Genomic DNA, 57,671 nt, shown 5'->3' with positions numbered 1-57,671 from the left:
AGGAAGTCGTTTTGTTTGACAGATGTAATACATAGAGTTACAATTGATGCATCATAAGAAATAGAGGTTATCGACATGATTGATATTACATATCTAGACGGTGCAAAACAAGAAAGAGTCATGCATTTTGATTCCTACGATGAGTTTGAACGCTCCCAACAAGCTTGCTTGATTGGGGTAGCAGATTTTTATCCTGTTGTGAAACTGACCTATAATGGGCATGAATTGGATTACCAAGGGACTTACGGAGATGTCTTCTTCTATTTGATGAAGCAAGATTTGACGCAGTACCAAAACTAAAGGAGAAAGAAAATGGCAAAAGCAATTACAGACGCAACATTTGAAGCAGAAACAAAAGAAGGCTTGGTCTTGGTAGACTTTTGGGCAACCTGGTGTGGTCCATGTCGCATGCAAGCTCCTATTTTAGAAAAATTATCGGAAGAACTTTCGGAAGATGAGTTAAAAATCCTAAAAATGGATGTGGATGAAAATCCAGAAACAGCGCGTGCTTTCGGCATTATGTCCATCCCAACCTTGCTCTTTAAAAAAGATGGGCAAGTGGTTAAACAAGTTGCTGGTGTACACACTGCAGCACAAATTAAGGCCATTGTGTCGGCGTTGAGTTAATATCATAAGCACTTCCAGTAGTAAAATGGGAGTGCTTTTATATATCCAAAGAAAGAGCCTTGCCCTCTTAAATGGGGAGCAAGGCTCTTTTGTCTTCAATAATTTTTTTCACGAAAAGTGACTTGAAAATTTTTGGAGGGTTTTACATTCACTGTGCAATAGTTAGTATTGAAAAGATTGAATGGCTTTTTTCAACTCATCTTGTAAAACGTTTCTTTGATCAAGTTGAATATAGACTTCTAACAGACAGGATCTAAGGTTGGAAAATTTATAAAAATCTTCCCTTTCTTCTATCGGAAAGTCAAGCGTTTTTATCCAAGAAGCTACTTGTTCTTGCTCGATTTTCCCTTGCAAAATAGGTTCATAGAGCACTCTAGCTAAACGCCAATCTTCATCATCAGTAAAACGAATTGAAATTCTTTTAAAGATTTGACCAAGTGTGTTAAAGACTTTATGAACTTTGTCATTAGGAAAGTCCGGATGACAAACTACTTCTGTCAAAAGATCAGCTCCATGCGCAAAAGCGTGAACCCAGCCATACTGACTGGAAAAACCTGTTGTATCCTTTTCTTTTAAAAGATAGTGTAAGCCTTGATCCAGTAAAATATATCTTATATCAGCTTTTAATCTTTGATAAAAAATCGATTGTTTGTTGGCATCTGCAGACAAGAGATTGGCATAAACGAGTGCTCTAAAAGAACGCTTAAGTGTTGATAGCCCAATCTTATCAATCTCTTTTTCTATTCCTTCGTCGGATGAAATCGTCTCAGCAATGAAATGAAATTGTTCCCGTGTAAAGAGTTCTTCCTGAATCCCTCTAGCCAAGCTTGTAAAAACGAGATCATCGCGAATTTCTGGTGAAGGATCACCCAAATGTTCCAGCAACCATTGGATTTCTTCTCGACTATAGCTTGGTTTTTCTTCTGTCACTTTACTTTGTAATTCTTGATACATCCCTAGCACCTCTGCATTTTTACTAGCTTATTTTAGAGTTAGCTGTAGAGGAGTTTATTCTCCCAATTCTGCACTGTAGGCAATGATTTGATCCACAGTGTCTGAAAGGAATTGGATGGTGTCGCGGAGTGGTTTGTCAGTTGAGATATCTGCTCCGATGATCATGGCTGACTCAAGTGGGGTCTTGCTACCACCTGATTTAAGGAGGTCTAGCCAATCTTTAGCTCCGTTTTCGGAGTTCTTCAAATGCAGGTAACCCGCTGTTGAGATAACCAAGCCAGCTGAGTAGGTGTAGCTGTAAAGCCCCATGTAGTAGTGGCTTTGGCGCATCCAGGTCAAGGCTGCGTCGTCATCGATTTCCACAGCGTCGCCCCAGAATTCGGTCAAGACTTCCTTCATGATGCTGTTGAGCTTGCTAGCGCCGAAGGTACCACCTTCTTCGATCAAGGTGTAGACCTTGCGTTGGAAGGCTGCTTCCAACAAGTGGGTGATGAAGTTATGGAAGTAGGTATCTGTCAAACGGTGAGCCAAAGCAAAGCGTTTTTGACGAGGGTCGTCAAACTGATGTTCCAAATAGTCGCTGAGGAGGAGCTCGTTAAAGGTAGAAGGAGCTTCCACATAGTAGGTCGACATGTGGGCGTTGAAGTAGCTTTGGTTGTTGTCTGAGAAGATAAACTGACCAGAGTGTCCGATCTCGTGGATCAGGGTGTAGACATCGCTCATGCGTCCTGTCCAGCTCATGAGGACATAAGGATGAACGCGGTATGGATCGGCTGCATAACCACCAGAATCCTTACCTTCATTAGCTGCGAAATCAACCCAGCGTTCGGTTTGGTAGCGGGCAATTTCGCGGGAATATTCTTCCCCAAGAGGTGCCACAGATTTCATGACCAAATCATAGGCATCATCAATGGTGACATCTGGGTTGAGCGCGCTGTCCAAATCCAACTTCCAATCAGCAAAGGTCATTTTCTCAAGACCGTTGACCTTGGCCACGTGTTTGAGGAATTTTTGAGCGACCGGAGCGAAGTCCTTCATGATCAGGTCAATCTGACGATCAAACATAGAGCGATCCACTTCCTGCTCAGCTAGGAGATAGTCAAAGACAGAATCGTAGCCCCGCATATCTGCAATCAGTTTTTCAGACTTGACTTGGGCTAGATAGGTAGCAGCAGCCGTGTTTTGGTGCTTGCGAAGACCTTCTGAGAAAGAACGAAAGGCTTTTTCACGGATTTCCGCATTTTCATGGTTTTGGTAGAAGTTTTCATAGGTAACAAAGCTATTCTTGTAGACTTTTCCATCCACTTCGAAATCAGCCATTTCAAAGTCGCCTGCCCGCATCTTGGTATAGATATCTTGCGGTCCGTAGAAGACTTCACCCAGGTTGGTCAAGGTCTTTTCCACATCAGCTCCCAAGTAGTGAGATTTTTTGATTTTAGCCTGACGAATGGCAAAAGTGAGGTGAGGGAGTTGCCCCAGGCGTTCGAGGACTTCTTCATCCGCTTCTACCAAAGCATCATCAAAGAAGGAAAGTTCAACGCTCGCCCAAGTTTCGAAATCCATCCCTGCTTGGGCAATTTCTGCAAAAGCTTCATCGCCAAAGTCCGTCGTTTGGGGCATAAAGCTGTAGTTGCCAATGTGGCTGAGTTGGATCTGAATTTGTTCAAAGACTGCAAAGGCAGCTTCAAAGTCTTCAAAAGTGTGGAGCTTGCCCTTGTAGTTACGGACAAATTCATTGATTTCTTCGCGTGTTTTTTCAATGGCACGCAAGAAGTCTTCCTGGTCTTGATAGAGGGCTGTGAGGTCCCAGAGTTCGTTCTCAGGAAATTCAGAACGTTTTTTTAATTCCATAGTGTTCTCCTTTTGATCAAATAACTATACTAAGTATAGCAGAAAAAAGGACAGAAACATAGAGGGAGAGGGAAAATGCTTGTGTAAAAATCTTGAAAAGAGCTGGAAAAATTGACCATTTTTGATATACTAGGATAGATATGAGGAGTTTTTATGAAAAAGGTTATGATTTCACTACTGGCGGGTGCGTCCGTTCTAGCTCTAGTGGCTTGTACGCCCAAACGCTATGAACGCCAAAGCAAACCAAAGACAGCAACGTCATCATCAGTTAAAAAAGAGAAGAAAGATACAGGTCAGAAGTATTATCAAGAGGTTTTGGAGCGGTATGCCAAGTATGATACTGCTCTTAAAAATGGGGATAAAGCAGGCCTGTTTGCGGAATTAGGTAAAATACAATCGGGTTCAGAAGAAAGCATCTATCTAGATGCTTTGGAGCGCTTAGGAACTCCGGTAACCTTTCAGTATGCTTTTACAGACTTGAACAAAGATGGTGTGGATGAGCTCTTGGTGTCCAATCAATACACTGGAAACAAACAGTATGTTTCTGCTATCTATTACCTCAAGGGTCAAAAAGCTGAATTACTCCATACAGCTTATACAGCTGCGGTGGGCGGTTATCGCTCCAGTTTAGATGTTTTTGACAATGGGCAAATTGTCTACGCCACTTGGCAATCTGTAAACCCAGACCAGGAATTGACTCTCTATGCACTAGGAAAAGGGGAAGCCAAGGAAGAAAAGAAAGCAACCATTCAAATTGGTGGGGACCAAACAGCAGAACAGGCTCTTGGGATTTCAGCCAAGAAGTTGGACCTCAGTAAGCTTGACTGGAAAACGTTTGAGGATTCAGGGGATTCCAAATCAACAGCAAAAGCAGAAGAGAAAAAATCAGAAAGCTTCCAAGTACAAGTTAGCGTGTCGGATCTTCGAATTCGTAAAGAGCCCTCGACGTCAGCTCCCTCTGCAGGAATGATCGCAAAAGGAATTCACACCATTACGGAAACCGTAGAGGCGGATGGTCATACCTGGGGTAAATTGGAATCTGGACAAGGCTGGATCGCCCTTGACTTCACAACGCGAGTGGATGGTTCTAAATCAGCAAGCTCAAGTAAGAAAAGCAGCGGAATGAATATTCAAGAAATTCAGAACGGTGATTTTTCAAGTATTGCAGGAACCTGGAAAAATGGGAAGGGTTGGACACTGGTATTTGATGGGAATGGATCAGCAGATCAGGTTTTCTTGAATGGTGAAAATATGCTGATCAATCGAATTCAACAAACAGATAATCACCTTAGTGGAGGATTCAGTAATCCTAAGCATAAGGTGGGTGGTGCAATTATAAGATTCATTCCAGCAGGAACTTCTCTACCTGTATACGTTGAACAAATAGCAGATCCTTCTGATATTGGAAAGGACCGCATTTGGACAGGTCAATCAGCAGGGTGGGAAGCTAGCGACTTCTTCTACCGTGTGGACTAAAGGAGTGGTACTATGAGAAAATTTATGATTTCACTACTGGCGGGTGTGTCTGTTCTATCTCTAGTGGCTTGTACGCCCAAACGCTATGAACGCCAAAGCAAACCGAAAACAGCAAGCTCTTCGTCGGTCAAAAAAGAGAAGAAGGATACAGGTCAAAAGTACTATCAAGAGGTATTAGATCGCTATAAGTCTTATGCGGTTGCCATTAATACTAAGGACCAAACAGCTTTACAAAATGAACTGAAGAAGATCGAAGCAACTTCAGAAGAATATGCCTATGTCTTTAACCTTCAAACACTTGGAAGCACCAATGAGTGGCAATATGCATTTGAGGATCTTAATCGTGATGGTAATGATGAACTGCTGATTGGGGATGGCAAAACGATTGCTGCTGTGTATTATTTGAAAGATAAGCAGCCAACCTTGCTCCACGTAGCCTATGTGGCTTCTGCAGGTGGCTATCGCTCCAGTTTAGAAGTTTTTGACAATGGGCAAATCGTTTATGCTACTTGGCAATCCCTTAATCCAGAAATGGAATTAACCCTTTATTCACTAGGAAAAGGGGGAGCCAAGGAAGAAAAGAAAGCAACCATTCAAATTGGTGGGAAGAAAACAGCAGAACAAGCTCTTGGGATTTCAGCCAAGAAGTTGGACCTCAGTAAGCTTGACTGGAAAACTTTTGACGGTTCAGGGGATTCCAAATCAACAGCAAAAGCAGAAGAGAAAAAATCAGAAAGCTTCCAAGTACAAGTTAGCGTGGCCGATCTTCGTATTCGAAAAGAACCGTCTACTTCAGCTCCATCTGCAGGAATGATCGCAAAAGGAACTCACACCATTACGGAAACAGTGGATGCGGATGGTCATACTTGGGGCAAATTGGAATCTGGACAAGGCTGGATCGCCCTTGACTTCACAACGCGCGTGGATGGGAATGCCGAATCAGCTCCTGCCCCTGCCAAAACAAGCACTGAGATGAATCTAGATGAAATAAAAGCTGGAAATTTCTCAAGTGTAGCGGGAGTTTGGAAAAATAAGTACGGTACGAGCATTGAGTTTAATGCGCAAGGAATTGTGAAAGTCAATGGTAGTGCTGTCAATGGTGTTCAATTTTCTGGTTTTTACTTCAAGGAGGGTAATCTACACGGAGTTAGTCGGATGCCTGGGGCAACGAATGAAACGCCTATTCTTTTCATTCCTTCAAGAGAAGGTGGCAGTGAATCCATTTACTGGAGTAAGAGTGATGCTACGAATGGGAACGATTTGTACTACCGTGTGGACTAAAAAAAGGAGACAAGCATGAAAAAAATAGGAACATATTTACTAGCTGCAGCCCTCTTGCTTTCTCTGGCAGCTTGCACCCCAAAACGCTATGAGCGTAAGCACAGTTCGGTAGGAGCTTCATCGGTCAAAAAAACATCTGACAAAGCCCAAGAAAAAGAGCAAACAGAAGAAGATAAGTCAGATGAACATGATAAAGAAGCCATTGGGACCTTGTCAAAAGCAGACCAAGCGGATATCTATTCGATTATTGAAAACAGTGCGTCTTTGACCTATTCACTTCAGGTGCAACCGACTCGCTTGCTAGAGTTGAACAATGATCACGGTGCAGTTGATGGTTACCCACAAGACATGTTCATTGATTACTACAATACCTACACGCCGGGGACCTATAATCTGCAAGATGTCATTGATAAATTGAATGCTGAAGAAACATCGGACTCTATCCGCAGTCTTTCACAAGACCAGCTGATCCAACTGACAAACGAAAAGAAGGACGGCTGGATCTATTCGACAAAAGACAAGGCCTTCTACGAAATTGTAGCTGGTGGTCGTGGCGGAGCGATGCCACCGATGGAAATTCCTTCACCGGATGAATGGGTGGTCAATGAAGATTCAGTTGAAGTGATAACGACTATCCAAGGAACTTCCGATCCATACAGACGTTTTGTCTTGAAACGCAACAACAAGAACTACAAGGGTGGAACCCACAAAACACGCTTTTATGTCGACAGCACTGAATTCGTGAAATCGTAAAAATAATCAAAAGCTATATCTAGCTCTAAAATTTTTATATAGAACTTGCTGAAGATTCACAGAAAAAGGCCCTCAAAGCCTTTTTCTTTTGGGCTTGAATATGTTAAAATAAAAGGTATACGTGCTTGGATACAAAGATGAGGATATAACATATAGATGGGCTGCGTCAATCGAATGCTATCATGCGTAATTGAACCCGCCTACAACTCTGTGGAAAAAGATAAATCTACCTAGGAGCGTTCGCTCCGTCGTTCGATTTCCTATTTTCCTTTGAGTTGCTTAACGGCTTAGTATCTTGAGTAATTGAATTTTGGCCTCATTTCTTAGGAAAAAAGATAAGCTTCCTAGCACTCATCGAGTGCGGCGTCACCTTCCTATTTTTCTACAGAAATGTTCGGCAAGCCGAACCGTCCAAAATATCTTGATAGTTGAACACGGGCTAAATCCCTAGTGAAAAAGATAGATTTCCTAGTGTGCGTGGCACACTGCGTCAATCTCCTATTTTCATACGGGATTCTACACGCCCTTTGTATCCTGATTTTTGTAGGCAAGTCGTATAATTTTATCAATCCAAAGGGGATTACAATGACAAAACAAGTGTTTCAAACGACTTTTGCGGGTCGTGAGTTAATCGTAGAGACTGGTCAGGTTGCCAAGCAAGCAAATGGCGCTGTTGTCGTGCGTTATGGTGAGTCAACTGTCTTGACGGCTGCTGTCATGTCTAAGAAGATGGCAACTGGGGATTTCTTCCCACTTCAAGTCAACTACGAAGAAAAAATGTATGCGGCTGGGAAATTTCCTGGCGGCTTTATGAAACGGGAAGGACGTCCTTCTACTGATGCGACTTTGACAGCGCGTTTGATTGACCGTCCAATCCGTCCAATGTTTGCGGAAGGCTTCCGTAACGAAGTGCAGGTGATTAACACAGTCCTTTCTTACGATGAAAATGCATCTGCCCCAATGGCAGCCATGTTTGGTTCATCATTGGCCTTGTCTATCTCAGACATTCCATTTGACGGACCTATCGCTGGGGTACAAGTGGGCTATGTTGACGGAGAAATCGTCATCAACCCAACGCAAGAACAAGCCGAGCGCTCGCTTCTTGAATTGACAGTAGCTGGTACCAAACACGCTATCAACATGGTAGAGTCTGGCGCTAAAGAATTGTCAGAAGAAATCATGTTGGAAGCTCTTCTGAAAGGGCACGAAGCTGTTAAAGAATTGATTGCCTTCCAAGAAGAAATCGTAGCAGCAGTTGGGAAAGAAAAAGCAGAAGTAGAATTGCTTCACGTGGACGCTGACTTGCAGGCTGAAATCATTGCAGCCTACAACAGTGACCTCCAAAAAGCAGTCCAAGTAGAAGAAAAATTAGCTCGTGAAGCTGCGACTCAAGCGGTGAAAGACCAAGTGACAGCCGTTTACGAAGAAAAATATGCAGACCACGAAGAATTTGACCGCATCATGCGGGATGTGGCTGAAATCTTGGAACAAATGGAACACGCAGAAGTGCGCCGTTTGATCACAGAAGACAAGGTACGTCCTGACGGTCGTAAGGTTGATGAAATCCGTCCTTTGGATGCACAAGTCGACTTCCTTCCTCGCGTTCACGGTTCAGGTCTCTTTACTCGTGGACAAACGCAAGCCCTTTCTGTTTTGACCTTGGCACCAATGGGTGAAACGCAAATCATCGATGGTTTGGATCCAGAGTACAAGAAACGCTTTATGCACCACTATAACTTCCCTCAATACTCTGTAGGGGAAACAGGTCGTTACGGTGCGCCTGGTCGTCGTGAAATTGGTCACGGTGCTCTTGGTGAGCGTGCGCTTGCTCAAGTCTTGCCAAGCTTGGAAGAATTCCCATACGCGATTCGTTTGGTAGCAGAAGTTTTGGAATCAAACGGTTCTTCATCTCAAGCCTCTATCTGTGCGGGAACACTTGCCCTTATGGCGGGTGGTGTGCCAATCAAGGCACCAGTAGCAGGTATTGCAATGGGTCTCATTTCTGATGGAAACAACTATACCGTATTGACAGATATCCAAGGTTTGGAAGACCACTTTGGAGACATGGACTTTAAGGTTGCAGGTACGCGTGATGGGATTACAGCCCTTCAGATGGATATCAAGATCCAAGGGATTACTGCAGAAATCTTGACGGAAGCTCTTGCTCAAGCCAAGAAAGCGCGTTTTGAAATCCTTGATGTGATCGAAGCAACCATTCCAGAAGTGCGTCCAGAATTGGCGCCAACTGCTCCGAAAATTGATACCATCAAGATTGATGTGGACAAGATTAAGATTGTCATCGGTAAGGGTGGAGAAACCATCGATAAGATCATCGCTGAAACAGGGGTTAAGATTGATATCGACGAAGAAGGGAACGTATCAATCTACTCGAGCGACCAAGATGCCATTAACCGTGCCAAAGAAATCATTGCTGGTTTGGTGCGTGAAGCGAAGGTGGACGAAGTCTACCATGCCAAAGTGGTTCGGATCGAGAAATTTGGTGCCTTTGTCAACCTCTTTGACAAGACAGATGCCCTCGTACACATCTCTGAAATGGCTTGGACTCGTACCAACCGTGTCGAAGACTTGGTAGCCATCGGTGATGAAGTCGATGTGAAGATTATCAAGATCGATGAAAAAGGTCGTGTCGATGCTTCTATGAAAGCTCTTCTCCCTCGTCCGCCAAAAGCAGAAAACAGCGAGGAAAAGGGTGAAAAAACTCATCGCCATGGCGATCGTCCTCGTCACCACAACAAAGACCACAAACCTAAAAAAGACTTTACTATTACACAAAAAGATTCAGAATAATCATTTAAAAAGGAGGAGCACGGTATGGGATGGTGGCGTGAAACCATCGATATTGTAAAAGAAAATGACCCAGCAGCGCGTACCTCGCTGGAGGTCCTTTTGACCTATCCGGGCGTCAAAGCACTGGCAGCTCACCGTGTTTCCCACTTTTTGTGGAACCATGGCTTTAAGCTCTTGGCGCGGATGCATAGTCAGTTTTGGCGTTTTTGGACCCAGATTGAAATCCATCCAGGTGCGACCATTGCTTCTGGTGTCTTTATCGACCATGGAGCGGGCCTCGTTATCGGGGAAACGGCCATTGTTGAAAAAGGCGTTATGCTCTACCACGGGGTGACCCTTGGGGGAACAGGGAAGGATGTCGGTAAACGCCATCCGACGGTTCGTGAAGGAGCCTTGGTCTCCGCTCATGCTCAGGTCATCGGTCCGATTGAGATTGGGGCCAAAGCCAAAGTAGGAGCGGGAGCGGTCGTGGTCTCCGATGTACCGAGTGATGTGACCGTTGTCGGAGTCCCTGCTAAAATTGTTCGTGTGCACGGTAAGAAGGATGAGCCAATCATTCACCAAGAAGAAGAAAAACGCGAATACTACGTGAATAAGATGGAGCATGCTAAGGAAGCCAGTCATCGATCTTCGAGCTTGTAAGGAGATCGCTACGTGATTCAATCAACCAATACATTGAATGACCACCAACTACTGGAAGCAAAGGCCCTTATTGCCATCTGTCAGAACTATGACGGAACGTTTCGGGATCCTTATCTCTCCAATATGCTCAATTTTGATCCCGATATGCCCGCCTTTTTCCTTTATTACGAAAAAGGTGAACTTGTTGGCCTATTAACCGTCTATGCAGATGACCAAGATGTGGAAGTAGCGATCCTGGTCCACCCTAATCACCGTCGGCAGGGAATTGCGCGTGCTTTGTATGGAAGTTTTGAGAAAGAAACGGCATCTTATCCAATTGAGTCTGTGACTTTTCAGACAGAGCGTATTTTTCTAGAGAATCATCCTGATTTTGCCAGCAATTGGGGACTGGTTGAGGATGACGAAACAGAAACCTGGTTAGGACGTGATCGAACCGCTTATGCATTAGATTCCCGTTCGGATGTCGATGTGCTCTTGGCAGAACCTTCTTATCTTGAAGCCATTGCCCAGCTCCACCACCAAACCTTTTCAGATGAAGTGGAAGCACCAGAAGTGAGCCACAGATACATTTCGGAGGCCTTGAAGGATCCTGATAGTCTGCTGTACATATTACTCAAAGAAGGTCAAGTGATTGGTGTTTGTACGGTCGATGTGTCTGGAAAATACAATTACCTTTATGGACTTGCGATTGCTGAAGTCTATCGTGGGCAAGGCTATGGAAGCTATTTGGCAAAATCTCTCGTCAACCAACTCATTGAACAAAATGACAAGGAGTTTCAGATTGCCGTGGAAGACAGCAATGTAGGTGCCAAACGTTTGTATGAAAAGATTGGCTTTGTCAAACAGACTCAGGTGGTTTATTTGAAGCCAAAAGAGTAGAAACAGAAAGGAAATGAAGCGTGTTAAAAATTTATGATACCATGTCTCGTGATTTGCGAGAATTTGTCCCCATCGAGGAAGGGAAGGTCCGCATGTATGTTTGTGGGCCAACGGTTTACAACTATATCCACGTTGGGAATGCCCGTTCAACGGTAGCCTTTGACACGATTCGTCGCTACTTTGAGTATCGTGGCTACGAAGTTGCCTATATTTCCAACTTTACCGATGTGGATGATAAGATCATCAACCGTGCCAAGGAAGAAGGCATTACTCCTCAGGAAGTGGCGGATAAGTACATCGCAGCCTTTCGTGAAGATGTGACGGCTCTTGGGGTCAAGCCTGCAACCCGCCACCCTCGTGTGGTTGAGTTTATGGATGACATCATTCGCTTTGTTACCGACTTGATCGAAAAAGGCTATGCCTATGAGAGCCAAGGCGATGTCTATTTCCGTGTGGAAAAATCCCATAACTATGCTAAGTTAGCCAATAAAACTTTGGAAGACCTAGAGCTAGGAGCTTCTGGTCGGACAGATGAAGAAACAGCCCGCAAGGAAAATCCAGTCGATTTTGCCCTCTGGAAAGCTGCCAAACCAGGTGAAGTTTCTTGGGAAAGCCCTTGGGGACCTGGTCGTCCGGGTTGGCACATTGAGTGTTCGGTCATGTCAACGGGGATTTTAGGCGATACCATTGATATCCACGGTGGTGGAGCTGACCTTGAGTTTCCGCACCATACCAATGAAATTGCCCAGTCAGAGGCTAAAACTGGTCAAACCTTTGCCAACTACTGGATGCACAATGGCTTTGTCAATATTGACAATGTCAAGATGTCCAAGTCTTTGGGCAACTTTATCACTGTGCATGATGCACTCAAGACCATTGATGGCCAAGTGCTTCGCTTCTTCTTTGCGACCCAGCACTACCGCAAGCCCATTAACTTCACAGAAAAAGCGGTACGCGATGCGGAGACCAACCTTAAGTATTTGAAAAATACCTATGAGCAACCTTTCGCCGGAGAAGTGGATCCAGCAGACTTACAAAACTTTGTGGACAAGTTTATTGCGGCTATGGATGAAGATATCAATGCCGCAAACGGAATCACTGTCGTCTTTGAATTGGCTAAATGGATCAACTCAGGTCACTACGACCAAGACGTCAAAGATGCCTTGGCAAAGATGTTAGAAGTCTTTGGAGTGGTCTTTGTTGAAGAAGTTTTGGATGCGGATATTGAAGCCTTGATCGCTGAACGTCAGGAAGCACGGGCTAAGAAAGATTTTGCGCGAGCAGATGCGATTCGCGATGAATTGGCTGCGCAAGGAATCAAGCTCTTGGATACAAAAGAAGGTGTAAGGTGGACACGTGATTGATGTCAATCTAATCAATGGGATCGCCCTTGCCTTTGAAGGGGATGCGGTCTATTCCATGTATATTCGCAGGCACCTAATTTTTCAAGGGATGACCAAGCCCAATAAGCTTCACCAGACTGCAACCTGCTACGTCTCTGCTAGAGCTCAGGCTAGCTTGATTGAAAGCATGCTGGAGCAAGAAATTCTGACAGAAAAAGAGTTGGAGATCTACAAGCGCGGTCGCAATACCAATAGCCATACCAAGGCCAAAAATGCGGATGTCGTGACCTATCGGATGTCGACGGGCTTTGAGGCTGTCATGGGCTATCTCCATATGACGGGGGAGCTCTCTCGGCTAGAAGAGCTGATTGACTGGTGCATCCAGCAAGTAGAAGAAGGAAGAAAGCAGTGAAAAATATCAGAGAGTGGTTTCCTCATGCAGAGGTGACGGATCAAGCCAATCCACCAGCTGGTTATGTAGCCATTCCCCTTCAGGCTCATCAATGGTTGCTGCTGAAGGAAGAAGAGCTAACCGAACGAGAAAAACAATTGATTTCCTGGTTGGGCGGTGAAGAAGAGGTTGCCCCTAATCCTTGGTACCAGTACCTGATCGATGGAAAGGGAGAAGCCCCTCAAGTCATCAAAAAAATGCAGCTTGTCTATTGCCACATTTCGCATTCGACAGCGGAAGGGACGGCTTCTTGGCTAGAGATGATGCAGACACTTTTGCCCAACTTCCGAGCAACCTTGCAACTGAGCGGACAAGATTATGTGCTCATTCTGGACCAAGACCAGTCTTTACCTGTGGCCGATATCTTAAAAGATACCGTCTCTGCCATGGAGTATGACTTCAATATTCGTTTATCTATCTTGGTCGGGCAAGTATGGACCGAGTCTAAAGACGGGAAAGTGTCTCCGGTCATCCGAGCAGAACGGGCGGTCTTTCGAGCCTGGATTCGAGAAGGCCATCAAGGTGTCTATCGCTTTTCTCAACTCTATCTATGGGGAATCGAGCAGGCAGATTTAGATCTCACTCCAATCAAGGCAAGCTTGCATCAGTTGATTGAAAGTCAAGATCAATTGCAAGACATCATTGTTGCTCTTTGGGACAATGGGGCAGTCGTCACCAAGGCCGCCCAGCAACTCTATCTCCACCGCAATTCGCTCCAATATAAGATTGACAAGTGGGAGGAGTTGACGGGTCTTCAGTTGAAAAATCTGACAGATCTAGCCCTGTGCTATCATTTAGTTTTACAAGATGTGATTTAAACGGAATCAATCCAGAGTTTTGTGCAACTTGCACAAAACTCTTTTTCTTTTTTGTGAGACTTGCCATAGATTTGTAAAACGTTTTCATTTACAATAGAACTATAAAAATCAAAGGAGTACCATCATGGTAGAATTGAATCTTAGTCACATTTATAAAAAATATCCAAATAGCGAACATTACTCAGTTGAAGACTTCAACTTGGACATCAAAGACAAAGAATTTATCGTTTTCGTAGGTCCTTCAGGATGTGGTAAATCAACGACTCTTCGTATGATCGCTGGTCTTGAAGACATCACAGAAGGTGAATGTTCGATCGATGGCACTGTTGTAAACAACGTGGCACCTAAAGACCGTGATATCGCCATGGTATTCCAAAACTACGCTCTTTACCCACACATGACTGTGTACGATAACATGGCCTTTGGTTTGAAATTGCGTAAATACAGCAAGGAAGATATCGACAAACGTGTACAAGAAGCAGCTGAAATCCTTGGCTTGAAAGAATTCTTGGATCGTAAACCAGCTGACCTTTCTGGTGGTCAACGTCAACGTGTGGCCATGGGTCGTGCCATTGTCCGTGATGCAAAAGTGTTCTTGATGGACGAACCTTTGTCAAACTTGGATGCTAAACTTCGTGTATCCATGCGTGCTGAAATTGCGAAAATCCACCGTCGTATCGGAGCTACAACAATCTACGTAACCCACGACCAAACAGAAGCGATGACATTGGCTGACCGTATCGTTATTATGTCTGCTACTAAAAACCCAGCTGGTACAGGTACTATCGGACGTGTAGAACAAATCGGTACTCCGCAAGAAGTGTATAAGAACCCTGTGAATAAATTCGTAGCTGGATTCATCGGAAGCCCTGCCATGAACTTCATTAACGTGAAGTTGGAAGGTGGACACATCGTTGCCAATGGATTGAATTTGAAAGTTCCAGAAGGTGCTTTGAAAGTCTTGAAAGAAAAAGGCTATGATGGTAAAGAATTGATCTTTGGTATCCGTCCAGAAGACGTGAATACAGAAGCTGCTTTCCTTGAAACTTTCCCAGAATCAGTCGTGAAAGCAACCATCTCAGTGTCTGAGTTGCTCGGTTCTGAATCTCACTTGTACTGCCAAGTTGGTGACAACGAATTTATCGCAAAAGTAGATGCGCGTGACTACCTTGGAACTGGTGAAACAATCGAACTTGGATTTGACTTGAACAAAGCTCACTTCTTCGATAAAGAAACTGAAAAAACAGTATACTAATACCTACTGACACTATGGAGACTGAGATGATTTGTCTCGGTCTCTTTCATTTAAGGAGACAAGACATGGAAAAAGATTGGTGGAAGGGGAAGGTCGCTTACCAGATTTACCCAAAAAGCTTTAAAGATAGCAATGGTGATGGCGTTGGGGATTTGAAAGGAATCACGAAGAAACTCGATTACCTTCAAAACTTAGGAATTGACATTCTCTGGTTATCGCCTATTTACAAGAGTCCGTTTATTGACCAGGGCTATGATATTTCAGACTACTATGCCATTGATCCTATTTTTGGAACTATGGAAGATATGGAGGAGCTAATTGCTGAAGGTAAGAAGCGGGGCATTTCTATCATTATGGACTTGGTGGTTAACCACTGCTCCAGTCATCACGAGTGGTTCCAAAAAGCTCTATCAGATCCAGATGGCCCTTATGCAGATTACTTTTATTTCATCGAAAGTGACAAGGAACCCAACAACTGGGAAAGTTACTTTGGAGGCAGTGTCTGGGAACCAGTTCCTGGCACCAACAAATACTATCTCCATTCTTATCACAAGGATCAGCCAGACCTTAATTGGCAAAATCCTGTCTTGCGCGAAGAAATTTACAAGATGATCAACTGGTGGTTGGACAAGGGAATTGCGGGCTTTAGGATCGATGCTATTATCAATATCAAAAAAGATCTAGAATGGCGTTCGCTTCCGTCTGATCGCGAAAATGGCTTGGTCCCAGTACTGGAGTCTCTAGTGAATGCCCAATCGATTGAACCTTTCTTGCAAGAGTTAAATGAGCGAACCTTCGCCAAGTACAATGCCTTCACAGTTGGGGAAGTGTTCAATGAAACCGACGAAGAATTGCATTTCTTCATTGGAAAAGACGGTGTCTTTTCTTCTATCTTTGACTTCAAGCAAACCTGCTTAGGGCAGGAAGGAAAGGGCTGGTTTGACCATACTCTTCCAACAGCGGAAGAACTTAAGGAAAGTATTTTCCAAGCGCATGAGCGCGCGGATAGCATTGGGGTTCTCTCGACCATCATCGAAAACCACGACGAACCTCGAGGGGTGTCCCATTATATCGCAGAAGGTCCAGTAAATGATACCAGTAAAAAAGCCCTGGGAACCATTCAGGTTTTGCGCAAGGGAATTCCGTTTATCTATCAAGGTCAAGAAATTGGAATGGAGAACCAAGTCTTTGAATCAGTGGAGGACTTTGATGATATTGCGACCATCAATGGCTACCACGTTGCTAAAGAAGCTGGTTTGAGTGAGGAAGAAGCCTTAGCAGCGATTGCCAACTATAGCCGAGACAATGCGCGGACACCGATGCAGTGGTCAGCGGAGCCAGGTCTGGGCTTTAGCGATGGACCAGCCTGGCTGATCAGTCCCAAACCAAATGTTGCCATCAATGTGAAAGATCAAGAAAAGGATCCAAATTCCATCTTGAATTACTATCGCCAGTTGACGGCCTTGTATCGCCATCCCCTTTATGGAAATACCATCCGATTCGGAGATATGATCCCAGCGTATCGGGACCGTGAAAACATCATCGCCTTTGAACGCCGTGGGGACAAGCGTCTCTTGGTTGTCAGCAATTTCCAAAATCGCCAGGCCACCTTGGAGTTGCCAGCTCCGATTAAAACGGTCGTTTTAAATAATACAGCAGGATTATTCCAAGAAGGAGACCAAGTGCTCGAATTAGCCCCTTACCAAACGGTTGTGTTGGAATTAGCAGAATAGAAAGAATCTTTGTATTATTGTTAGATTTAAGATGTAGAATAGTATGTTCATTAAAAAATCTGGAGAAATTTATAAAAGTTTTCTATACTTTAGAATCAGTCAAGTATAAACTGAAACTTTCCGCCGTGAGAAAAGTGCTTGAAACAACAATGTTTCAAGCACTCGGGAGTTTTGAGAGTAAAACAGTTCGGAGAACTGTTTTAGCCTGAGCCTAAAAATTAAAAAGCGAAGGGGACCAAAACGAATTGAACACGGGCTGTGGATTGTGTCAAAAAGCGCAAAATACATTAGTACTAAATCAAAGACACAGTAGCTGATTGAATTCTTCTCTCGCCTTTTAGCTCGAAAGAATCCTAATCAGCCTTGTGGGGCAGGACAATGAAGCAATCCTATACAACAGTGCTTCTGTCCTGCTCCAAATTTTGACTGTATCCGCAGACGCCCTTTGTATCTTGATTTAGTCATGGAACTTCCTGGATTGCTGAAATCATCCACTGGATAATTTCACCTAACGTCCGTACTCACCTAAGGAAAGTTTTGAAAGATAGTTTATCTCCAAAAAGAACCTTCGCGTCTGCGAAGGTTCTTTTCGTGTCATCCAAGTCTAAACCTGGAACTTACTCAACTTCTTTCTTTTTCAAGAGGAGGAAGCCTCCGCTAACGGCTAGCAAGAAGCCTGAAAGAATGAAGTGTGCAGCTGTGTCTTCTCCAGTTTGTGGCAATTGTGCCTTGGCTGGACTTTCTTGGAAGCTTTGTCCTACTTGGTAAGTCAAGGCTTGCACGCTTTCTTCATTTTTAGTTGTCATTTCTTTTTGTGGAAGAAGCACTTTAGGAGTCTCCTTCTTGGCTAAGATTGGCTGTGGATTGGTTGTTTGGTTATGAATTGGAACCACCACTTGATCTGGTTCTTTAGCTGGAACGTAATCCATCAAGCTAGCCAACTTGCTGCCAAAGATCGCATTGGTTACCCAGCGGAAGAAGTGGACAGGGTGTTGACGGTTGGTTGGATTTCCTGCATAGACAAAGAGTGGTTGTCCCATCAGTTCTCCAGAGATGGCCATGACTTTGTTGGCCAGCACATCGTTATGTGGCCACCAACCTGCAATATAATAATCGCTCGGAGCGATGCTCATCAAGGTCTTGAAATGTTCTGGAACCTTTTCAATCCAGTTTCCTGAGTTGGAGTAGAAGAGGGTATTCTTCTTGTATCCGCTAGTCAATGGATCCTGGTCATCAATGATCGCTTTCATCAAGCCTTCGTAGTCACTACCGCCTTTTAATTTTTCAGCGTCAAATCCTGTAAGAACTCCCAATTTTTCCAATTTTTGCATGGCTTCCCCACCAATGACAAGGGTTGGTTTCTTGCCGAAGATGGAAGCGTCAAAACGATTGCTTTCCAAAATAACAACATCCGCTTCTTCTGGAGTATTGACGATTTGGAAACCTAATTTTTCAAGGACTAGACTGGTATGAGCAGGCGCATCGACTCCAGCCCAATTATAGTGGTAGTTTGGAGAGTAGACCTTCATCGGTTTCAAGGTTGGCCCGCTTGGTACCTTGTAGAGGGCATCGCCATAGATGGCATAGTTTGGCAGGAGTGAAGCAAAGGTATCACGGTCAACGATGTAGCCATCGTCTGTTAGGTAGACGGATTTTCCTTGCGCGATGGCCTGGTTGACAGCTTTAACGGCACTGGCTGAGGTATTTGCGATCACATAGTAAGGAGCTTTTGGATCGATCTCAGAGGTACGAGTCGCACGGGTGGTGGTGACTTCGCCTAATTTTCCATTGAAAAGACCATCCGCAAAGACAGGTTCGGACTTGAACCCTCTCATATCTGGGAAGTTAACCAGCAACTCTGCGTACATCGCAGCCCAGGCAGATTCGTTGGAGCCCTTGTAGAGAATGTGGTTGGCATAGCCGCGTTTGGCTTGGGCCATATCAATGACTAAGTCTCCTTTTTTATAGTTGCCAATATCTTCTTTGAGCTCTTTGACGAGGACACCATTGCGTTTGAAGTAGTCGATCATATTGAAAGCTTCTTGGGCATCGTTTTCTTTGTCGAGGCTCATCGGGATGACGTAGTAGTCTGGGAAGAATTTTGGACGACCGTTTTTCACACGTCCAACGATTTCCCCATTTGGGCCGACCAGTTCATTTTCAGCTTTTGGATCTTCAGTTTTATTGAGACCACGCAGGTAGAAGTTGAGCCGCATCTCAAGGAGTTTGTCTGGATCTTGGTTGAGAAAGTCAATTCCTCCTAGGACAGCATTGCGACCTGCTTTGTAGGATTCTTCATTTCCTTCCGGAATTTCGATAGTATGGCCTAAGATACCATGGTAGACTGCATAAACCCCTGTATAGCCAGAGAAGGAGTCATCCCAGCCATCGCCCCAATCCAGTTTTGGAATGATGTAACTATTGTATTTAGAATTGGCAACTCCTGCCCGTCCCATATGATGGGCATTTTCTAGCATCAGGTCTGACAGAAGATCGTATTCGAAGTTCGGATCATGTGGTGGCGTTGCAGGTTCGATCAAGAATTCTTTGACAAAACCGTGTAAGTCGTAGAGAGCGATCGGATTCCATTTGTTGATCATTTGGATAACCGTGCGAACTTCAGGGTTGGTTTGGTAGCTGGCATCCCGGTTTGGATCGAGCCCGTTTGCTAGGGCCCGCAGGTTGAGAGCATCCCCATCTGGGTTTTCCGTGAAGTCAAATAAGAAGATGAATTTATTGAGCAGGGTTGGAATATCTAGCGTGACTGTTTTAGCATTTCCAGCTTCATCGGTGGTGTTAAAGGTCACCTTTTCCTTGGTCGCAAAGGTATTGAAGAGGCCTGTGATAATGTCAATGCCTGGCTGCTCATCCGCGTGGGTGTTGTGGACTAAGACAGGTAATTTGTAATCCAAGGTCTTGTCTTTTAGTGCGGCCAGCATTTCGCTTGGCTTAGTCAAGGCTGTAGGGTTGGTACTAGACAGGTAGTGATCGATGCTGGCTTGGTCCTTGCTCACGATTCCCATCTTCATATCCCGGCCTTGGGCACTCTTTCCAAGAGTTTCCAGCTGTACTAAACGATCGGGTTTCGCTTCTTCCTTGGATTTTTCGATGGCAGCCAGCATCTCTTCATGTGTATGGTAGTCTTGGTAAGGTCGAAAAACAAGGGTTTTATTGATGGTCACACCCAAGTCTGCATTGGTCCCGACTAGTTCATGGTTGCCGATGTAGTTGCGGTAAGTCCGGCGAATATTATTTGGGCTACGAAGGCTGAGATCTTCACCAAAGAGATCCTGCACGTCAATGTGGAGATCCAGATCATTGCCGTTTGCGGTCTCTGTGATAGTAAGGAATGGATCCTTGCTCAGTGTTCCTGTCTCCATATCCCAGGTTTTCCACTCAGAGAGTGGCTTATTGTCTAAGGTCCAGTTGATCTTGCCAGCAGCTTGAGCTTTTTCTTGGACTTTGTCATCAATTGTACTCTTTTCAGAGAGATAAATGGTGCTATCCGCCAATCGAGTCGCTTGATCAGCGGTTGTTGTCGCACGGTTAGTGACTGGACTAGCGGTTGGAGCAACTTCTGTAGTAGAAGCCACATCAGAAGTCGCTGCTGTTTCTGCAGAAGTGGCAGGGGCTGCGGTGTCTCCTTTTTCAGCTGTAGCAGGACTGGCAGTCTCAGCTGTCACAGCTTGCTCAGTAGCGGGTGCCGCTTCAAGGACCGTGCTTGGCTCTGTTTGAGGCGCTTCTACGCTATCGGCTGATACTTGGCCATGACCGATGACAGAAAGCAAGACAGCAGCTGAGAGGCTGAGCGTCGTAGTGTACAAATGTTTCTTATATGAAGACTTCATATAGAAGACCCTCCTTAAAAAGTTATTTTCCTGTTCTAGTATACCATTTTAGGAAAGCGTTTTCAACAGTTCCCGCAATAAAAAAGCCTTTGCATCTTGCAAGGGCTTCTCTGTCTATTCTGTCTCCTGATGAAATTGTTGGTAAAAATCAACCTTGACCTGAATGAAGGTTTCTAAATCTCTTAGCAATTGGAGCAAGGTGGCGCGTGTTTCGAATTCTTCCCGGGTCTTGGGAAGAGGCCGTTCGCGGAAGATCGCTAAATACTGAGTGATATCGTTGAGGAGCTCCTGAGCAGGGTTTTCCTGACTTAACTGTTGCGCAGTCTTCTTAAAAAGTTGAGCCAGGATCATACTTTCACTCGCTGCTAACTGACAGCGGTTGACGTTTTCTGCCATATCTCGCAGGATGTCGTTTTGCCGCTTGCGCATTTCGAAGTAGTGAATGTGGTAGTTGGTTTGATGAAAAAGGTGGTTGGAATGATCCAGATAGACAAGATTTAAAGCGTCTTCTAGGATACCATCCAACTCCTTGATCAAGCGAGCATCATTGCGACCATCCCCTTTACCAAGAAATTCCGCAAAACGACTAAGGATCTTCTTTAGTTGGTCTTCGACAACATCATGGTAATGATCGATCGCAGCCTGATTAGAAGGCATATAGAGATTGGCCAGCAGGGCAAAGCTGGTTCCTATCAAAAAGAGGGCAAGTTCATTGAGCAAGAGTCCCCAGGAAGTAGACTGCTCAATCAAGAGGTGGGTGACCAGCACCGTACTTGGGGTGATGCCGATCTGCCAACCCAATAAAAAGGCACAAGGGACATAAAGAGCGATAAAGACTCCCAGTGCCCAAAGGTTAAACCCTAATAAAGAAAAGGCGAGACTTCCGATAGCAAGGGCCAGCAAGGTCGACATAAAGCGCTGGTAGGCCTGCTTGATGGTACTGCGACGCGTATCAGAGATACTCAAGATGGCAATGACGCCAGCTGAGATGGCATAGGTCAAGCCCAGAGCATAAGCAAGGGCCGCTGCTAAACAGGTGGCCAAGGTGAGCTTGATGGTTCGTTGAAAAAGAGGCATGGCTTCCTTTCTAGTTCGGTTCCTTCATTGAGATAGATTTGATTTCATTATATCATGAATTGGCCTCTTCCTCCTTTCTTGTGGTATACTAGTTCTATGGAAAATAACGATATCGTATACGGTGTCCACGCAGTCACCGAGGCTTTACAAGCCAATACAGGCAATAAATTATATATTCAAGAAGACCTCCGAGGAAAAAATGTCGACAAGATCAAGGCCTTAGCAGCTGAGAAAAAAGTGTCGATTTCTTGGACACCAAAGAAAACCCTGCAGGAAATGACAGAAGGAGCTGTTCACCAAGGCTTCGTTCTCCGTGTGGCAGCCTTTGCTTACACAGACTTGGCAGCGATTCTGAAACAGACAGCCCAAGAAGAGAACCCACTTTTGTTGATTCTCGATGGCTTAACAGATCCGCACAATCTTGGCTCCATCTTACGGACAGCTGATGCGACCAATGTCTCAGGCGTCATCATTCCTAAGCACCGGGCAGTTGGGGTAACCCCAGTGGTGTCAAAAACTTCTACTGGAGCAGTGGAACACATTCCCATTGCGCGTGTGACCAATCTTAGCCAAACCTTGGACAAGCTAAAGGAAGAGGGCTTCTGGATCTTTGGGACCGACATGAACGGTACGCCATCGCACCAGTGGAATACGGCTGGCAAGTTAGCCTTGATCATTGGCAATGAAGGAAAAGGGATCTCAGCCAACATCAAAAAGCAAGTCGATGAGATGATTACCATTCCCATGAATGGCCATGTGCAAAGTCTCAATGCCAGTGTGGCAGCAGCCATCCTTATGTATGAGGTCTTTCGTAATCGACTATAATTCTAGAAAGGCAATGATATGAAACGAAAAATCTTATTGGTTGACGGCTATAATATGATTGCCTTTTGGCAGGAGACCCGCCAGCTCTTTCAAAAAAGTGAGCTCGATGCAGCCCGCAACATCCTCCTGCAAAAGCTGAGCCACTATGCTAGCTTTGAAGGGATAGAAGTCATCTGTGTCTTTGATGCCCAGTATATGCCAGGAGTGCGGCAGACCTATGAGGAGTTCAATGTTCAGGTGGTCTTTACCGGTGAGGATGAGACGGCAGATGACTATATCGAGCGTTTGGCGGCAGAGCTTAATACGCCCCTCCACCAAGTATCAGTAGCGACTAGTGACTTAAATGAGCAATGGACCGTCTTTGCTCAAGGAGCCCTTCGGGTATCTGCCAGAGAGTTAGAAAAACGGGTCGCAGTTGTCAAAGGAAACCTTAATCAAGCGCAGCGAGTGGTCAACGATCAAAAACCACCCATGCGACCACTCGATCACGAAGTATTGCGACAATTACAAGAAATGATGGGAGACAAGTAATGACATTTGCTATTTTAACCGATTCGACCGCAGATTTAGACCAGAACTGGGCCAAGGAACACCAGGTGACCATTCTTGGCTTGACCATTGAGTTAGATGGGACGGTTTACCAGACAGTTGGCCAAGGTCAATTGACTAGCACTGAACTTTTAGAAGCCATGAAAAATGGGGCCAAACCGACAACCAGTCAGGTCAATGTGGGCCAATTTCAGGAAACCTTTGAACAATTTGCCAAAGAAGGAAAAGATCTGCTTTATGTAGCCTTTTCATCAGTCTTATCTGGGACCTATCAGAGTGCAGTCATGGCACGAGACCTGGTTTTAGAAGACTACCCGGAAGCCGTGATCGAGATTGTCGATCCGAAGGCTGCTGGGATTGGAGAGGGCTACCTGGTCATGCGGGCAGTAGCTGCGCGTGATGCAGGTCGTTCATTAGCAGAAGCCAAAGAAGAAGTCATGGACCTAGCGCCAAAACTGCGGACTTATTTCCTCGTCGATGATCTCTACCACCTCATGCGTGGAGGTCGTCTCTCAAAAAGTGCTGCGATCATGGGAAGTTTGGCCAGCATCAAACCCATTCTCTGGATAGATGAGGAAGGGAAATTAGTTCCTATTAGCAAGGTTCGGGGACGCAAAAAAGCTGTCCGAGAATTACTGGAGCTGATCAAGGCAGACATCGGCGGAAGCACAGCCTTGGTGTCTTATACCAACGATCTAGAAGGAGCAGAGGCACTGAAGCAAGAAATGCTTGCGCTTGAAGGCATCGATGAAGTTCTCGTGATGCCTCTTGGACCGGTTATTTCAGCTCACGTCGGCCCGAATTCCTTGATTGGATTTGTCATTGGAAAAGAAAATCGCAAATAATTTTCCAAATCGGTTGACTTTTATCTTAGAATTTTGATACAATAGTAGGCGGTATTGTTTACCCCATTTGTAAGGCCCCGGAACCTTTCAAATAACTCGCGGACCGGAACATCCGCCCTGTAAACAAAAACGACATTCATATAGGAGAAATCATGAACAAAACTACATTCATGGCTAAACCAGGCCAAGTAGAACGCAAATGGTACGTTGTTGACGCAACTGATGTACCTCTTGGACGCCTTTCAGCAGTTGTTGCTAGCGTGCTTCGCGGAAAAAACAAACCAACATTCACACCTCACACTGATACAGGTGACTTCGTAATCGTTATCAATGCTGAAAAAGTTAAATTGACTGGTAAAAAAGCAACTGATAAGATCTACTACACTCACTCAAACCACCCAGGTGGATTGAAATCAATCTCTGCTGGTGAACTTCGTTCTAAAAATGCAGTACGTTTGATCGAGAAATCAGTTAAAGGTATGCTTCCACACAATACTCTTGGCCGCGCTCAAGGTATGAAATTGAAAGTATTCGTTGGAGCTGAGCACACTCACGCTGCACAACAACCAGAAGTTCTTGATATTTCAGGACTTATCTAAGGAAAGGAACAATAAAGTATGTCACAAGCACAATATGCAGGTACTGGACGTCGTAAAAACGCTGTTGCACGCGTTCGCCTTGTTCCAGGAACTGGTAAAATCACTGTTAACAAAAAAGATGTTGAAGAGTACATCCCACACGCTGACCTTCGTTTGGTCATCAACCAACCATTCGCAGTTACTTCAACTGTAGGTTCATACGACGTTTTCGTTAACGTTGTAGGTGGTGGATACGCTGGTCAAGCAGGAGCTATCCGTCACGGTATCGCTCGTGCCCTTCTTCAAGTAGACCCAGACTTCCGCGATTCATTGAAACGCGCAGGACTTCTTACACGTGACTCACGTAAAGTTGAGCGTAAGAAACCAGGTCTTAAGAAAGCTCGTAAAGCATCACAATTCTCAAAACGTTAATCAATACGATTATATCAACGTTTACAGACATTCAAGAATTATTTCTTGGATGTCTTTTTTGTTTCAAAAAATCAAAGTTCACCCCAAAATTCACCCCATATTCACCCCATCAATTTTTTAAACTACGAAAAGCAATATCACCTACAGTCTGATTGACTTTATCTTTGATATTAACGTAAGTTTTTGTAATCTCTTTATCACTATGAGTAAGAGCTTCTGAGAAGGCTTCAAGAGAAACACCTGCTTGTTTAGCAAGAGTAGCACCAGTATGTCTTAGTTTGTGTGGTGATGCTGGTGCTAATTCGGGATGTCTTCGTCTGACTGATTTCATCTTGATAAAACTTAAAATTTTTCTAATTATAACGAAGCATAGTCAAAAAGCTATGACCTCTATATTCACAAAAAAATCCAGACCAATACTAGTCCAGATTTCTTGTCTATTAAACATTCTTTTCAAAGAATGGAAGAACGGCTGTAACGGATTTGTCAACGCAATTATTTAACTGTGAGAATCCGACGCACATAAATTTTAAATGGTGTCTCAGTCACATTTAAATTTATGAGACGCTTAGACGTTAGGCTTTCAATTTATCAAATTTTGATTTGATGTTTGCCTTGAACTCTTCAAGTTTGGCCTTGCGATCTGCTTTACGTTCAGCCTTCATTTGTGCACGTGCCTGGTTGTAGAGGTCTTCTTGGACTTGCAGAGCTGCTTCGATTTCGGCTACGACGGTTGCTACATCCCAACGCATGATTTGGGTGTCGTACTTGGTGAAGTAAGCATCGATGACTGCTTCGTTGTCTTCTTGCACCAAGGCAACAACGGCTGTTTCACCGTTAGTCAATTTCTGAGAAACAACGTCAATCAAGCCAGCTTCTGCCGTATCAACGGTATCACCAGCAGCCAAACCATAGAGGCTACCCATACCATAACCAAACAAGACGCCGATAGGACCACCCAAAAGCCCGATAACTGCACCGAGCAAGCCACCTTTTAGGGCTGCATCCGTCGTTGAATCTTCAAAGTCATAGCGTTCTTTTTCAACGATATGACCGTTTTCATTTTTGACCAAGGCGATTTGAGCAACCTTGGTCGTCTGAGTTTGGCGGAAAGCCTTCAAATCCGCAAAGGACTGATAAGCTTCGCTTTCAGTGTTAAAGATTGAAACTACTAGGTTTTCCATAGTTAGTACCTCTTTTCTAAAAATTACACATACATTATAACACAGTTTCAATTACTTTTCAATCATTTTAGTGCGACATTTTATTTGATATGTCGCGTTTATCAGCGTTAAAGAACAGTTTCAGGCAGCGGTATATCTTTGCCATATCCCAGCCCAGACACTCTGGAGACTCTGAGTGACTATCAAGAAAGGCGTCCAGCAACATCTTAAAGCCTCCCGTGCAAAAAGTAAATAAATAGTGTTTTTCCTGTATGCCTGTCACACGGCTAAAAGACCGCTTGACCAAATCTTCCAGAAAATTATAGCAGATATTATGTACCAGCTCTGTGTAGCGAGTCTGATGAGCGTGCCGAATCACATCGACACTTTTATAGAATCTGCCAACTGTTTCCTTATGGTCGAATCCTTGAAAGAAGTCGCTTTATTCGTCGGTCAAGACAATTAATTTGGCTGGTGCAACTGATTCGCCAAGCTATGAACAAGCAATTATTACCTTTTGAAAGCAAAAATGGCAATTATGAAGGTGAAGCTACTCAGGTCTTAGTTCTTCTATCCAATTACTATGCAGACAAAAAACTATTTGATGAAAATACAGATGAATATGGAAATATCTTGATTTTAAAGGATTCATCCATCATTTCTAAATTATCGGCTATCCCAGATTTATTAAAAAGGGGATCTAGTAGGTAACAATAATATCGAATATATCAAAGTACGCAATATTAGGATTTCTTCAGAGGTTGAGTTAGAGTCAGATGTTGATGGGGATAAGTCGGATAATCTGCCAATAGATATAAAAATACTAGAAAACAGGCTTGAAAAAGGCTCGTAAAGCTAGCCAGTTCTCTAAACGTTAATTCGTTGCTGGACAGCAGAATACAAACGAAAACACTTTGCATCTTGCAAGGTGTTTTTTTCTATGAGAACTGGCGGTGCGCAATTAGGATAGCTCTAGCGACTTTAGTCGCATAGAGATATGCTATGCACAGTTGCCTCAAGAAAACAATGCTTCTTGGTCCACCCTGTTAGACAAGCTTCAAAACCAAGGAATCCAACAGATTTCTCTTGTAGTTACAGATGGCTTTAAGGGGCTTGAGCAGATTATCAGTCAGGCTCACCCATTAGCTAAACAACAATGTTGCTTAATTCATATTAGTCGAAATCTAGCTAGTAAAGTGAAACGAGCAGATAGAGCGGTTATTCTGGGGCAATTTATAATGATTTATCGTGCTGAAAATTTAGAAATGGCAGGACAAGCTTTAGAGGACTTTCTCGCCGAATGGAAACCAAAGTATAGGAAAGTCATGGAAAGTCTGGAGAAGACGGATAATCTTTTAACTTTTTATCAGTTTCCCTACCAGATTTGGCACAGCATGTATTCGACAAACCTCATTGAGTCTCTTAACAAAGAAATCAAACATCAAACGAAAAAGAAGGTTCTTTTTCCTAATGAGGAGGCTCTGGAACGTTACTTAGTTACGTTGTTTGAAGATTATAATTTCAAGCAAAGTCAACGAATCCATAAAGGGTTTGGTCAATGTTCTGATACACTTGAAAGCTTATTTAATTAACACTCCGTAACTCTACTTAAGTGTTTACACATAATTATTTACAGTATCAAAAAATAAAGTATATTGTTTTCATCATAATATAATTAAATATCAGTATAGAGAATTTTATCTATATATCAGATATCAGCAATTGCTTTTGCTGTCATTTTTCGCTACAATAGTTACAAGGAGGAAATAAACATGTTAAAAGAAGTATTAAACGTCGCAAAAGTTGCGAAAAAATCATCTCTCTTCTTAGGAGGGGTAGCATTTGGGACGCTTGGCTTGAAAGTCTTAGCAAGTAAAGAAGCTAAGAAAGGCTATTCTAAGGCCTTGGCTAAAGCTTACAAATTGAAAGATGGACTGGATGCATCTGTTTCTGTTGTAAAACAACACGGTGATGATGTTTTACAAGACGCTAAATATTTATACGAACAGGAAAAGAAAGAAGAACAATTAGATAGCCTGACAGGTGAATAATATGTCTTTTAAAGTGCTACACAGAGGATATCAACATATCCGATTATCGTCCTCGTTTTCACTGACCTTGGATATTCAAGATTATCTTCGTTCCTTGGCTAAAGATGAAAAAGGGATCGACTCTATTCAGTTTTATATGGATCAGCAGCACTTTACTCTACGTATGAAAGAAGGCTTCTCTGTATTAGAAAATGCAGAGGCCTTTTTAAAAAAAATTGACAAGGGGAAAGTTTCGGACTTGATGACTCTTCCCATTCGTAGAGAAGAGAGTGCTTATTCAATTGTATCGGGTGCAGCGATTAAGCGTTTGCTGTTTCGAAGTTTTGTACCCTACCCTATTCGTTATATTTGGACTTGTTATCAGGCTTTGGGTTATGTCAAAGAAGCCTATCAAACTTTAGCGCGCAAGGAACTAACCATGGAGGTCTTGGACTGTTCGGCCATTTTGTTGTCCTTGTTTATGAACCAATCCAAGACAGCTAGCAACATCATGTTTATGCTTGATTTGGGTAATCATCTGGATCAGTGGTCTTTAAAAAAAACAGCAACAGATTTGGAACAAAGCCTTCTTGCTAAAGAAAGTGATGTTTTCTTAGTGCGGGGAGACATGGTCATCAGCATCAAGAGTTCTGATGTTCAAGTAGGTGATGTATTAGTTGTCTCCCAAGGTAATGAAATCTTGTTTGACGGCCAAGTGGTTTCAGGATTAGGCATGGTCAATGAGAGTTCCTTGACTGGAGAGAGCTTCCCTGTTGAAAAGAAAGAGGGAGATTCTGTATGTGCGAATACTGTTTTGGAAACAGGAGAGTTAAGAATTCGTGTGACTGATAATCAGATAAACAGTCGTATTTTGCAACTCATCAATCTGATGAAAAAATCTGAAGAGAGTAAGAAGACAAAACAACGTCATTTTATTAGGATGGCAGACAAGGTTGTAAAATATAACTTCTTAGGTGCTGGTTTGACTTATCTGTTAACAGGTTCGTTTTCAAAAGCCATTTCCTTTTTATTGGTGGATTTTTCATGTGCTCTAAAAATATCCACACCTGTAGCCTACCTTACGGCCATAAAGGAAGGTCTAAATCGAGAAATGGTTATTAAAGATGGTGATGTATTAGAAAAATATCTGGAAGTGGATACTTTCTTGTTTGATAAAACGGGTACCATCACGACGAGTTATCCTTTGGTTGAAAAGGTTCTTCCTTTCGGAGATTATACTGAGAAAGATATTTTAAGAATAAGTGCATGTTTGGAGGAACATATCTATCATCCTATTGCCAATGCAATTGTTAAACAAGCTGAAATTGAAGGCATTGAACACGAAGAAATGCATGGCAAGCTTCAGTATGTTGCAAGCAAAGGGATTAAATCGCAAATTGATGGTCAATCGGTTGTCATTGGAAATTATGTACTAATGCAAGACGAACAGGTAAGAATTAGTTCTGAGCAGCTGGCCTTGATTGAGCAATATAAGACTCATTACAATTTATTGTTTTTGGCTTATAAGAAAGAATTAATTGGGATGTTTTGTATCCACACTCCCTTGAGAAGCGAGGCGAAAGTTGCATTGAAAAAGCTAAAGCGCCAAGGGAAAAAACTGATTCTGGCAACTGGTGATACGTTGGCTAGAACAGAAGAGTTGGTTAAAGATCTGCCATTTGACAACGTTTATACTGATTTAAAACCAGATGGTAAGTTTCAGTTGGTTCAGGAATTACAGAAAGCTGGCCGAACTATTTTGATGGTTGGAGACGGGTTAAACGACTCTGCTGCCTTGACGCTTGCAGATATTGGGGTTGTGATGAATGAAAGTGCTGATATTTCTAAGCAGATGAGTGATATTTTATTATTAGATAATCGTTTAGATTTCTTCGAGGAATTGAATTCTTTATCTGAATCGTTGCAGAAATTAATTCAAAGAAATATTCAAGAAACAGTTGTAATAAATGGAAGTTTAATTGGATTTGGGTTGTTAAATTGGTTAAGCCCATCTAATCTTTCGATATTGCACAATCTGACTACTTTAAGAATCGTCCTTCGTAGTCTTTCTATTAAAAGTAGGTAAGAGACCGAGAAGCTGAGGTTATAAAAACTAAAAGGAGTTGTCTCATTTGAGAATAACGGCTCTTTGTCAACTGTAGTGGGTTGGTGGAAAATTATACCCTGGAGAGGACCAAATTGGTTCTCTCCTTTTAAATATTGAAAAAACCATTGGCAGTGGACATACTTTAAGACTATATATTTCTGAAACTAGTTTCACAATACAAATATTGACATGCAATTATTAATTGGTGGATTTTAAGTTGACATCTACAAAGGTTAATGTTAGAATACATTCAAAAATATATTTGAATGAGGTGTTTTATGATTCAAAATATTGTTACTTCAATAATCCTGTATTCTGGGACAGCCGTAGACTTACTTATTATCCTAATGTTATTTTTTGCCAAAAGAAAAAGCAGAAAGGACATCATTAACATCTATTTAGGACAATTTCTAGGCTCTGTTAGTCTAATATTCCTAAGTTTGCTTTTTGCATTTGTCTTAAATTATATTCCTAGTAAAGAGATTTTAGGTTTACTCGGTTTGATTCCAATTTTCCTAGGCCTCAAAGTTTTGCTTTTAGGAGATTCTGATGGAGAAGCTATTGCAAAAGATGGTTTGCGAAAAGACAATAAAAACTTGATTTTTCTAGTCGCTATGATTACTTTTGCAAGTTGTGGCGCTGACAATATTGGTGTTTTTGTCCCATATTTTACCACCTTAAATTTAGCGAATTTGATAGTGACTTTACTTACTTTTCTAGTCATGATTTATCTCTTGGTTTTTTCTGCCCAAAAATTAGCACAAGTCCCTTCTGTTGGAGAAACTTTGGAAAAATATAGCAGATGGTTTATTGCCGTTGTCTATTTAGGATTGGGGATGTATATCCTGATTGAAAACAACAGCTTTGACATGCTATGGGCTGTGTTAGGCTAGGAGAAAAAATTATGAAAAAAGATAGTATCTGTCAAGTGGATGTTATTAATCAACAAAATGTTACAACCGCAACGAACTACCTTGAAAAGGAAAAAGTCCAAAAATCACTTCGCATTTTATCAAAATTTACCGATAATAAACAGATAAATATCATCTTTTATCTCCTTGCTGTTGAAGAACTCTGTGTCTGTGATATAGCCTGTTTACTAAATCTCAGTATGGCATCTGCCTCCCACCATCTTCGTAAACTAGCCAATCAAAACATCTTGGACACTAGAAGAGAGGGGAAAATTATATATTATTTTATAAAAGATGAGGAAATCAAAGACTTTTTTAATCAACTAGGATAACAACTATTTTTACTACTTTATCATGATTATATATAGGACTTATCTATGAAATTTTTTGATGAAAATTACTCACAAGAAAGACTACTCGTAGCAATGGATGAATATTTCTAAAGTTAAATAGAATATGACAGATACATGCTTTTTAGTGTATCTTGTTTGTACTCAAAATATGAAGTGACTATCCAATATTTAAGATTAATAAATATTATACGATGAGATAGAATACTACAAAATGAAAGGCAATGTAATCCGATGAAGAAAGATAGATTAATTGCATTGACAGATGCTGTTCTAGCAATTATTATGACCATTTTGATTTTAGAGTTAGAAAAACCAACGACACCAAGTCTTCAAGCTTTTTGGGATTTACGGCAAAATTTCTTTGCTTATTTTCTTTCCTTTTTCTGGTTGGGATCGTTATGGATGGCACTAAATACATTGTGGGAAAAGGTTGAGAAAATTTCCCCACAAATTGTTTGGTGGAATTTGTATCTTTTATTTTTTGTTTCATTTATGCCCTATGCTACTGGAATAGTTAGTAGTCATTTCATGAATCATACGGCACAGCTCTTTTATGGACTGATCGTTATTGTTTCAACGGTAGCAAACTGGTTTTTACATAAAGTAATTGATAAACCCAATATAGATCAGAAAGAATTACTTGAAGCTACCGCACAATATAGGAAGTTATTGATACCTGACCTAATAATTAAAGGAGTGGGATTGATTCTGTCCTTAATTCTCTATCCTCCGATTATGATGTATAGTGTTTTAATTGCGGCATTTTACATCATAACTTTAAAAACACTATCCGAAAAAAGAGTGAATAACTAAAAAACGGTGACCAAAGTTAGGTGTATTATTTTAATGCTTAGAGACCTAAACTATTCCCTATTTTAAAAATATTGATTCAGATTTTATGAAATTAAAAAGTAGATATTGTTCAGAAAATCCTTGATATTACGCTGTTTTTAGTCCAACTGAAATCCATACTTTCCAAACCAGGCTTGAAAAAAGCTCGTAAAGCATCACAATTTAGTAAACGTTAAAACTTATTTAAACTTATTGAAAGCATTTCGTATCAAAAATACGGGATGCTTTTTCTGTTCACCCCAAATTTTTGTAACTAGGTGATACTTGAAATTAATACAAATTTGGTTGTTTTTGATAAATCTAAGCAACACTAAATGATGAAGTGAAAGGGGATGAATCTTTGATAGTATTCATTTATTGTGAAATATGATATATTTATTAATTAGATGGATGAATACTTCTAGAGTTAAATATAGCATAATAGGGACAGACTTTTTGGTTTATTTTTGTTTGTAGTCGGATTATGAAAGAATATCCAATATTATGCGATAAGATAGAATGTTACAAAAAAGAAAGGGGATGCAATCCGATGAAGAAAGACAGATTAATTGTATTGACAGATGCTGTTCTAGCAATTATTATGACCATCTTGATTTTAGAGTTAGAAAAACCAACAACACCAAGTCTTGAAGCTTTTTGGGATTTACGGCAAAATTTCTTTGCTTGTTTTCTTTCCTTTTTCTGGTTGGGATCGTTATGGATGGCACTAAACACATTATGGGAAAAGGTTGAGAAAATTTCCTCAGAAATTATTTGGTGGAATTTGTTTCTACTCTTGGAGCGGCAGGAGTTCTCTTTGGAGAATTTCATGCCATCCAAGATACCAGTCTGAATGATGTGGTGGACCGGATCTATATAAATGTCAAGGATTTACCGTTTCAGTCCTTGGGAGCTTTAGCTAATATCCTGTCTGATGTTAAGAAGGGACTGATTCAAGACAGTCATATCTGGTCTTTCTTCCAGTCATTTTTCAAACAATATCAGTTGATAATCAGCTTAAATCAGATCTATCAGTTTGTCTATCTTTCTCTGATGGAGATCATGTCCTATCTTCACTTTGATTATTGGAAAAAACGGCTCGGTCAGGAGCTAGTATGAATAAGGAGAACAAATGAGACGTTTAAAAATGTTATGGCATATTATACAGGTTACGGGTTTTACTCGGTTTGCTCTGAGTTTTGTGACCTTTGTTTTTGGGTCAGGAGGCGTGCTTTTCCTAGTTGAACCTGCTATCACAAATTACGGAGACGGTCTTTGGTATGCTTTTGTGACTTCGACGACTGTCGGCTACGGGGATCTCCTAGCTGTGACCTTGATTGGAAGGATTACCAGTGTCTTCTTGACGATTTATGGGCTCATATTTTTTGGCTGTTTATCAGCTGTTATTATTAATTATTATACCGATTTAAATAAGGAAAGAGGAGAGGACAAATGACTGCCAATTATTCAACACGGGAATACCGTGAGAAATTATACGATGACCTTCATGTTCGATTGAGAGATACAGCGATTTTGATGTGTGCAATTTTTATTGCCTCTATCGGTCTAAATATGAATTCAACAGCTGTTATTATTGGAGCCATGTTAATTTCACCTCTCATGACACCGATTGTTGGACTGGGATTCGGTTTTAGCTATTTTTGATACGCGTTTAATCAAGCAATCTCTAGAGGTTTTATTGACTCAAGTGTTGGTCAGTTTGCTTGTCTCGACTCTGTATTTCTGGATTTCTCCCTTGTCTTATGCAAGTAGCGAGTTGATCGCACGAACCTCTCCAACCATTTGGGATGTTCTCATTGCTATTGCTGGTGGGATTGCTGGTGTGATCGGTTCAAGGAAAAAAGAAGCAAACAATATCGTGCCAGGAGTAGCCATTGCTACAGCTTTGATGCCGCCTATCTGTACTGCTGGCTATGGTTTAGCTAATGGGAATGTACGATTTTTATTGGGGGCTCTCTATCTTTTCTTGATCAACTGTGTCTTTATCATGCTAGCCAACATTGTTGGAACAAGAATTTTGATGAGAAAATCTCCTTTAACTTCATTTAAAGAGCTGAGCATTAAAATGAGAATTGGCTTGATTTCTTTGATTGTATTGTTGATTCTTCCAGCTAGCTATTCGGCAGTTACTCTGACAATAGAACAAGCGCGCAAAGAAGGGATCAAACAGTTTGTAGGAAAAGAGTTCGCCAATTATACGGTTATTAATCAAGTCTACAAGTCAAGTAACAATGAATTGGTCTTGACGGTTGTTGGAGATCCGATTTCAGAAGAAGAATTAGAAACACTCCACCAAAAACAAGCCTCTTACGGTATTCAATCTGTTCAATTGAAAGTGAATCAAGTTCAGAACTCGCCAACATTAGATAGTGAAGCGACCAAGGAATTTTATGAAAACATTGACAAGTATATTGATCAAAAACTCTCTGAAAAAGATTCACAAAACGATCTCGTAAAAGAAAATGAAGCAGACAAGGATTGAGGACAATGAACTGAATCGGTTTTTACGCCGTGTTTTTCTTGTATCTTCCTCTTTCTTACTTATAGCAGGTTGTTTTTGCTTGAATAAGAAATAAATTAGAAGTTCTATCATCTAAGAAAAATGATGAAAAAAATCATTTAACTAATGGTGTGAACGTTTAGTGTTTATCAGCTCCATTCTCTGTAATTTTGGGAGTAAAATCCACACCATTTAGATAAAATTAGTTGAATTTGATTGGAAAAACGCTTTTATAAAAGCGGAGAAAAGTCTTGATATTACGCTGTTTTTAGTCCAACTGAAATTCATACTTTCCAAACCAGGTCTTAAGAAAGCTCGTAAAGCTTCACAATTTAGTAAACGTTAATTCGAAAGAATTACAATATTTACAAAGAACACCTTTCGAGGTGTTCTTTTTATGTTTTCATACTAAATTGTGGCAGTTGACGTAGTTGTTGTGGCTTTAGCCACTTACAAATACGGCTGCAATTCGACGAAGTCAATTGCCTCTAAACGTTAATTCGTTGCTGGAAAGCAGAATACAAACGAAAACACTTTGCATCTTGCAAGGTGTTTTTTGTATGAGAACTAGCGGTGCGCAATTAGGATAGCTCTAGCGACTTTAGTCGCGTAGAGATATGCTATGCACAGTTGCCCCAAGAAAACAAGCGAAGCGATATTTGAATGGATAGCAACCACTGCACGCAAAATGTTAATTCGAAAGAATTACTATACTTACAATGAGCACCCTTCGGGGTGTTTTTTTTGTATAACTGAATTTGAAGCAAATAAAAACCACCCTATCTTCCACGGTCAAACATGACTGTAGAAAATAGAGTGGGTCTAGGATGTTAAAGACTATTTGTCGTCTTTATGAAAGATATTTTTAACGCCCTTGATAGCTCCTTCAACAGCTTCTTTTGCATCTTCAGCAACTTCTTTTGCTTTTGAAGCAACTTTTTCAGCAGTGCCTTCAGCTTCTGTTTTTGTATCGCCGGTTAATTTACCAAGGCCTTCTTTAACAGAACCTTTTGCTTGGTTCAATTTTTCTTCTAATGACATAGCGTCACCTCCATGAAGTTAGTAGTTTTTTCTCTGAATGCAATACTGTTGATTTAAAAAAATAAAAAATATTTGTCTCAGATTAGAATGAGTATATTCTTTTTAAAATAGAAAGTCAAATTTTTGCTACGGCTAAAAAACAGGATCGCTTTCCGGTCACGAATAATGACCGACTAATAAGTCACGATATTTCGTTTTTCCAGCAAAGATTTGAAACGAAAGAAGCAAAAAACTTTTTCTGTCTCCAATGAAATAAATGGTATAATAATCGTGAATGGAAACATCGTAACGCTGTTTTTTGAAAAAGAGAAGATAAATATGAAAAGAATCCTCACAACCTACCCTATTATCAGCACTTTAGCTCTAATCTGTTTGTTGCTCGGTCTATTGACTTCCTTTTATGGGGATGCTATGTATGACTTATTAGCTTTTCATTCGAAGCCGGTGTATGGTTGGCAGTATGTCAGTGGGACCTTGATGCATGGTAGTAAAGGAGCCCCTGCCTGGTTTTTATGGGTCCATTTGATTTTAAACGGACTCATGATCCTTCCCTTCGGTGGACTGCTAGAAAGAAAAAGAGGCTCCATACAAGTCTTAATCGTTTTTGTGACGGCGACAGTCCTCTCTTCCATCGTTTTTCACTTCTTAACACACGGGCAGGACATTCAGGCAACAGGGATCTCTGCCGTCGGCTATGCCTTTGTGACCGGAGGGGTTATGCTCCTGCCAAACGTGTGGAAAGAATTTTCGCGCACCGTAAAATGGCTTTATCTATTCTTAATTTTCCTATCTGGCCTCATGCTCTTACCAGCAATCACCGGATGGATCTCAACACTATTGCATCTTTCAGGGATTGTGAGTTATCTGTTGGTCTTTATCGGAAGTAAAGGCTTGAAGGGAAAGAGCTAACTATTAAGACGGCTCCTCAGTATGGTTTTCATCGTACTTCCTTGACTCTTCCTCTACCGCGCCGTATAATATTCTATATCAATGAAGAAATCACCTTTTGTCATTGTGCAAAGGGTGATTTTATAACGGTAAAAAGGAGACACAATGGGGTATATCTCTACTATTAAAGCGGCTGTTCAGCTCTTTCCTTTTCTGGCATTTTTGTTGACCTTGCCCTACATGATTTTGAATTATCGAAAATATGGTTCGGTCAATAAATTGCGGGTGCTGATTTTCTATTCTTTTATACTTTACTTGATGACGGTCTATCTGCTGGTGATCTTGCCTCTGCCGGATCCAAGTAAGATTCATACTAGCTACTCGGAAATGGTCAATCTCCATCCCTTTGCTTTTGTAGTGGATTTTTTCCAGGAGAGCCCCTTTGATTTAGCGCAGACTGGTACATGGATTCAAGCCCTTAAGCATCCAACTTTTTATGTGCCTGCCTTTAATGTTCTGATGTTGATTCCTTTTGGGATGTATCTACGCTATTATTTCAAGTGTGGTTTTAAGAAAACGATTCTCCTGACAGCCCTCTTTAGTCTCTTTTTGGAGCTGACCCAGTTATCAGGTCTCTACTTTCTATATCCGGGTCCTTACCGCCTAGCAGATGTCGATGACATTATTCAAAATACCACTGGTGGTGGAGTGGGTTATCTGCTTGGTTGGTTCCTGGTTTGGTTATTGCCGACACGAGATGAAATTGACGAACATTCTTTCCGAGTAGGAACGAGAGTATCTGGTTTCCGGACGGGTCTTGCCTTCTTGATCGACTTTGTGATGCTATCCTTGCTTTACGCGGTAATCGAGCGTTTAGAGACGATTCCTTATGTAGCGGTTTTGGCTGTTTATTTTGGTTTGATTCCCTTGTGGCGGGGCAAAACCTTGGGAATGGCTTTATTGAAATTCCGCCTGCATTTTGACAAGCAAAAATGGCTTCGCACCATCTGGTGGGGAATCCTGGTAGTAGGTTATTTCTATCTGATTCCTCAAGGGTTGTTCTATTTGATTTCGCTCTTGAATAGCGATTTGACGGACAATTCTCTCTTAACCCTGTCCATGATTTTATTGCTCTTCTTTGTGGTTTTATTGTACCTGATTCTCACTCTTGCCATTATCTTGCTTAATCGTCGCTTTCTGTTTGACCGTCTAGCTGGGGCTGAGTATGAGAGTACGGTGCGCGTGAAGAAAGAGCTCTTAAAAGATGAAACTGAATCGTCAAAATAGAGAGAGTGGGACAGAAATCAGTAATTCGTTAGAATTCGATTTCGTCGTCTCACCTCCGCACAGTTGAGTAGGGCTGTAAAAGCTGATGAAATCAGCGTAGTAGAGCCCACTCAACCACTGCGTCTTGTTCGACAATCCAAAAACAATTAAGAGGCTAGGACTTTTGTCCCAGCCTCTTTATTTTTTATGCACGCGGAAAATATACGAACGTTCCCGGTTGAGAAGGGCGATTTTAAGGGGATTGTGCTACAATGGAAGCAAATAGATAGAATGGAGCAGTGAAATGAAAGCAATTATTACAGTCGTTGGTAAAGACCAAAAAGGAATCGTAGCGGGTGTTGCAACGAAAGTGGCAGAATTAGGACTCAATATCGATGATATCTCTCAAACCGTATTGGATGAATACTTTACCATGATGGCGGTTGTATCGTCAGATGAGAAAAAAGATTTCACACAGCTTCGTTCAGAGTTGGAAGAATTCGGTCAGTCTCTGCATGTGAAAATCAATATCCAAAGCGCAGCGATTTTTGATGCTATGCACAATTTGTAAGATAGGGGTTGAGAATTTATGGACATTAAACAGGTAACAGAAACCATTGCCATGATTGAGGAGCAGAACTTCGATGTTCGGACTATCACCATGGGGATTTCGCTTCTAGATTGTATTGATCCAGATATCGATAAGGCAGCAGAAAAAGTCTACAATAAGATTGTGAAAAAGGCTAAAGACTTAGTGGCTGTGGGGGATGAGATTGCAGCAGAACTTGGTATTCCTATTGTCAACAAGCGGGTTTCAGTCACTCCAATTTCTATTATCGGTGCAGCAACGGATGCGACAGATTATGTACCCTTTGCCAAGGCACTAGATCGTGCGGCCAAAGAAGTTGGGGTCAACTTTATCGGTGGCTTCTCAGCTCTGGTTCAAAAAGGCTACCAAAAAGGGGATGAAATCCTCATTAATTCCATTCCTCGCGCCCTTGCAGAGACGGATTTTGTCTGCTCTTCAGTCAATATCGGATCGACCAAGACGGGGATCAATATGACAGCTGTCCGAGATATGGGCCGTATCATTAAAGAAGCATCCCAAGCAGATCCAATGGGGCCTGGTAAGCTCGTAGTTTTTGCCAATGCAGTAGAAGATAATCCCTTTATGGCGGGTGCCTTCCATGGTGTCGGTGAAGCGGATGTTGTCATTAACGTTGGGGTTTCAGGACCAGGTGTCGTCCAACGGGCCATCGAAAAAGTTCCAGGCGCTAGCTTTGATGTATTGGCTGAAACAGTCAAGAAGACAGCTTTCAAGATTACCCGTGTTGGGCAATTAGTGGGTCAAATGGCTAGTGAACGTCTCGGTGTTGAGTTTGGGATTGTAGACTTGTCTCTCGCGCCAACACCAGCTGTTGGAGATTCGGTTGCCCGTGTCCTTGAAGCCATGGGGCTTGAAGTAGTAGGAACCCACGGGACAACCGCAGCCCTTGCCCTGCTCAATGACCAAGTGAAAAAAGGTGGCATCATGGCTTGTAACCAAGTCGGTGGTTTGTCAGGTGCCTTCATTCCTGTCTCAGAAGATGAAGGGATGATTGCGGCGGTCCAATCAGGCCATATCAACCTGGAAAAATTGGAAGCTATGACAGCTATCTGTTCAGTCGGTCTAGATATGATTGCCATCCCGGCTGATACTCCAGATACAACCATTGCGGCCATGATCGCCGATGAAGCAGCTATCGGCGTTATCAACCAAAAGACAACAGCGGTTCGGATCATTCCTTATGGAAAAGAAGGCGATATGTTAGAGCTTGGTGGACTTCTTGGATCTGCTCCAGTGATGAAGGTCAACAAAGCTTCGTCAGCTGATTTCATTGCCCGTGGTGGTCAAATTCCAGCTCCGGTTCATAGCTTTAAAAACTAAGAGAAATCTAGTATAATAGTAGAAAATAGAAAAGTCTGTGATGATGAAACTCCAGACTTTTTTCTTGCAAAAGGAGACAAGATGGCTAAAACAAGATTATTTGTGATTCGTCATGGGAGAACCATGTTTAATACCATTGGCCGTGCTCAAGGCTGGTCAGATACACCCTTGACAGCAAAAGGAGAACGAGGGATTCAAGCTCTAGGAATCGGCTTGCGTGAGTCCGGTTTGGAGTTTACTCGAGCTTATTCCAGCGATTCAGGCCGTGCCATTCAGACCATGGGGATCATTCTTGATGAATTGGGCTTGAAAGACCAGATCCCTTATCGCTTTGACAAACGGATCCGCGAGTGGTGTTTTGGTAGCTTTGATGGGGCCTACGGTGGGGAGCTCTTTCATGGTGTCGTGCCGCGCGTGCTAGATGTAGAAGACTATAAGACTTTGACCTTGGAAGACTTGGCCGATGGAATTTGCCAAGTGGACACAGCAAATTGGGCTGAACCTTGGGAAGTTTTGAAAAGCCGAATCCTAGAAGGTTTTGAAGCCATAGCCAAAGAAGTAGAAGAAAATGGTGGAGGCAATGCCTTGGTGGTCAGCCATAGTTGGACCATTCAGACCTTGGTCTGCTTGATCGAAGGAAAACCAAATCTCAATCTGCCTCTTTCAAACGGTAGTGTTACCCTTGTAGAATACGAAGATGGAGTATTGACGGTTAAGGGGATTGGAGATAGCAGTTACCGTGAGGTCGGTGAAAGCTTGCAAGAATCCTAGTCCATAATGAAAGGCTGACCCCTTGGTCATGGCCTTTTCTTTTTCTCAAAACTTGTAAGAGCTTTCCTACTTTCTTTTTGCAAAAAATGATATAATGAAAGAGATACATACGGAGGTAATAGAATGACAAAAACCAGATTATATATTGCTCGTCATGGAAAAACCATGTTTAATACCATTGGGCGAGCACAGGGCTGGTCAGACACTCCGCTGACAGAAGCAGGAGAGCGTGGGATTAGAGAATTAGGGCTTGGCCTTAAGGAAGCAGGTCTTTCTTTTAAAGAGGCTGTTTCGAGTGATTCTGGTCGAACTATTCAAACCATGGGAATTGTTCTTCAAGAGCTTGGTTTGACAGGGAAAACCCCTTATCATTATGACAAACGGATCCGCGAGTGGTGTTTTGGTAGCTTCGACGGTGCCTATGATGGCGAGCTCTTTATGGGGGTTTTACCCCGTGTCTTTAAGGTCGATGATTTCCATCGGTTGAGTTTAATGGAGTTGGCAGAAGGGATCGTTGAAGTGGATACCACGGGTTGGGCTGAATCCTGGAGCGCCTTGAGTGGCCGAATCTTAGAAGGATTTGAAGCTATTGCAAAAGAGGTAGAAGCAGCTGGTGGTGGGAATGCGATTGTTGTCAGCCACGGCATGACCATTACGACTTTGATTTATCTCATCGATCCGAAAGCAGTCGAAGAATTGGTCTTGGACAACGGAAGTGTAACGGTTTTGGCCTATGAGGATGGCGCCTTTCATATTGAAAAGATTGGAGATCTGTCCTATCGTAAGGTTGGAGCAAAACTCTTAGAGGATGGCCATGACAAATAAGTATAGACGCGCAAGAAAAAAACGTAAGAAATGGTGGCCCTACCTATTGAGTTTCTTTCTTCTTGTGGTCCTTGGATCAGGAATTGGTGCTTACTTGGCTAAACCAAGCTTGTTTTCAGGGCTTCAGTTTTGGAAGGCAAAAAAAACAGCTGTAACGACTCCCTCTTCTTCTAAGAAAAAGAAAGAAAAATCAGATTTACCAGCTGTTTCGACAAAAGACTGGCAGTTGATCTTGGTCAATCGTGACAATGTGAAGCCAGAGTTGAACCCGCAATTGACAGATGTGGATGCTATCAAAGTGGATAGTCGGATTGTAGAACCAACTCGTCAATTTTTAGAAGCGGCTCGAAAAATTGCCCCAGAAGAAACCTTGATATCAGGCTATCGAAGTGTGGCCGAGCAAACAGAGCTCTATAATGAACGTGTTTCGCAACTAGAGGCTAGCGGCCTTTCGCACGAAGAAGCTGAAAAGCAGGTACAGACCCAGGTACAGGTTCCTGGTGCTAGTGAACACCAGACGGGGCTTGCGATCGATATGAGTGTCGAAGCTGGCCAAAGTGATGAGTTGGGCTTGCAGCTGGCTGCCATCGCACCACAATATGGCTTTGTGCTTCGCTACCCAGATGGGAAGAGCAACATCACGGGTGTGAATTTTGAGAATTGGCATTTCCGTTATGTTGGCGTAGAAAATGCTCAGTATATGGCCAAGCATCAGCTAGTATTGGAAGAATATATTCAGCTCTTGAAAAAAGCTGGCAAATAAGAGGAGATTTACTTCTCTAGGTCTTAAGAATGATTTTTAGCACTCTTGAAAAAAGAGTGCTAATTTTTTGGTTTTTTCTCTTGACTTTCTTTTGGATGGGTGTATAATAGAATCATGGTTTAGCACTTGAGTGTTTAGAGTGCTAAATACGAAAGAGAGGTGAGGTCATGGTTACAGAACGTCAAAATGAGATTCTAAATCTTGTCGTCGATATCTTTACCAAGATCCGCGAACCAGTCGGTTCAAAAGCACTGCAAGATGTCATTCAATCTAGTAGTGCGACGATCCGAAATGATATGGCTGCCCTCGAAAAGCAAGGTTTACTAGAAAAAGCCCACACTTCGAGTGGTCGAATGCCCAGCCGAGCTGGTTTTCAATATTTTGTTCAGAACTCGCTGGATCTAGAGTTGATTGATGAGCAAGATGTCTACCAGGTGGTAAAAGCCTTCGATTTCGAAGCCTTTAAGTTAGACGATATCTTGGATGCTACGGCTAAGTTATTGGCCCAGATGACGGGCTACACCGCAGTCATTCAGGATGTTGAGCCGACGCGGCAGCGCTTGACTGGTTTTGAGATTGTTCCATTATCCAACCACGATGCTTTAGCGGTTCTGACCTTGGATGAATCAAAGCCTGTCACCGTCCAGTTTGCCATTCCAAAGAATTTCTTAACCAGTGATTTGGAAATTTTCCATCAGCTGGTTCAAGAACGTTTCATTGGAAATACAGTCTTGGATATCCACTACCGCTTGCGGACAGAGATTCCACAGATAGTACAGCGCTATTTTAAGACGACAGACAATGTCTTGGATCTGTTTGATTATGTCTTCTCGCAACTGTTTCAAGAACTGGTCTTTGTAGAAGGAAAGGTTTCATCCTTAACCTACGCCGATCTTCAGACCTATCAGTTCTTAGATAACCCCCAACACGTAGCTCTGGAGTTGCGAGGGGGAATGCCAGAGGACCAAATGACCCAGATTCTGGTTGCTGAATCCCAAGAGAAGGCTTTGAAAAATGTGACCGTGATTAGTCATAAATTCCTGGTTCCTTATCGTGGGATGGCCCTCATGCATGTGATTGGTCCCGTAGAGATGGATTACAGGCGTGTGATTAGCCTGGTCAATGTTATCGGACGGGTACTGGTCATGAAGTTGACGGATTACTACCGTTACCTCAACAGCAACCATTATGAAGTAAATTAAGATCAAATGAAAGGGGTGTATGCCTTGACAGAAGATATCAAAAAAGAAGACGTGAAAGAAGAGGAAGTTGCCCAAACAACTGAAGAAGTTGTAGAGGAGTCCAACCAACCTTCTGAGTTAGAAGAAGCACATGCGCGTGCCGAAGAATTTGAAAATAAATACCTTCGTGCTCATGCAGAAATGCAAAACATTCAGCGCCGTGCCAATGAAGAACGTCAACAATTACAAAAATACCGTAGCCAAGATTTGGCAAAAGCGATCTTACCATCACTGGACAACCTCGAACGTGCCCTTGCCGTAGAAGGATTGACAGATGATGTGAAGAAGGGCTTGGAAATGGTCCAAGAAAGTTTGGTACATGCTCTGAAAGAAGAAGGAATTGAAGAAATTCCAGCGGACGGAGCCTTTGACCATAACTACCACATGGCCATCCAAACCTTACCTGCAGATGATGAACATCCAGCAGATACCATCGCACAAGTCTTCCAAAAAGGCTACAAACTCCATGACCGCATCCTACGCCCAGCCATGGTAGTAGTATATAACTAGGCTACCTTGTCCGAAACGACACTAAACTATGAAAGAAAGATTAACATTGGTTTGGCTTTGCCAATAGTGAGCGAAGCGAACCAAAGGCGATACTCTTCGCCGTGGCGGTATCTTCGCAAACTTTGAGACCTTAGGCTCAAAGTTTAGTCAAAGAGATTGACGAAGTCAAGCTCTGACGGCGTCGCCACTTAAGAAGAGTATCAAAAAGAAAAAAAGAGAAAAAATAACGAGGAGAAAAACATATGTCTAAAATTATCGGTATTGACTTAGGTACAACAAACTCAGCAGTAGCAGTTCTTGAAGGAACTGAATCAAAAATCATCGCAAACCCAGAAGGTAACCGCACAACTCCATCTGTAGTTTCATTCAAAAACGGTGAAATCATCGTTGGTGATGCCGCAAAACGTCAAGCAGTAACAAACCCAGATACCATCATCTCTATCAAATCTAAGATGGGTACTTCTGAAAAAGTTTCTGCTAACGGTAAAGAATACACACCACAAGAAATCTCAGCTATGATTCTTCAATACTTGAAAGGTTATGCTGAAGATTACCTTGGTGAAAAAGTAACCAAAGCTGTTATCACAGTTCCTGCTTACTTCAACGATGCGCAACGTCAAGCAACTAAAGACGCTGGTAAAATTGCTGGTCTTGAAGTAGAACGTATCGTCAACGAACCAACAGCAGCAGCCCTTGCTTATGGTTTGGATAAGACTGATAAAGAAGAAAAAATCTTGGTATTCGACCTTGGTGGTGGTACATTTGACGTATCTATCCTTGAATTGGGTGATGGTGTCTTTGATGTATTGGCAACTGCAGGGGATAACAAACTCGGTGGTGACGACTTTGACCAAAAAATCATCGACTACATGGTTGAAGAATTCAAGAAAGAAAATGGTATTGACTTGTCAACAGACAAGATGGCGCTTCAACGTTTGAAAGACGCAGCTGAAAAAGCCAAGAAAGACCTTTCTGGTGTGACTTCAACACAAATCAGCTTGCCGTTCATCACTGCAGGCGCTGCTGGTCCTCTTCACTTGGAAATGACCTTGACTCGTGCGAAATTCGATGATTTGACTCGTGACCTTGTAGAACGTACGAAAACTCCAGTTCGCCAAGCCCTTTCTGATGCAGGTTTGAGCTTGTCAGATATCGACGAAGTCATCCTTGTCGGTGGTTCAACTCGTATCCCTGCCGTTGTAGAAGCTGTTAAAGCTGAAACTGGTAAAGAACCAAATAAATCAGTGAACCCTGACGAAGTAGTGGCTATGGGTGCTGCGATCCAAGGTGGTGTGATCACTGGTGACGTCAAAGACGTTGTCCTTCTTGACGTAACTCCATTGTCACTTGGTATCGAAACAATGGGTGGAGTCTTCACAAAATTGATCGACCGCAACACTACAATTCCAACTTCTAAATCACAAGTCTTCTCAACTGCAGCAGATAACCAACCAGCCGTTGATATCCACGTTCTTCAAGGGGAACGCCCAATGGCAGCAGATAACAAGACTCTTGGACGCTTCCAATTGACTGATATCCCAGCTGCACCTCGTGGTATCCCACAAATCGAAGTTACTTTTGATATTGATAAGAACGGTATCGTATCTGTTAAAGCGAAAGACCTTGGAACTCAAAAAGAACAAACAATTGTTATCCAATCAAACTCAGGTTTGACAGACGAAGAAATCGACCGCATGATGAAAGATGCAGAAGCAAACGCTGAAGCAGATAAGAAACGTAAAGAAGAAGTGGATCTTCGTAACGAAGTAGACCAAGCAATTTTTGCGACTGAAAAGACAATCAAAGAAACTGAAGGTAAAGGCTTCGATGCAGAACGTGATGCTGCCCAAGCTGCCCTTGATGAGCTTAAGAAAGCCCAAGAAGACAACAACTTGGATGAAATGAAAGCAAAACTTGAAGCCTTGAACGAAAAAGCACAAGGACTTGCCGTTAAACTCTACGAACAAGCTGCGGCAGCCCAACAAGCTCAAGCAGGAGCAGAAGGCGCAGAAGCAGCAGGAAACGCAGGCGATGATGTCGTAGACGGAGAGTTTACGGAAAAGTAAAACAATCCAGTGGATTGTTTTAGCGGAACCTCCTGAAATAAAGAAAGGTTCCGAGATTTGAGGATTCCTTTAAGCCGAAACTCAATTCAGCCTAACTAGTAAATGATAAAAAGAAATCCAGAGGTTGCAACCCAGCCTCTGTTTTTCGGTAAAATAGAGGATGCTGCCTATGAAAAAAGTACTTTGTATCATTTATCCTAATTTTTCTCTTTATGAGATTACTGCTTTAACGAGTACTTTAGCTCTGTCTTTTGATAGTACGATTGATTATGCCGCTTCAGATCATTCGATGGTGGTCTCTGAGGATGGCTTGCCCTGTCAACCAACGAAAACACTAGATCAAATCTGTATAGAAGAGTATTCTTGTGTGATTTTGCCAGGAATGATCAATATAGGGCATGCTCTACAGGATGAGAAATTGATTTCGTTTTTGAGGGACCTTGGTGAGCAAGATATCTTAATTGCAGCCATTTCTTCAGCGCCTCTTTTATTAGCGAAAGCAGGTCTGTTGAAGGACACGAAATTTACAGGTGGAATTTGGCAAAACTTCTTTGGTTATTTTGAATTTCTTCCACGTGAAAATTTCCAACCCAAACTGGTTGTGCAAGATAAACAGATCATTACGGCTATAGGATTCGCACATCAAGAGTTTGCAAGAAAAGTGATTCTAAGTTTAGGGCTGGCAGAGAATACGGACAACTATTTTAAAGAACAAAACGAGTACTCTGAAGAGGATTTGATATTTACTCTATCAGACCAAGAGTTTGATCAAGTGAAGCGAAGTATAGAAAACAGCCTCTAAAGATTTACATGAAAATTATAGAAAGGAACAAAGAGTGTTCGTAACTGAACACGGGTTCCAAAGTTTCTAACTCAATATAAAAGAAAGGAACTGAACCCGATCTAAATCGTGGTTTGATTCACAACATCAATAGAAAGGAACAAAGAGCGTTCGGGGAATTGAACTCGAGCGGAAAGCTTGGAAATTAGATAAACCGCCTAAGAAATCAGGATTTCTTGTCGGTTTCCTAAATTTCAGTCGCTTTCTGTTCGCTCTTAGTATCTTGTATGAACAATACTGAATTTTATGACCGTTTGGGCGTTTCAAAGAATGCATCTCAAGATGAGATCAAGAAAGCCTATCGGAAATTATCTAAAAAATATCACCCAGATATCAACAAGGAGCCTGGTGCTGAGGAAAAGTACAAGGAAGTTCAAGAAGCTTATGAGACTTTGAGTGACGAGCAAAAACGGGCTGCTTATGACCAATATGGTGCTGCAGGTGCCAATGGTGGCTTCGGTGGCGGAGCAGGTGGTTTTGGTGGCTTTGATGGTGCTGGTTTTGGTGGCTTTGAAGATATCTTCTCTAGCTTCTTTGGTGGTGGTGCAAGTCGTAATCCAAATGCACCTCGTCAAGGGGATGACCTCCAATACCGCGTCAATCTCAAGTTTGAAGAAGCGATTTTTGGTGCGGAAAAAGAAGTCAAGTACCATCGGGAAGCTAGCTGCCATACCTGTCATGGTTCTGGAGCTAAGCCAGGGACTAGTCCGGTGACCTGTGGACGCTGTCATGGTTCTGGAGTCATCAATGTGGATACGCAAACCCCTCTTGGGATGATGCGCCGTCAAGTGACCTGTGATGTCTGTCATGGTCGTGGCCAAGAAATCAAAGATCCATGTACGACTTGTCGTGGAACAGGTCATGAAAAACAAGCTCATAGCGTGAACGTTAAGATTCCTGCCGGAGTTGAAACAGGTCAACAAATCCGCTTAGCTGGTCAAGGAGAAGCTGGCTTTAACGGTGGAACTTATGGTGACTTGTATGTTGTTGTCAATGTTGAGCCGAGCGATCGCTTTGAACGAGATGGCTCAACCATCTACTACAAGTTAGACTTGAACTTTGTTCAAGCAGCTCTTGGAGATACGGTCCATGTGCCAACTGTTCACGGAGATGTCGATTTGGTCATTCCTGAAGGGACCCAAACCGGTAAGAAATTCCGCCTCCGTGGAAAAGGGGCTCCAAGCTTACGTGGTGGTGCTATGGGGGATCAATATGTATCTGTCAATGTCGTCACCCCAACTGGTTTAAATGACAAGCAAAAAGAAGCCCTTCAAGCCTTTGCGGAAGCAAGTGATTTGAAGGTCAACCCAAAGAAAAAAGGGTTCTTTGACAAGGTCAAAGATGCTTTAGATGATTTATAAGAATGAACGAGTTTCCTTTTGAGTAAGGAGCTCGTTTTATTTTGGATCGAATCCAAGAACTTCCTCTCCTAATTAAAGAATAATGAAGACCGTCATTGAATTTATTAAGATATCGTGGTAAATTTAAGAAAGCGATTACAAAGACAATTTAGGAGGTCCTGATGAAATCACATCAACCACGTTATGCGATTCGCAAGTATGCAGTAGGAGCTGCTTCGGTGCTAATAGGATTTTTTGCTGGTGCTCATGTTGTAGCTGCAGATACGTCGAGCGTTACAGACAGTCCTTCAACGACAGTTCCAACTCAGCCAAGCGAGGGTGAGTCAACGATTCCTCTTAATGAGGAAGCTTCTCAGCCAGCAGTAGAAAAACCATCGGCTCCCGCTCCAATCGTTGATCAAAGTCAACCGACACTGCCTGATCGTGAACTGCGGGTATCAGATCTTGACCGTTTGATTCGCGAAGAAGCGAGCTCGGTCGCAGAGTCGGATGTGGCAGCTCAACCAACGACAGCAGCGACGGAAACACCTGCTAAAGATCCTGAGCAAGAAGAAAAATTAGCCAAGAAAAAGATTGTTTCGATCGATGCTGGTCGCAAGTACTTCTCACCAGACCAGATCAAGGAAATCATTGATGAAGCTAGTAAGACTGGCTATACAGACTTGCATCTCCTAGTCGGAAATGACGGCTTACGCTTTGTTTTGGATGACATGTCCTTGAAAGTGGGAGATGCTTCTTATTCTAGCCAAGCCGTGACGGATGCGGTTGAAAAAGGGACGAAGGCTTATTACGATGATCCGAACGGAACAGCCTTGACCCAGGCTCAAATGGATGATATTTTGGCCTACGCCAAATCGAAGAAAGTAGGCGTCATCCCAACCATAAATAGTCCAGGTCACATGGATGCGATTCTGACAGCCATGGAACAATTGGGGATCGAAAACCCTCACTTTAATTATTTTGGTACAAAGAAATCAGCTCGGACCGTTGATTTGGACAACCAAAAAGCCTTAGACTTTACCAAGGCTTTGGTAGACAAGTATGCGGCTTATTTCAGCGGCAAGACCGACATCTTTAACATCGGTTTGGATGAGTATGCCAATGATGCCACAGATGCCCATGGTTGGCAGGTTCTCCAAGCCAGCAAGCATTGGCCGGGTGAAGGGTACCCGGAAAAAGGCTATGAAAAATTCATCCAATACGCCAATGATCTAGCGGCTATTGTGAAAAAACATAAGATGAAACCAATGGCCTTTAATGACGGAATCTACTACAATGGTGATACTTCCTATGGCACTTTTGACAAGGATATCATTGTATCCTACTGGACAGGTGGTTGGAACGGCTATGATGTCGCTTCTTCAAAACTTTTGTCTGAACTAGGCCATCAAATTCTTAACACCAATGATGCTTGGTACTATGTCCTTGGTCGTGACAAGGCTGGATCTGGTTGGTACAATCTTGATCAAGGTCTCGAAGGAATTTCCAAGTCAGCAATTGATGTCGTTCAAAAGAATGATGAGGCTAAGGTGCCCTTCATCGGTGGGATGGTAGCTGCCTGGGCAGATACACCATCCGCAACCTACAAAAAAGACCTTCTCTTTAAGCTGATGCATGCCTTCGCGGACAAGAATGCGGACTACTTTGTAGCAGATCCTGAAGTGGTCGAAAAGGCTCTTACGGAAGCCCCAACTGATTTGGACCACTATACACCAGAATCGCTAGTAGCCTTTACGGCAGCTAAAAAAGCTTTAGAAGGGGTAGGGGCAGACACGACTCGAGCAGAGGCCAAAACCTTGATCGATCATCTCAAAGCAGCTCAAGATGCTTTGGTATACACAGAAAGCTATGCGAAAGAAGTTGCTGCAAAAGAAGCAGCAGAAAAACTTGCCATGAAGAAGGTCATCTCGATTGATGCAGGTCGCAAATACTTCTCGCTGGATCAGTTGAAACGGATCGTCGATAAGGCCAGTGAGCTGGGGTATTCTGACTTGCACCTCCTGGTCGGAAATGATGGTATGCGCTTCGTACTCGATGATATGACGGTGGAATCCAATGGTAAAACCTATGCTAGTGACGATGTGAAAAAGGCCATTTTAGAAGGTACCAAGGCTTATTATGATGATCCAAATGGGCAAGCCTTGACCCAAGCGGAAATGGATGAGCTCCATGCTTATGCTACTGCTAAAGGAATCGGCTTAATTGCAGCAGTCAATAGTCCTGGACACATGGATGCCTTGTTGGTGGCCATGGAAAAATTGGGCATTGAAAATCCACAAGCCAGCTTTGATACGGTTTCAAAAACAACCATGGATTTGACCAATGAAGCAGCAGTCAACTTTACCAAAGCCTTGATTGGCAAGTACATGGACTACTTCAAAGACAAGTCTAAGATCTTTAACTATGGAACAGATGAATATGCCAATGACGCTACCAGTGCGCAAGGTTGGTACTACCTCAAGTGGTATGACCTCTATGGTAAATTTGCGGAGTATTCCAATAGTCTTGCAGCCATGGCGCGTGAAAAAGGCTTGCAGCCAATGGCCTTTAACGATGGCTTCTATTATGGAGATGAAGATGATGTCGCCTTTGACAAGGACGTCTTGATTTCATACTGGTCTAAAGGATGGTGGGGATATAACCTCGCATCTCCACAGTATTTGGCAGATAAGGGGTATAAATTCCTTAATACCAACGGAGACTGGTACTATGTTTTGGGAAGAACACCTGAAACGGGTGGTGGTTATATTGAAAAAGCGATTGCCAATGCAGCTGCTACTCCATTTAGACAACTCCCAAGTACAACATATCCTGAAACATCTTTGCCGATGGTCGGTAGCATGGTAGCTGTTTGGTGTGATACCCCAAGTGAAGAATACATCGAAAAAAATGTCTTTGATCTCATGGAAGCTTTTGCCAACCACAACAAGGACTATTTCAAGGCGGACTTCACTACTCTTAGAAAAGCAGTTGCTACGGTGCCAACAGATCTAGCCATTTACACACCAGAATCGCGCGCAGCACTTGCGAAAGTCTTAGATAGCTTGAATTGGAATGTGAGCGGTGCTCATCAAGATCAGGTGGATCAAGAAGTGGCTGCTCTGACTAAAGCCCTTGCGGGGCTCAAGCCAATCACGCAAGTAGGTAGCTTGGCTGAAAATGACGTCAAAGCCCTAGTGGAAGACAAACCAAGTCTTGAAATCGTAGAAAAAGAACTTGATTTTGACCTTGTGGAAAGGACCAATCCAGATCTCGCTAAAGGAGAACGCAGAGTGATCCAGGCTGGGGTTAAAGGGCAAGGTCTTGAGTATGTAGAGGTTTCGGCGCTTGATCAAAGTCGAAAAGTAATCGCTACAGAAGTTGCTACAGAGCCGGTTGCAGAAATTGTTGAAGTCGGTACCAAAGAAGTCGTGACCCCAACAAGCCCTTCCGTAGAAGCACCAGTGAAATCAGACGTGCTTGTGAACAAAGTGCTTCCAGATCATTCAACACCTCAAGTGATCTCGAAAGATCAACCAGTAGTACCAGGAAATACCCCAACGCCAGTTCCAGCAGCTGTGGAAAAAGAGGTTCGTTCAGAAGCAGTATCTTCTAACAAGCAACTCCCAGAAACAGGAGTGGAATCTGCTCTGGGACTCGCTTTACTAGGAGCGATCTTAGGAGCAGCAGGAATGGACTTGAAAAATAAAAAAAGAGACTAAGACCTAGTTGACTTGTAACAGGTCGAAGTTAGGAGAGTGGGACAGAAATCGGTAATTCGTTAGAATTCGATTTCGTCGTCCCACCTCCGCACAGTTGAGTAGGGCTGTAAAAGCTGATGAAATCAGCGTAGTAGAGCCCACTCAACCACTGCGTCTTGTTCGACAATCCAAAAATAATTGAGAGGCCAGGACTTTTGTCCCAGCCTTTTTTTGTGCTTGTAAAACTGTACCCGGACAGTTTGGATTTTTCACTCTTGTAACCCCTTCTATATCCTGCTAAAATAAAACCATGACACGATACAAAGCAACCATTTCATATGACGGGACCTTGTTTGCAGGGTTTCAACGCCAACCGCATGCCCGTAGTGTGCAAGAGGAAATCGAGAAGACCTTGACGCGCCTCAATCAAGGAACCCCTGTTACCGTTCATGGAGGGGGGCGAACGGATTCAGGTGTCCATGCTCTTGGCCAGGTGATTCATTTTGATCTCCCCCAAGCGCGGGACGAGGAGAAGCTTCGCTTTGCCCTCGATACCCAAACCCCAGAGGATATTGATTTCATCCGAGTAGAGCAAGTAGCAGATGACTTTCACTCACGCTACAAGAAGCACAGCAAAACCTATGAATTTATCGTGGATTATGGTCGTCCCAAGAACCCCATGATGCGCCACTATGCCACCCACTATCCTTATCCTTTGGATGTGGAAAAGATGCAAGCAGCCATCCAAAAGTTGGAGGGAACCCATGATTTCAGCGGTTTTACAGCTTCAGGAACCAGTGTGGAAGATAAGGTTCGTACGATTACAGAGGCTCGCTTGGTTGAGGATGCAGAACATCATCGCCTTGTCTTTACCTTTTCGGGCAATGGTTTTCTCTACAAGCAAATCCGCAATATGGTGGGAACTTTGTTGAAGATTGGAAATGATCGGATGCCGATCGAGCAGATCGATCTGATTTTAGAAAAAAAGGACCGCAATCTAGCAGGTCCTACAGCAGCACCAAATGGCTTATATTTAAAGGAGATCCGTTATGAGTAATGAATTGATTCTAGCTATTTCAGGAAATGATATTTTTAGTGGGGGAGGTCTTCACGCAGACCTTGCAACTTATACGACTAACAAACAGCATGGCTTTGTGGCGGTGACTTGTTTGACCGCTATGACGGAGCACGGTTTTGAAGTGATTCCGGTGGATCCGACGACCTTTGCTCAACAGCTCAACTCCCTAAAGGATGTTCCATTTTCTGCTATTAAACTCGGTCTTTTGCCAAATGTCCAAGTGGCAGACTTAGCCTTGGACTATGTCAAAGCCCATGCGGAGATCCCTGTGGTACTAGATCCTGTCTTGGTCTGCAAGGAAAGCCATGATGTAGAAGTTTCAGCTCTTCGAGATGAATTGATTAAGTTCTTCCCTTATGTGACGATCATCACGCCGAACTTGCCAGAAGCTGAGATCTTGACCCAAAGCAAGATTGAATCGCTCGATGATATGAAAGAGGCTGCTCGTAAGCTCCATGAATTAGGAGCAGCGACTGTCGTGGTCAAAGGGGGCAATCGTCTTAACAAGGAAAAAGCCATCGATGTCTTTTATGATGGGACAGACTTCACTGTTATTGAAGAGCCAGTCTTAGAAAAGAACAATACAGGAGCTGGTTGTACCTTTGCGTCTAGCATTTCCAGCCAGTTGGTAAAAGGGAAATCACCGCTTGAAGCTGTTAAAGTCTCTAAAGACTTTGTCTTCCAAGCGATTCAACATTCAGACCAGTATGGAGTAGTACAATATGACATCTAATCGAACTCAACTCATTGCCCGCCTTTCCATTTTGACAGCCTTGACAGTTGTACTCGGCTACTATACAAAACTTCCAACTCCTACAGGGATCGTCACCCTGCTAGATCTTGGAGTTTATTTCACAGCCTTCTATTTTGGACGCAAGGAAGGTGCTATTGTAGGTGGTGTCGGAGCCTTCTTATTGGATTTGATTTCAGGCTATCCTCAGTGGATGTTCTTTAGCCTCCTCTTTCACGGGGGACAAGGCTATTTCGCTGGCTTCAAGGGCAAAGCTCGTTACCTAGGCTTGCTCCTTGCGACAGTCGTGATGGTAGGCGGTTACGCACTAGCTTCTGCCCTCTTTTTAGGCAATGGTTGGGGTGCTGCTATCTCGGACATTCCGAATAACCTCGCCCAGAATTTTGTTGGAATGGCTTTAGGCTATGTGGTCTATTATGCATTTCAAAAGAAAGGAAGCTAATTCATGGATCTGGAGCAACTGAAGAAGGATACAAAAGAAATCTTGGTAGATGTCTTGGAAAAAAGCCGTCTCCACCAAGGACAGCTCCTAGTCCTCGGGATGTCTTCAAGTGAAGTTGCAGGAGGGCAAATTGGAAAGGCCTCCAACATCGACATTGCTGAAGCTATTGTCCAGACCTTGCTAGATGAGTTGAATCCAAGAGGGATTTATCTGGCGGTACAAGGATGTGAGCATCTCAATCGCGCCTTGGTGGTCGAAAGAGAATTGGCGGACAAGAAGGAGCTAGAAATCGTCAATGTCCTTCCGAGTCTCCATGCAGGAGGGGCCGGACAACTCGCAGCTTTCAAGTATTTTAAGGATCCTGTTGAAGTGGAATTCATCACAGCTCAAGCGGGGTTAGACATTGGAGATACCTCAGTAGGGATGCATGTCAAACACGTGCAAGTTCCAATTCGCCCTATCTTGCGTGAACTAGGTGGAGCCCATGTCACAGCCCTCGCCAGTCGCCCAAAATTGATCGGTGGCGCCCGTGCTCTCTACCTAGATGATCCTATCCGAAAATCATAAATAGAACTAGCTTTTAGAGGCTAGTTTTTTTGGATGAAAAGAGAGGCAAAAACGTTTTAAAACTTGCAATTTCAAAGTTTTGTGGTAAAATTATAAGGAATGACTATATTATTTTAAGGAGAGACAGAATGTCTGTATCATTTGAAAACAAAGAAACTAACCACGGTGTATTGACTTTCACAATCAGCCAAGAGCAAATCAAACCTGCTTTGGACCGTGTGTTTGAGTCAGTTAAGAAAACTTTGAACGTACCTGGATTCCGTAAAGGTCATATTCCGCGTCCAATCTTCAACCAACGTTTTGGTGAAGAAGCTCTTTACCAAGATGCTTTGAACGATCTTCTTCCAGTAGCGTACGAAGCAGCTGTTAAAGAAGCTGGAATCGAAGTTGTAGCACAACCAACTTTCGATGTTGTATCTATGGAAAAAGGTCAAGACTGGACATTGACAGCAGCTGTTGTCACAAAACCTGAAGTAAAATTGGGTGCTTACAAAGACCTTGAAGTGTCAGTAGAAGTTTCTAAAGAAGTAACAGACGCTGATGTGGATGCTCGTATCGAACGCGAACGCAACAACTTGGCTGAATTGGTTGTTAAAGAAGGTGCTGCAGCAGAAGGTGACACTGTTGTGATCGACTTCGTAGGTTCTATCGACGGTGTTGAATTCGACGGTGGTAAAGGTGACAACTTCTCACTTGGACTTGGTTCAGGTCAATTCATCCCAGGTTTCGAAGACCAATTGGTTGGACACTCTGCTGGTGAAACAGTTGATGTGATCGTAACATTCCCAGAAGACTACCAAGCAGCTGACCTTGCAGGTAAAGAAGCGAAATTCGTGACAACTATCCACGAAGTAAAAGCAAAAGAAGTACCAGCTCTTGACGATGAATTGGCAAAAGACATCGACGAAGAAGTTGAAACTCTTGACGAATTGAAAGAAAAATACCGCAAAGAATTGGCAGCAGCTAAAGAAGAAGCATACAACGATGCAGTAGAAGCAGCAGCAATCGATCTTGCAGTTGAAAACGCTGAAATCGTTGACCTTCCAGAAGAGATGATCCACGAAGAAGTACACCGTTCAATCAACGAGTTCCTTGGAAACATGCAACGTCAAGGTATCTCACCTGAAATGTACTTCCAAATCACTGGAACAACTCAAGAAGATCTTCACAAACAATACGAAGCAGAAGCTGAAAGCCGTACGAAGACAAACCTTGTGGTTGAAGCAGTAGCGAAAGCAGAAGGCTTCGAAGCAACTGAAGAAGAAATCAACGCTGAAATCGAACAATTGGCAGCAGATTACAACATGCCAGTTGAACAAGTTCGCAACCTTCTTTCACCAGAAATGTTGAAGCATGACATCACAGTGAAGAAAGCAGTGAACGTGATCACAAGCACAGCAAAAGTAAAATAATTGAGATTAAAAAGGCTGGACAACAACTGTTCAGCCTTTGATGTTTGATAGAAATAACTGTATGACGCAGTGGTTGATTGGCATCTTTGTTCGCCTTTAAGCTCCAAAGATGACCTAATCAACTGTGCGGGGGTGGGAAAACGAACTCTTTTTAACTAGTCGGAGTTCTTTCCCACTCCCTTTTCTGATTTCATGGAGAATCCTGGAATTTTCCTTTGACGAAAGGGGAAATTTATCGTACAATAGAGTGTAACGATAAAATGCGTGATAGATTTAGTGACGAGAAGTTTTCAATCTATCATTGAGGATAGGATGAGGTTTAAGACCGGATCCTTCTCCATTTAGGAAATGAAACATAAGGAGATTTACCCTTGGAATTAGAAGTATTTGCTGGACAAGAAAAAAGTGAACTTTCTATGATTGAAGTGGCGCGTGCGATTTTAGAATTACGCGGACGTGACCATGAAATGTACTTTAGCGATCTTGTAAATGAAATTCAAAATTACCTTGAAAAATCAAACAGCGAGATCCGTGAAGCTCTTCCATTGTTCTACACAGAATTGAATGTCGATGGAAGCTTTATCCCACTTGGAGATAACAAATGGGGTCTTCGTTCATGGTATGCCATCGATGAAGTTGACGAAGAAATCATCGCTCTTGAAGAAACAGACGAAGATGAAACTCCCAAGAAACGGAAGAAAAAACGTGTCAATGCCTTCATGGATGGAGACGAAGATGCGATCGACTACAACGACGATGATCCAGAAGATGAAGAAGTTTACGAAGCAGATCCAGCTCTTTCATATGATGAAGAAAATCCAGATGATGAAAAGAGTGAAGTCGAAGCTTACGATGCTGAAATCAATGAAATCGTACCAGATGATTTGGGTGAGGAAGTTGAATTAAGCGAAGAAGACGACGAAGAAGAGGATTCTGAAGACGAGGAAGAAGAATAAATCATAAGAAGAGGCTGGGACAAAAGTCCTAGCCTCTCAATTGTTTTTGGATTGTCGAGCAAGACGCAGTGGTTGCGTGGGCTCTACTACGCTGATTTCATCAGCTTTTACAACCCTACTCAACTGTGCGGAGGTGGGACGACGAAATCTAATTCTAACGAATTACCGATTTCTGTCCCACTCTCTTTTTGTTTGCATTGAAAAAAGTGGCGAAATGGTGTATGATAAACGTGTAAGCTTTCCTAGTAGGAGGTGTTCAGATGGACTTTCGTTTAGATCAAAGTTTAGTAGCTCTTGGTATTGATACGGTTGTGGTCGGAATTGCTAGAAATGTGGATCCTCAA

General features: G+C 42.8%; 53 protein-coding genes and 4 pseudogenes (1 of these 57 only partly in view). 50 read left to right on the top strand and 7 right to left on the bottom strand.

The window, feature by feature from the left end:
- Positions 1-75 precede the first annotated feature (75 nt).
- Positions 76-300: a DUF4649 family protein gene (locus SM122_RS05700; protein ID WP_024054957.1), complete on the top strand. Its 225-nt coding sequence runs from the start codon at positions 76-78 to the stop codon at positions 298-300.
- A 12-nt stretch (positions 301-312) separates the two neighbouring features.
- Positions 313-627 carry a thioredoxin gene (gene trxA / locus SM122_RS05695; RefSeq protein WP_024054956.1) on the top strand — a complete coding sequence of 105 codons (315 nt, stop codon included), beginning with the start codon at positions 313-315 and terminating at the stop codon, positions 625-627.
- Positions 628-789: 162 nt separating this feature from the next.
- Here trxA and SM122_RS05690 read toward each other — a convergent pair whose 3' ends face one another.
- Both SM122_RS05690 and pepF read right to left on the bottom strand, forming a co-directional pair.
- Entirely contained in the window at positions 790-1,581 is a 792-nt protein-coding gene (locus tag SM122_RS05690) for a DUF2785 domain-containing protein (protein WP_324737868.1), read from the bottom strand.
- Positions 1,582-1,635: 54 nt separating this feature from the next.
- A complete protein-coding gene (gene pepF, locus SM122_RS05685) occupies positions 1,636-3,432 on the bottom strand; it encodes an oligoendopeptidase F (RefSeq protein ID WP_129299668.1) in 1,797 nt (598 codons plus the stop codon).
- Between the two features lie 153 nt (positions 3,433-3,585).
- On the opposite strand from pepF, the gene SM122_RS05680 reads away from it, so the two are divergent.
- The 11 genes from SM122_RS05680 to SM122_RS05630 all read left to right on the top strand — a co-directional run bounded on the left by SM122_RS05680 (position 3,586) and on the right by SM122_RS05630 (position 16,871).
- A complete protein-coding gene (locus SM122_RS05680) occupies positions 3,586-4,908 on the top strand; it encodes a DUF6287 domain-containing protein (RefSeq protein WP_129299669.1) in 1,323 nt (440 codons plus the stop codon).
- Between the two features lie 12 nt (positions 4,909-4,920).
- The gene (locus SM122_RS05675; RefSeq protein WP_049483817.1) at positions 4,921-6,189 is read left to right on the top strand and encodes a DUF6287 domain-containing protein; all 1,269 of its coding nucleotides are present in this window, start codon (positions 4,921-4,923) and stop codon (positions 6,187-6,189) included.
- Positions 6,190-6,204: 15 nt separating this feature from the next.
- Positions 6,205-6,942 carry a hypothetical protein gene (locus SM122_RS05670; RefSeq protein ID WP_049483816.1) on the top strand — a complete coding sequence of 246 codons (738 nt, stop codon included), beginning with the start codon at positions 6,205-6,207 and terminating at the stop codon, positions 6,940-6,942.
- Between the two features lie 585 nt (positions 6,943-7,527).
- Complete coding sequence (gene pnp, locus SM122_RS05665) at positions 7,528-9,750, top strand: polyribonucleotide nucleotidyltransferase (protein ID WP_324737867.1); 2,223 nt, start codon at positions 7,528-7,530, stop codon at positions 9,748-9,750.
- Between the two features lie 24 nt (positions 9,751-9,774).
- Positions 9,775-10,392: a serine O-acetyltransferase gene (cysE, locus tag SM122_RS05660; protein WP_061604741.1), complete on the top strand. Its 618-nt coding sequence runs from the start codon at positions 9,775-9,777 to the stop codon at positions 10,390-10,392.
- Positions 10,393-10,404: 12 nt separating this feature from the next.
- Positions 10,405-11,271: a GNAT family N-acetyltransferase gene (locus tag SM122_RS05655; protein ID WP_324737866.1), complete on the top strand. Its 867-nt coding sequence runs from the start codon at positions 10,405-10,407 to the stop codon at positions 11,269-11,271.
- A 20-nt stretch (positions 11,272-11,291) separates the two neighbouring features.
- The gene (gene cysS, locus SM122_RS05650; protein ID WP_070505373.1) at positions 11,292-12,635 is read left to right on the top strand and encodes a cysteine--tRNA ligase; all 1,344 of its coding nucleotides are present in this window, start codon (positions 11,292-11,294) and stop codon (positions 12,633-12,635) included.
- Entirely contained in the window at positions 12,628-13,026 is a 399-nt protein-coding gene (locus SM122_RS05645) for a Mini-ribonuclease 3 (protein WP_070505375.1), read from the top strand. Before cysS ends, SM122_RS05645 begins: the two co-directional genes overlap by 8 nt.
- Positions 13,023-13,883: a helix-turn-helix domain-containing protein gene (locus SM122_RS05640; protein WP_049516411.1), complete on the top strand. Its 861-nt coding sequence runs from the start codon at positions 13,023-13,025 to the stop codon at positions 13,881-13,883. Before SM122_RS05645 ends, SM122_RS05640 begins: the two co-directional genes overlap by 4 nt.
- 124 nt (positions 13,884-14,007) lie before the next feature.
- The gene (locus tag SM122_RS05635; protein WP_003010064.1) at positions 14,008-15,138 is read left to right on the top strand and encodes an ABC transporter ATP-binding protein; all 1,131 of its coding nucleotides are present in this window, start codon (positions 14,008-14,010) and stop codon (positions 15,136-15,138) included.
- Positions 15,139-15,203: 65 nt separating this feature from the next.
- Positions 15,204-16,871, top strand: coding sequence for an alpha-glucosidase (locus SM122_RS05630; RefSeq protein ID WP_324737865.1), 1,668 nt, complete (start codon positions 15,204-15,206; stop codon positions 16,869-16,871).
- 617 nt (positions 16,872-17,488) lie between these two features.
- On the opposite strand, the gene SM122_RS05625 is transcribed toward SM122_RS05630, so the two are convergent.
- Positions 17,489-20,719 (bottom strand): LPXTG-anchored zinc carboxypeptidase, encoded by a 3,231-nt coding sequence (locus SM122_RS05625; protein ID WP_324737864.1) that lies wholly within the window; start codon positions 20,717-20,719, stop codon positions 17,489-17,491.
- A 114-nt stretch (positions 20,720-20,833) separates the two neighbouring features.
- Positions 20,834-21,796, bottom strand: coding sequence for an aromatic acid exporter family protein (locus SM122_RS05620; RefSeq protein WP_272145001.1), 963 nt, complete (start codon positions 21,794-21,796; stop codon positions 20,834-20,836).
- Between the two features lie 96 nt (positions 21,797-21,892).
- Between SM122_RS05620 and rlmB the strand changes: the two genes are divergently transcribed.
- The 5 genes from rlmB (at position 21,893) to rpsI (ending at position 25,025) form a co-directional block, all read left to right on the top strand.
- Positions 21,893-22,621, top strand: coding sequence for a 23S rRNA (guanosine(2251)-2'-O)-methyltransferase RlmB (gene rlmB / locus SM122_RS05615; RefSeq protein ID WP_003010074.1), 729 nt, complete (start codon positions 21,893-21,895; stop codon positions 22,619-22,621).
- Positions 22,622-22,639: 18 nt separating this feature from the next.
- The gene (locus SM122_RS05610; protein ID WP_003004212.1) at positions 22,640-23,152 is read left to right on the top strand and encodes an NYN domain-containing protein; all 513 of its coding nucleotides are present in this window, start codon (positions 22,640-22,642) and stop codon (positions 23,150-23,152) included.
- On the top strand, positions 23,152-24,015 hold the full coding sequence (locus SM122_RS05605) for a DegV family protein (protein WP_195189884.1): 864 nt from the start codon (positions 23,152-23,154) through the stop codon (positions 24,013-24,015). Before SM122_RS05610 ends, SM122_RS05605 begins: the two co-directional genes overlap by 1 nt.
- A 152-nt stretch (positions 24,016-24,167) precedes the next feature.
- Positions 24,168-24,614 carry a 50S ribosomal protein L13 gene (gene rplM, locus SM122_RS05600; protein ID WP_002876943.1) on the top strand — a complete coding sequence of 149 codons (447 nt, stop codon included), beginning with the start codon at positions 24,168-24,170 and terminating at the stop codon, positions 24,612-24,614.
- Positions 24,615-24,632: 18 nt separating this feature from the next.
- Entirely contained in the window at positions 24,633-25,025 is a 393-nt protein-coding gene (rpsI, locus tag SM122_RS05595; RefSeq protein WP_000075969.1) for a 30S ribosomal protein S9, read from the top strand.
- 109 nt (positions 25,026-25,134) lie between these two features.
- Here rpsI and SM122_RS05590 read toward each other — a convergent pair whose 3' ends face one another.
- Positions 25,135-25,356, bottom strand: coding sequence for a tyrosine-type recombinase/integrase (locus SM122_RS05590; RefSeq protein WP_002893762.1), 222 nt, complete (start codon positions 25,354-25,356; stop codon positions 25,135-25,137).
- Between the two features lie 244 nt (positions 25,357-25,600).
- Positions 25,601-26,209 carry a DUF1269 domain-containing protein gene (locus SM122_RS05585; protein ID WP_155173294.1) on the bottom strand — a complete coding sequence of 203 codons (609 nt, stop codon included), beginning with the start codon at positions 26,207-26,209 and terminating at the stop codon, positions 25,601-25,603.
- Positions 26,210-26,560: 351 nt separating this feature from the next.
- Between SM122_RS05585 and SM122_RS05580 the strand changes: the two are divergent.
- From SM122_RS05580 to SM122_RS05525, 12 genes and pseudogenes are all read left to right on the top strand, one after another.
- Positions 26,561-26,704 (top strand): annotated as a pseudogene (locus tag SM122_RS05580) (IS982 family transposase); the annotation flags it as partial.
- Positions 26,705-26,707: 3 nt separating this feature from the next.
- A pseudogene (locus tag SM122_RS05575) lies at positions 26,708-27,041 on the top strand (diacylglycerol/lipid kinase family protein); the annotation flags it as partial.
- A 148-nt stretch (positions 27,042-27,189) separates the two neighbouring features.
- Positions 27,190-27,780: pseudogene (locus tag SM122_RS05570) on the top strand (IS256 family transposase); the annotation flags it as partial.
- A 180-nt stretch (positions 27,781-27,960) separates the two neighbouring features.
- A complete protein-coding gene (locus tag SM122_RS05565; RefSeq protein WP_002893755.1) occupies positions 27,961-28,239 on the top strand; it encodes a DUF6110 family protein in 279 nt (92 codons plus the stop codon).
- A 1-nt stretch (position 28,240) separates the two neighbouring features.
- On the top strand, positions 28,241-30,304 hold the full coding sequence (locus SM122_RS05560) for a heavy metal translocating P-type ATPase (protein ID WP_002893754.1): 2,064 nt from the start codon (positions 28,241-28,243) through the stop codon (positions 30,302-30,304).
- A 299-nt stretch (positions 30,305-30,603) separates the two neighbouring features.
- Complete coding sequence (locus SM122_RS05555) at positions 30,604-31,218, top strand: CadD family cadmium resistance transporter (RefSeq protein WP_002911684.1); 615 nt, start codon at positions 30,604-30,606, stop codon at positions 31,216-31,218.
- Positions 31,219-31,229: 11 nt separating this feature from the next.
- Complete coding sequence (gene cadX / locus SM122_RS05550; protein WP_002889640.1) at positions 31,230-31,568, top strand: Cd(II)/Zn(II)-sensing metalloregulatory transcriptional regulator CadX; 339 nt, start codon at positions 31,230-31,232, stop codon at positions 31,566-31,568.
- Positions 31,569-31,820: 252 nt separating this feature from the next.
- Positions 31,821-32,402 carry a TMEM175 family protein gene (locus SM122_RS05545; RefSeq protein ID WP_002908714.1) on the top strand — a complete coding sequence of 194 codons (582 nt, stop codon included), beginning with the start codon at positions 31,821-31,823 and terminating at the stop codon, positions 32,400-32,402.
- 568 nt (positions 32,403-32,970) lie between these two features.
- Complete coding sequence (locus SM122_RS05540; protein ID WP_004240734.1) at positions 32,971-33,273, top strand: TMEM175 family protein; 303 nt, start codon at positions 32,971-32,973, stop codon at positions 33,271-33,273.
- The gene (locus SM122_RS05535) at positions 33,198-33,539 is read left to right on the top strand and encodes a hypothetical protein (RefSeq protein WP_000397556.1); all 342 of its coding nucleotides are present in this window, start codon (positions 33,198-33,200) and stop codon (positions 33,537-33,539) included. The genes SM122_RS05540 and SM122_RS05535 overlap by 76 nt, the downstream gene beginning before the upstream one ends.
- Positions 33,540-33,552: 13 nt before the next feature.
- Positions 33,553-33,876: a potassium channel family protein gene (locus SM122_RS05530; RefSeq protein WP_001253404.1), complete on the top strand. Its 324-nt coding sequence runs from the start codon at positions 33,553-33,555 to the stop codon at positions 33,874-33,876.
- A pseudogene (locus tag SM122_RS05525) lies at positions 33,873-34,923 on the top strand (DUF389 domain-containing protein). Before SM122_RS05530 ends, SM122_RS05525 begins: the two are co-directional and overlap by 4 nt.
- Positions 34,924-35,778: 855 nt before the next feature.
- Here SM122_RS05525 and SM122_RS05520 read toward each other — a convergent pair.
- The gene (locus tag SM122_RS05520; protein WP_049471982.1) at positions 35,779-35,982 is read right to left on the bottom strand and encodes a CsbD family protein; all 204 of its coding nucleotides are present in this window, start codon (positions 35,980-35,982) and stop codon (positions 35,779-35,781) included.
- Positions 35,983-36,300: 318 nt separating this feature from the next.
- On the opposite strand from SM122_RS05520, the gene SM122_RS05515 reads away from it, so the two are divergent.
- The 20 genes from SM122_RS05515 to SM122_RS05420 all read left to right on the top strand — a co-directional run.
- Complete coding sequence (locus SM122_RS05515) at positions 36,301-36,891, top strand: rhomboid family intramembrane serine protease (RefSeq protein WP_272108625.1); 591 nt, start codon at positions 36,301-36,303, stop codon at positions 36,889-36,891.
- Between the two features lie 144 nt (positions 36,892-37,035).
- On the top strand, positions 37,036-38,157 hold the full coding sequence (locus SM122_RS05510) for a VanZ family protein (protein WP_324737863.1): 1,122 nt from the start codon (positions 37,036-37,038) through the stop codon (positions 38,155-38,157).
- Positions 38,158-38,440: 283 nt separating this feature from the next.
- A complete protein-coding gene (locus tag SM122_RS05505; protein ID WP_003004214.1) occupies positions 38,441-38,707 on the top strand; it encodes an ACT domain-containing protein in 267 nt (88 codons plus the stop codon).
- Positions 38,708-38,725: 18 nt separating this feature from the next.
- Positions 38,726-40,063, top strand: a complete 1,338-nt coding sequence (locus SM122_RS05500) for a PFL family protein (protein ID WP_324737862.1) — start codon at positions 38,726-38,728, stop codon at positions 40,061-40,063.
- Positions 40,064-40,144: 81 nt separating this feature from the next.
- The gene (locus SM122_RS05495) at positions 40,145-40,834 is read left to right on the top strand and encodes a histidine phosphatase family protein (RefSeq protein WP_195327347.1); all 690 of its coding nucleotides are present in this window, start codon (positions 40,145-40,147) and stop codon (positions 40,832-40,834) included.
- 123 nt (positions 40,835-40,957) lie between these two features.
- Entirely contained in the window at positions 40,958-41,659 is a 702-nt protein-coding gene (locus SM122_RS05490) for a histidine phosphatase family protein (RefSeq protein ID WP_195327345.1), read from the top strand.
- Positions 41,643-42,422: a M15 family metallopeptidase gene (locus SM122_RS05485; RefSeq protein WP_003010150.1), complete on the top strand. Its 780-nt coding sequence runs from the start codon at positions 41,643-41,645 to the stop codon at positions 42,420-42,422. The genes SM122_RS05490 and SM122_RS05485 overlap by 17 nt, the downstream gene beginning before the upstream one ends.
- Before the next feature lie 167 nt (positions 42,423-42,589).
- A complete protein-coding gene (gene hrcA, locus SM122_RS05480) occupies positions 42,590-43,624 on the top strand; it encodes a heat-inducible transcriptional repressor HrcA (RefSeq protein WP_003010153.1) in 1,035 nt (344 codons plus the stop codon).
- Positions 43,625-43,648: 24 nt separating this feature from the next.
- Positions 43,649-44,173, top strand: coding sequence for a nucleotide exchange factor GrpE (grpE, locus tag SM122_RS05475; RefSeq protein ID WP_301362588.1), 525 nt, complete (start codon positions 43,649-43,651; stop codon positions 44,171-44,173).
- A gap of 242 nt (positions 44,174-44,415) precedes the next feature.
- Entirely contained in the window at positions 44,416-46,239 is a 1,824-nt protein-coding gene (gene dnaK, locus SM122_RS05470) for a molecular chaperone DnaK (RefSeq protein WP_195327343.1), read from the top strand.
- A gap of 169 nt (positions 46,240-46,408) precedes the next feature.
- Positions 46,409-47,041, top strand: a complete 633-nt coding sequence (locus SM122_RS05465; RefSeq protein ID WP_195327341.1) for a DJ-1/PfpI family protein — start codon at positions 46,409-46,411, stop codon at positions 47,039-47,041.
- A 266-nt stretch (positions 47,042-47,307) separates the two neighbouring features.
- Positions 47,308-48,441, top strand: a complete 1,134-nt coding sequence (gene dnaJ, locus SM122_RS05460; RefSeq protein ID WP_195327339.1) for a molecular chaperone DnaJ — start codon at positions 47,308-47,310, stop codon at positions 48,439-48,441.
- A 161-nt stretch (positions 48,442-48,602) separates the two neighbouring features.
- A complete protein-coding gene (locus tag SM122_RS05455; RefSeq protein WP_155169302.1) occupies positions 48,603-52,142 on the top strand; it encodes a family 20 glycosylhydrolase in 3,540 nt (1,179 codons plus the stop codon).
- Positions 52,143-52,431: 289 nt separating this feature from the next.
- Positions 52,432-53,178, top strand: a complete 747-nt coding sequence (truA, locus tag SM122_RS05450) for a tRNA pseudouridine(38-40) synthase TruA (protein WP_155169300.1) — start codon at positions 52,432-52,434, stop codon at positions 53,176-53,178.
- Positions 53,171-53,932: a bifunctional hydroxymethylpyrimidine kinase/phosphomethylpyrimidine kinase gene (locus SM122_RS05445; RefSeq protein ID WP_155169298.1), complete on the top strand. Its 762-nt coding sequence runs from the start codon at positions 53,171-53,173 to the stop codon at positions 53,930-53,932. Before truA ends, SM122_RS05445 begins: the two co-directional genes overlap by 8 nt.
- A complete protein-coding gene (locus SM122_RS05440; RefSeq protein WP_003010175.1) occupies positions 53,922-54,392 on the top strand; it encodes an ECF transporter S component in 471 nt (156 codons plus the stop codon). The genes SM122_RS05445 and SM122_RS05440 overlap by 11 nt, the downstream gene beginning before the upstream one ends.
- Before the next feature lie 3 nt (positions 54,393-54,395).
- The gene (locus SM122_RS05435; RefSeq protein ID WP_150905343.1) at positions 54,396-54,959 is read left to right on the top strand and encodes a TIGR01440 family protein; all 564 of its coding nucleotides are present in this window, start codon (positions 54,396-54,398) and stop codon (positions 54,957-54,959) included.
- A gap of 128 nt (positions 54,960-55,087) precedes the next feature.
- The gene (gene tig / locus SM122_RS05430) at positions 55,088-56,371 is read left to right on the top strand and encodes a trigger factor (RefSeq protein ID WP_155169296.1); all 1,284 of its coding nucleotides are present in this window, start codon (positions 55,088-55,090) and stop codon (positions 56,369-56,371) included.
- 371 nt (positions 56,372-56,742) lie between these two features.
- Positions 56,743-57,327 carry a DNA-directed RNA polymerase subunit delta gene (gene rpoE, locus SM122_RS05425; protein ID WP_003010182.1) on the top strand — a complete coding sequence of 195 codons (585 nt, stop codon included), beginning with the start codon at positions 56,743-56,745 and terminating at the stop codon, positions 57,325-57,327.
- Positions 57,328-57,587: 260 nt separating this feature from the next.
- A protein-coding gene (locus SM122_RS05420; protein WP_155169294.1) for a B3/B4 domain-containing protein crosses the window boundary here: on the top strand, positions 57,588-57,671 show its start. Its footprint extends 612 nt past the window's final position; 84 of the gene's 696 nt are visible here — the first part of the coding sequence; it begins with the start codon at positions 57,588-57,590; its stop codon lies off the right edge, out of view.

It is taken from the genome of Streptococcus gingivalis (assembly GCF_035544715.1).
GTDB classification, from domain to species: domain Bacteria; phylum Bacillota; class Bacilli; order Lactobacillales; family Streptococcaceae; genus Streptococcus; species Streptococcus gingivalis.
The sequence above is the reverse complement of the archived record's forward strand: the minus strand, read 5'-3'. Positions and strand labels throughout refer to the sequence as shown.

Bases quoted from the DNA above. Each gene is read 5' to 3' on its own strand.
- SM122_RS05700 (WP_024054957.1), top strand. From the start codon at position 76: ATGATTGATATTACATATCTAGACGGTGCAAAACAAGAAAGAGTCATG.
- trxA (WP_024054956.1), top strand. From the start codon at position 313: ATGGCAAAAGCAATTACAGACGCAACATTTGAAGCAGAAACAAAAGAA.
- SM122_RS05690 (WP_324737868.1), bottom strand. From the start codon at position 1,581: ATGTATCAAGAATTACAAAGTAAAGTGACAGAAGAAAAACCAAGCTAT.
- pepF (WP_129299668.1), bottom strand. From the start codon at position 3,432: ATGGAATTAAAAAAACGTTCTGAATTTCCTGAGAACGAACTCTGGGAC.
- SM122_RS05680 (WP_129299669.1), top strand. From the start codon at position 3,586: ATGAAAAAGGTTATGATTTCACTACTGGCGGGTGCGTCCGTTCTAGCT.
- SM122_RS05675 (WP_049483817.1), top strand. From the start codon at position 4,921: ATGAGAAAATTTATGATTTCACTACTGGCGGGTGTGTCTGTTCTATCT.
- SM122_RS05670 (WP_049483816.1), top strand. From the start codon at position 6,205: ATGAAAAAAATAGGAACATATTTACTAGCTGCAGCCCTCTTGCTTTCT.
- pnp (WP_324737867.1), top strand. From the start codon at position 7,528: ATGACAAAACAAGTGTTTCAAACGACTTTTGCGGGTCGTGAGTTAATC.
- cysE (WP_061604741.1), top strand. From the start codon at position 9,775: ATGGGATGGTGGCGTGAAACCATCGATATTGTAAAAGAAAATGACCCA.
- SM122_RS05635 (WP_003010064.1), top strand. From the start codon at position 14,008: ATGGTAGAATTGAATCTTAGTCACATTTATAAAAAATATCCAAATAGC.
- SM122_RS05630 (WP_324737865.1), top strand. From the start codon at position 15,204: ATGGAAAAAGATTGGTGGAAGGGGAAGGTCGCTTACCAGATTTACCCA.
- SM122_RS05625 (WP_324737864.1), bottom strand. From the start codon at position 20,719: ATGAAGTCTTCATATAAGAAACATTTGTACACTACGACGCTCAGCCTC.
- SM122_RS05620 (WP_272145001.1), bottom strand. From the start codon at position 21,796: ATGCCTCTTTTTCAACGAACCATCAAGCTCACCTTGGCCACCTGTTTA.
- rlmB (WP_003010074.1), top strand. From the start codon at position 21,893: ATGGAAAATAACGATATCGTATACGGTGTCCACGCAGTCACCGAGGCT.
- SM122_RS05610 (WP_003004212.1), top strand. From the start codon at position 22,640: ATGAAACGAAAAATCTTATTGGTTGACGGCTATAATATGATTGCCTTT.
- SM122_RS05605 (WP_195189884.1), top strand. From the start codon at position 23,152: ATGACATTTGCTATTTTAACCGATTCGACCGCAGATTTAGACCAGAAC.
- rplM (WP_002876943.1), top strand. From the start codon at position 24,168: ATGAACAAAACTACATTCATGGCTAAACCAGGCCAAGTAGAACGCAAA.
- rpsI (WP_000075969.1), top strand. From the start codon at position 24,633: ATGTCACAAGCACAATATGCAGGTACTGGACGTCGTAAAAACGCTGTT.
- SM122_RS05590 (WP_002893762.1), bottom strand. From the start codon at position 25,356: ATGAAATCAGTCAGACGAAGACATCCCGAATTAGCACCAGCATCACCA.
- SM122_RS05585 (WP_155173294.1), bottom strand. From the start codon at position 26,209: ATGGAAAACCTAGTAGTTTCAATCTTTAACACTGAAAGCGAAGCTTAT.
- SM122_RS05565 (WP_002893755.1), top strand. From the start codon at position 27,961: ATGTTAAAAGAAGTATTAAACGTCGCAAAAGTTGCGAAAAAATCATCT.
- SM122_RS05560 (WP_002893754.1), top strand. From the start codon at position 28,241: ATGTCTTTTAAAGTGCTACACAGAGGATATCAACATATCCGATTATCG.
- SM122_RS05555 (WP_002911684.1), top strand. From the start codon at position 30,604: ATGATTCAAAATATTGTTACTTCAATAATCCTGTATTCTGGGACAGCC.
- cadX (WP_002889640.1), top strand. From the start codon at position 31,230: ATGAAAAAAGATAGTATCTGTCAAGTGGATGTTATTAATCAACAAAAT.
- SM122_RS05545 (WP_002908714.1), top strand. From the start codon at position 31,821: ATGAAGAAAGATAGATTAATTGCATTGACAGATGCTGTTCTAGCAATT.
- SM122_RS05540 (WP_004240734.1), top strand. From the start codon at position 32,971: ATGAAGAAAGACAGATTAATTGTATTGACAGATGCTGTTCTAGCAATT.
- SM122_RS05530 (WP_001253404.1), top strand. From the start codon at position 33,553: ATGAGACGTTTAAAAATGTTATGGCATATTATACAGGTTACGGGTTTT.
- SM122_RS05520 (WP_049471982.1), bottom strand. From the start codon at position 35,982: ATGTCATTAGAAGAAAAATTGAACCAAGCAAAAGGTTCTGTTAAAGAA.
- SM122_RS05515 (WP_272108625.1), top strand. From the start codon at position 36,301: ATGAAAAGAATCCTCACAACCTACCCTATTATCAGCACTTTAGCTCTA.
- SM122_RS05510 (WP_324737863.1), top strand. From the start codon at position 37,036: ATGGGGTATATCTCTACTATTAAAGCGGCTGTTCAGCTCTTTCCTTTT.
- SM122_RS05505 (WP_003004214.1), top strand. From the start codon at position 38,441: ATGAAAGCAATTATTACAGTCGTTGGTAAAGACCAAAAAGGAATCGTA.
- SM122_RS05500 (WP_324737862.1), top strand. From the start codon at position 38,726: ATGGACATTAAACAGGTAACAGAAACCATTGCCATGATTGAGGAGCAG.
- SM122_RS05495 (WP_195327347.1), top strand. From the start codon at position 40,145: ATGGCTAAAACAAGATTATTTGTGATTCGTCATGGGAGAACCATGTTT.
- SM122_RS05490 (WP_195327345.1), top strand. From the start codon at position 40,958: ATGACAAAAACCAGATTATATATTGCTCGTCATGGAAAAACCATGTTT.
- SM122_RS05485 (WP_003010150.1), top strand. From the start codon at position 41,643: ATGGCCATGACAAATAAGTATAGACGCGCAAGAAAAAAACGTAAGAAA.
- hrcA (WP_003010153.1), top strand. From the start codon at position 42,590: ATGGTTACAGAACGTCAAAATGAGATTCTAAATCTTGTCGTCGATATC.
- dnaK (WP_195327343.1), top strand. From the start codon at position 44,416: ATGTCTAAAATTATCGGTATTGACTTAGGTACAACAAACTCAGCAGTA.
- SM122_RS05465 (WP_195327341.1), top strand. From the start codon at position 46,409: ATGAAAAAAGTACTTTGTATCATTTATCCTAATTTTTCTCTTTATGAG.
- dnaJ (WP_195327339.1), top strand. From the start codon at position 47,308: ATGAACAATACTGAATTTTATGACCGTTTGGGCGTTTCAAAGAATGCA.
- SM122_RS05455 (WP_155169302.1), top strand. From the start codon at position 48,603: ATGAAATCACATCAACCACGTTATGCGATTCGCAAGTATGCAGTAGGA.
- truA (WP_155169300.1), top strand. From the start codon at position 52,432: ATGACACGATACAAAGCAACCATTTCATATGACGGGACCTTGTTTGCA.
- SM122_RS05445 (WP_155169298.1), top strand. From the start codon at position 53,171: ATGAGTAATGAATTGATTCTAGCTATTTCAGGAAATGATATTTTTAGT.
- SM122_RS05440 (WP_003010175.1), top strand. From the start codon at position 53,922: ATGACATCTAATCGAACTCAACTCATTGCCCGCCTTTCCATTTTGACA.
- SM122_RS05435 (WP_150905343.1), top strand. From the start codon at position 54,396: ATGGATCTGGAGCAACTGAAGAAGGATACAAAAGAAATCTTGGTAGAT.
- tig (WP_155169296.1), top strand. From the start codon at position 55,088: ATGTCTGTATCATTTGAAAACAAAGAAACTAACCACGGTGTATTGACT.